This window comes from Veillonella rogosae JCM 15642, from assembly GCF_002959775.1.
Taxonomy (GTDB): domain Bacteria; phylum Bacillota; class Negativicutes; order Veillonellales; family Veillonellaceae; genus Veillonella; species Veillonella rogosae.
This window is the reverse complement of sequence record NZ_PPCX01000010.1, coordinates 519,043-561,265: the sequence shown is the minus strand read 5'-3', so window position 1 is coordinate 561,265 and position 42,223 is coordinate 519,043. Positions and strand designations below refer to the sequence as shown.

Annotated in this window: 12 protein-coding genes and 1 rRNA gene (1 of these 13 cut by a window edge); 2 read left to right on the top strand and 11 right to left on the bottom strand. The window is 39.6% G+C overall.

From position 1 onward, the window contains the following. The 7 genes from VRHSUH09_RS07805 to VRHSUH09_RS07775 form a co-directional block, all read right to left on the bottom strand. A 16S ribosomal RNA gene (locus VRHSUH09_RS07805) occupies positions 1-311 on the bottom strand; the annotation flags it as partial. A 905-nt stretch (positions 312-1,216) separates the two neighbouring features. Further along, entirely contained in the window at positions 1,217-3,511 is a 2,295-nt protein-coding gene (locus VRHSUH09_RS07800) for a YadA-like family protein (RefSeq protein ID WP_054748760.1), read from the bottom strand. Positions 3,512-4,186: 675 nt separating this feature from the next. Continuing rightward, positions 4,187-4,987 carry a hypothetical protein gene (locus VRHSUH09_RS07795; protein WP_054748763.1) on the bottom strand — a complete coding sequence of 267 codons (801 nt, stop codon included), beginning with the start codon at positions 4,985-4,987 and terminating at the stop codon, positions 4,187-4,189. Between the two features lie 128 nt (positions 4,988-5,115). Beyond that, positions 5,116-16,062 carry an ESPR-type extended signal peptide-containing protein gene (locus tag VRHSUH09_RS07790; protein WP_105081849.1) on the bottom strand — a complete coding sequence of 3,649 codons (10,947 nt, stop codon included), beginning with the start codon at positions 16,060-16,062 and terminating at the stop codon, positions 5,116-5,118. A 778-nt stretch (positions 16,063-16,840) separates the two neighbouring features. After that, positions 16,841-17,629 (bottom strand): hypothetical protein, encoded by a 789-nt coding sequence (locus VRHSUH09_RS07785; RefSeq protein ID WP_054747819.1) that lies wholly within the window; start codon positions 17,627-17,629, stop codon positions 16,841-16,843. A gap of 166 nt (positions 17,630-17,795) precedes the next feature. Then, positions 17,796-23,000: a YadA-like family protein gene (locus VRHSUH09_RS10520; protein ID WP_054747821.1), complete on the bottom strand. Its 5,205-nt coding sequence runs from the start codon at positions 22,998-23,000 to the stop codon at positions 17,796-17,798. Between the two features lie 146 nt (positions 23,001-23,146). Continuing rightward, complete coding sequence (locus tag VRHSUH09_RS07775; RefSeq protein WP_105081848.1) at positions 23,147-26,464, bottom strand: ESPR-type extended signal peptide-containing protein; 3,318 nt, start codon at positions 26,462-26,464, stop codon at positions 23,147-23,149. A 625-nt stretch (positions 26,465-27,089) separates the two neighbouring features. Here VRHSUH09_RS07775 and VRHSUH09_RS07770 point away from each other — a divergent pair. Beyond that, complete coding sequence (locus VRHSUH09_RS07770) at positions 27,090-28,754, top strand: methyltransferase regulatory domain-containing protein (protein WP_105081847.1); 1,665 nt, start codon at positions 27,090-27,092, stop codon at positions 28,752-28,754. Positions 28,755-28,911: 157 nt separating this feature from the next. Here VRHSUH09_RS07770 and VRHSUH09_RS07765 read toward each other — a convergent pair whose 3' ends face one another. Further along, positions 28,912-32,547: an S-layer homology domain-containing protein gene (locus VRHSUH09_RS07765; RefSeq protein WP_105081846.1), complete on the bottom strand. Its 3,636-nt coding sequence runs from the start codon at positions 32,545-32,547 to the stop codon at positions 28,912-28,914. Positions 32,548-33,288: 741 nt separating this feature from the next. Beyond that, positions 33,289-34,350 carry an inverse autotransporter beta domain-containing protein gene (locus tag VRHSUH09_RS07760; protein ID WP_105081845.1) on the bottom strand — a complete coding sequence of 354 codons (1,062 nt, stop codon included), beginning with the start codon at positions 34,348-34,350 and terminating at the stop codon, positions 33,289-33,291. A gap of 341 nt (positions 34,351-34,691) precedes the next feature. Here VRHSUH09_RS07760 and VRHSUH09_RS07755 point away from each other — a divergent pair, with 341 nt between their 5' ends. Then, complete coding sequence (locus tag VRHSUH09_RS07755) at positions 34,692-36,116, top strand: YadA-like family protein (RefSeq protein WP_105081844.1); 1,425 nt, start codon at positions 34,692-34,694, stop codon at positions 36,114-36,116. 560 nt (positions 36,117-36,676) lie between these two features. Here VRHSUH09_RS07755 and VRHSUH09_RS07750 read toward each other — a convergent pair. Both VRHSUH09_RS07750 and VRHSUH09_RS07745 read right to left on the bottom strand, forming a co-directional pair. Continuing rightward, entirely contained in the window at positions 36,677-37,246 is a 570-nt protein-coding gene (locus tag VRHSUH09_RS07750; protein ID WP_105081843.1) for a hypothetical protein, read from the bottom strand. Positions 37,247-37,325: 79 nt separating this feature from the next. After that, positions 37,326-42,223: the 3' portion of a YadA-like family protein gene (locus tag VRHSUH09_RS07745; RefSeq protein ID WP_105081842.1), read on the bottom strand. Its footprint extends 3,490 nt past the window's final position; 4,898 of the gene's 8,388 nt are visible here — the last part of the coding sequence; its start codon lies beyond the right edge, outside the window — the gene reads right to left on this strand; the stop codon is at positions 37,326-37,328.

Genomic DNA, 42,223 nt, shown 5'->3' with positions numbered 1-42,223 from the left:
CGGCTACTGATCATTGCCTTGGTGGGCCGTTACCCCTCCAACTAGCTAATCAGACGCAATCCCCTCCTTCAGTGATAGCTTATAAATAGAGGCCACCTTTCATCCATCCTCGATGCCGAGATTGGATCGTATGCGGTATTAGCAGTCGTTTCCAACTGTTGTCCCCCTCTGAAGGGCAGGTTGATTACGCGTTACTCACCCGTTCGCCACTAAGATTGATAGAAGCAAGCTTCCATCGCTCTTCGTTCGACTTGCATGTGTTAAGCACGCCGCCAGCGTTCGTCCTGAGCCAGGATCAAACTCTCCAAGATATCTTGAAGCTATTTGAATAGCTCATTTGTTTTGTTGTCGTTACATTTAAGTAACTTTGAATTATGGTTGGTTTTGACTTTGTCAAAACCCGCACTCTGGCATATGTTCAATCGTATTGATTGATTACCTATCATTGTTCAGTTTTCAAAGATCTGTACCAGTCAGACTAGATTTTATCTAGCTTCGAAGCACTTTCTTAAGAAGTGTTTCGTCAACTGGCGACTAGATTATAATAACATGTTGCCAGTTTCATGTCAACACCTTTTTATAATCTTTTTTAGAATTTTGTAATTTCTGTTTCAACCAGGAATTACGTTTTTATTCTAAAACGATTATCAACAAACATAGATTTTATCTAGTGTTTGCTAACTAATAAACAGTCGCTTCGAACGACTGTATAGCTATTATAGTACAAAGAACTGAGAGGCGCAACCCCTAATTTTAAAATTTTGCAAACTTTTTTCTGACTCAGCTTATATGGTATATCTAGATACTTTATATACCATATACAGTAGTTATCAATAATCTAGATAATCAGTATTACGCTATTAATCTATCACCGATACTACTTAATCACCACTATCTATATTTCTCTTTAATTTTATATCATATTTTATATAACTTATATGGTACATTTTAGTTGTTTTATTATACGTTTTTATTGGAATCATTTATTACGACATATATACGACATTTAATGATATATATATATTATTGATCATATTCTTCTTACTATTTTCAACTATTTGTTATTATAAATGCTTTATAGTACATTTTTTATATTATCTACTATATTAAATGGTCGTATCACAACTACGTTTATTATTTCTAATTTAACACTCATTGTCTTTAGTCTTATATATTAAAGTAAAAAAGAGAAGCATAAGCTTCTCTTTTTTATTAATTATTTTTTACGTGCCTCTTCTAATTCAGCTTGTAATTTAGCTACGATTTGTTTTAAATCTTCTACATCTTTCGCTAAAGAAGCTTGACTTTTATAAGTACTATCTTTAGCTCCAACTTTATAAGACACACCTGCATTTACAGAAGAATCTTTACCATTAATGGCTGTCCCAACTGTAAACATTAAGTTTTCATTAGGACGATAAGCTGCACCTAAAGCTACTGCTGTTTTTCCACGATAATGACCTACGCCACTCATAACATCAACTTTATGATCAGGGTTATAGTCAAGTGGATGTAATGCTGCTAGCGCAGAAGCAGATGCAATGCCACGACGAGCCTCATGTCGAGTATTATTAATCATATTATTGATTTTAGTATCATTATTACCAATTTGATTTACTAAGTTATTAATTTGAGCTTTATTGTCAGCAATATCAGCTGTATTGGCTTTGATAGCGTCTGCATTAGATTTAATTGCATCAGCATTAGATTTAATAGCATCAGCGTTTGACTTTACTCCAGCTGTAGCATTATCAATTTTGTCTACAACATCTTTATTAAGAGATACTGTATAGTCATGGCCATTTGCCGTTACTTCAATATTATTACCAGCTTTTACAGTTGTAATAGTATCCTTGTCATTTGTAGACATATACTCTTTTAACTGTTTTACATTAACTGCATCAGTATCAGCAATGCCTGTAGCCACGTCATGAATTTGGTTATCACCAACAGAAACATTATTTAGTTTAAACTCTACTTTTTTACCATCTGCATTAGTTACACTTAGACCAGAGCTATCAGATGTGGATAATTCCGTTTCAGCAGCATTACCAATAATAACACCATCTTCATAGATTACTGTACGATTCTTTTCAGTACTAACACCGATTGAACCAGCCTGTACTTCAGTATGTACTTGATCTTTATCACTTTTGAAAGTGATTTCAGTACCATCAACTTTTGTTTCATTATCTCCACTTACGAATCTAGCAGAATTCATATCTGTCAAATCTTTATTAACAGCCACTTTAAATTCTTTATTGCCAGAAGCATCAGTTATACCGGTTACAGTTGCATTATCACCATTTGTGACAGTTGTAATAGTGTTAGTATCTACACTACCATTTGCTGCCACATAGTCTTTTAACTGTTTAACATTAACAGCATCAGTATCTTTTATACCTTTAGATACATTAGTAATCTTATGTCCTCCATTATTAAGACCATTATTGGTTAAAGTAACAGAATCAATTAAATTAAAATCACCATCATATCTTTGAATTGAAATCCCATCTGCACCATAAGTAGTAGATTTAAGATAATTAGAGTCTTGACTATCTTCAACAGTTAAATTATTCTTAGACAAAGTAGAGCTACGGTGCCCACTATTGTCGCTATATTTTAACTCATTACCATTGATATTAACACGATTATCTGTACTATCAATATTATCAACTACATTAATAGATGTTAAATCACGAATATCATTATTCATATGAACAATATAATTGCTATCATTATATTTTTTAACGTCGATATTCTTGCCACTAGAAACAGTTGCTTTTTTTAAAGCTTCTTTTGCTACATAATATAGCTGAGAACCATTTACGGCATCTGTAGAGCTTTCAGTCATAGCACCTGGAGTCACACCTTTTAATTGTCTACCACCAAAAGAAGCCATACTATAGGAGTCTCTCTTTGCATTCCATCCTAAGAAACCAAATTTATTATTTGGGTCAACTTTATCTGGGCTACCAACCGCTTTTGTTGCATTACCGAAAGCAATATTTCCTTCAGATGCTTCTGCCAGATAACCAATAGCAATACCTCTATTGCCAGTAACTTTAGAATAACTGCCAATAGCAATACTGCCACCAAAGTTATTTCTATCTGTATTTTCATCAGATTTTATATGAACTTGTCTACCGATTGCAATAGAGTGATTATTATCAATTGAAGAATCATGACCAATAATAGTATTATAGCCTTTTTCATTTAAATTTTGACTATATACTTTATCTTTATTTCCTTCACCGACAATAATACTATACGTTTCACCATTATTTTTTCTTCCAATGATTGTAGAATTATCTTTTGATATATTTTCAGCACCAACAGCAATAGCCCATGTATCAGTTGTATTCATATTGCCAACAGCAATATTCGCATATGTTCCAGCGACAAGAGTGTTGTCAACACCCAAATTTACGCTATTATACATACTTTCTGCCATTACACTGCCATTAATGATGCTTAATACACCAGCTACTAATAAAAATTTTTTATTCATTTAAGTTGTCCCCTTATTTGTTCTTTAAATAAATAATATTGCCTTTTTAAATGTGTCGACAAATAATCGACTTAAAAATATTAAAAACGGCAAAGATGTAATAAAAGAAATAGCATAGCAAGTATACATTAAATATTTCTTATTTACATCTTCACACCATTTTGCTCCGAACATAAACAATACCGATACTAAAATAAATACAAATGCTGCCATGAAAAAGTTCTTAAACAAAGCAATATACAGATTATTAATTACAAACAAATTTTACCAATTTATCGTCATTATATGGGCTTTTAATTATAAAGTCAATGTAAATTTCATTTTGTTTTCATCTCTATAGAATAGTTAAAAGTCAAAAGCTATTAGTTGATTTTATGTAGTCAACTAATAGCTTTTAATATTTTTTAAGCACAAAACTAAATACTTTATACCAAACAAAAACAACGCCATCCAAACGGATGGCGTTGTTCAATAAGGATTTGTGTTCCCTAGTCGGGGGTCCAGGGTACGTGTTTGAGGCCCTTATAAACCCTTTATAAGGGCCATTGTGTTTTGTAGATATACGGATATATGGCGGACATATATCCGTATACCACATGTATTAGAGATCAACTAAGCCTTTAAGATGAGAGAAGGAAAAAGGCTTTTTGATATCTATATCAATATAGAAATCAATTATTGTTGAATTGCGCTGCGCAAGTCAACTTTATTGTAGTCGTTGCTACCCATTGGTTCGTTAATTGCTTTGCGAAGGTCTACTACGTGCTCATCAGCAGCAGTTGGTTCTTCACTCGCTTTGTTTTTAACAGTTTCTTTAGCAGCGAACCAGATTGTTTCGTTCATGTAGTGACGAAGTTCTTCGTTAGATACATGTTCTTGCTCTTGCGCAAGGATATCCAAGATTGCATCTTCTAATGCTTGTGCTTCTTCGTCAGTCATAGGACCGCCTACTTGTTTTTGCTTTTGTACAACTTCGTTAACACGATCTACCATACCACGCAATACGTTGTAACCATAGCTATTTACGAAGCCATCTTTTTCATTGTATTTAGGTGTTTCAAAGTATTCGTATTCGTTTTTGTTGCGGTTTTCACCGTTCCAATTTAAAGCTGTTTCAAAACCGTGTACGCGGCCTAAGGAATGCGTACGGAAGTAATCAGCATAGTTATGTTTATCTTTAGAATGCAACCATTTTTTATCAGCTTTAGTCAATTGTTCATGATTGTCGCGTTTAGCTTTTGCTATGGCGATTTTTTGTTCAGCATTTTCCCATGCTTTCACATAATCATGAAGGGATTGTACTACTTGTGGGCTAGCCACAGGTACCAATACAACATTGCTCAAACCAGGTGCGGATGCAGGGTTAGGCAAGATCAAGTTGTCATCATATGTTGGTGCGCTTGCTGCGTGACCAGTGATGGATGCTGCGCTCATTAAAAGTGCCGCTGTAAAAGCAAGCATTGTAGATTTTTTCATATCTATTCCTCTTTTCATAGTCGAATTAATGTGCTGGTCCAGGGCTCCCGAAGGAACCCTTACCAGTCATATCCATACCTAGGATTAGATTCCTAGTTTTTTTGAAAGTTTTCTGAAAGTGTAACTAATTACATACCCATTTTCGCCATCATTGCAGCCATTTGAGCTTTCAATACTTCTACTTCACTTTGTAGACCAGCGTTTTGAGCTTTAATTTGTTCGTTTTCATATTTCAAGTCGGATACTTCACCTTTTAATCCGGCATTTTGAGCTTTCATTGCAGCCATTTCAGTTTGAACTGCATATGCAGAGCTGATAGGGCCTTTGCGGTAGCGATCTGCTACAGCTGCTTCAGCATCTCTGTTACCAACTTTCCAAGTTACACCAGCGTTTGCCATCATGTGGCTAGAACCGCCAGCCCAGGACAAGCCGCCATGGAACATTGTGGACTCGTTTTTGTAATGAGCTACGCCCACTGCAATCGCGGAGTTACCACGGTAGTTACCGTAACCAGCCATGATTTGAGTTGGTTCCAATGGATCGTATTGCATAGGTTTCAATGCGGACAATGCTGCACCTTGAGCGCCTACACGACCGATTTCTTCGTTCAATTGATCAACGCGAGGGTCAACTGCGCCTTTTACGGAAAGGTCATAGTTTAAGCCGCCGTCAGCAGATTCAGTTTTCTTCAATACTACGGATTGGTCATCAGATGTCAATGTAGTACGGGAATCTTTCAATTGTTTAACGTTTACTGCATCAGTATCATTAGTGCCACGTTGAACATTAGTAACTTTGTTGCCACCCATGTTGAGGTTGCCACCAGTGATATTTACAGTATCGCCACCGAAGGATACTTTAGGACCATTGGAGTTATTGGAAATGGAAGTGATGTTAGTGAGGTCACCTTTCACGTCGAAGGATACTTTACCGTTCGCATCAGTGTGAGCAGTAGTATTTACGCCGTTAGAGAAGTCTAAACCTTCAGATAACATTACTGTTCTAGCGTTGCCACCATTTTCTTTGTAAGTCAATGGAATTTGTTTAGCTGCTTCGTTACCATTGAAGTTAACTTGGTAGTTAGTTGTATGGTTAGTAGCATTTGGTTGAACGTCTACAGTGATCGCTTTGTTGTCACCTGTTACAGTAACTGCTTCACGAGCTGCATCTTTAACGTCATTTTTATCTACAGAAACTTCGTATGTTGCACCAGCTGCACCGAATGTATCGCCAGCTTTAGGAGCTACTTTAGCGATGTTATTAGCATCAGCTTTAGCTTGTACTTTTTCAGTAGATTTTTTAGCTGCTTCTTCTTGAACAAGTTTCAATTGTTCTTCAGTTGCGGCACGACCTTTAGTTGCGAAGTCAGCGGAATCAAGAGTTTTGTTAGTTAAGCCAGTGATATCACCAGTTTTACCATCAAGCTTGATTGTGTTGTCGCCAGCTACGTTAACTACTTGGTCACCTTTGAATTCTAATTTGCCATCGCCTTCGTTGTTAGTGATGGAAGTGATTATGTTCAAATCGCCTTCAACATTAACTTTGTAAGGGTTAGCTTTAGAACCGTCGCCAGTCACTTTAGTGTTTTGACCGTCAACAAGGTTAGTTTTAGCTGCTTTCAATTGACGTACGTTAACCGCATCAGTATCGTTTACACCGTCTTCAACGTTAGTAATTTGTTTATTACCAGCATTGATGCCGTCTTTAGTTACGGATGGGCCGTTGTTGATTACCAAGCCACCATCAGTGATCTTAGTATCGCCAATTGTTACGGAACCTTTATTAGTAAGATCTACATTGTTGCTCAATGCATATTCTACTTTAGCACCGTTTTCGTCGCTAGTTTGTTTTACAGTGAGGTTTTTACCGCCGGAGAATTCAACAGTTTTACCATCTGTAATGCTCTTAGCTGCTGTTTCAGAATCAGCAGTAGTATTACCAGAAGATTTAACGTTGAAGCTGTTCATTGTACCAAGGCCAGCACCGCTAATTGTCATTTCGCCATTAGCAGATTTGGATACTGTGATACCGTCAGCACCTTTAACATTTACTTTACCGCCGTTAGCTGGAACATCTGTGCCATTAGCTTGGATTGTCCAGATATCGTCAGTGTTAGCGAATGTTTTGTCGCCGTATTTAATGCGGTCTCCATCTTTCTTAATTGTTGTGTAATTATCAGGTGTACCTAAGTGGATTTCCTTAGTTTGGATGGAGTCGATGCCTTTGATGTTTTTATTCAAGCGAATGTTCAAAGTATCGTTACCATCAGCAGTTACAGCGATGTTACCTGCAGCAGATTCAAATGTTTTTTCTTGCTCTTCAGTAACGCCTTCACCTTTAACTTTAACTGTGGAGTTAAGTTTGTTTTTGTTTACAACGCTTTCATTGTTACCAGTGAATTTCAAGCCGTCATCAGTAGTAGCAACTTCGTGTTTGTTCTTGTTGCTATCTTCGTAAACGATACGAGTCATACCGTTAGTACCGTTTTTACCGTCTACGCCGTCTTGACCGTTAGCACCTTTGAAAGTAAGACCATCTTTACCGTCTTTACCATTCAAGCCGATAGAGCCGTCTTTACCGTTGATTACAACAGCAGAGCCGTCTTTACCGTTTACACCGATCTTACCGTCAACACCTGGTTTACCATCTTTACCATCATTACCAACTTTGATATCGTCGGACAATGCATAGTTGTAAGTATGGTTGCCAGTTACTGCATCAACGATTTGTTCAACAGTTAAGTTTTTACCTGCACCGAAGTTTACAGTTGTGCCAGGTTTTACGATTGTTGCACTGTGATCGCCTACTGTGTTACCAGTAACGTCACCTTTCCAACCGGAATTATTGATTGTATCTACTACAGTTTTAACTGTTGCGATACCATTTTCACCATCTACGCCTGGTTTGCCGTCAACGCCGTCTCTCACTTTACCAAGTGTTACGTCGTATTTAACAACACCATTTGCATCAACGGAAGCTTTAGTGTAGTTACCGTCAACGAAGTTCAAGCCTTCAGACAATTTAACTTTTTGTTTAGCACCGCCGTTAGCTGTGTAGTTAAGTTCAGCATCGCCAAGGTTAGTTGCTTTTGCATTTACTGTGTAAATGTTTTGACCATCAGCACCAATTGTTTTATCAACTGTTACGTTGTCACCAGCTTTAACTTCTGTCTTAGCGGATTTCAATTGTTTTACGTTAACTGCGTCAGTATCATTTATGCCAGCTTTCACATTAGTGATGTTCAAGTCACCAGCATTGATGCCACCTTTAGTAATGGATGGACCATTGTTGATTACCAAACCACCGTCAGTGATCTTAGTATCGCCAATTGTTAAGGAACCGGATGGAGTCAAGTTAACTTCTTTGGACAATTGAACTTTCAATTTGCCATCTACGTTGTTCACGCCGATGTTGTTTTCAGTCAATTTAGTGCTGTCCGCACCGCCAGTGATATCCAATGTTTGGTTCAATTTCTTAGCGATAACTTTAGTGGAGTCAGTTTGACCATTGTCGCCAGCATATTTCATGCCGTCATCAGTAGTAGCCACTTCGTGTTTATTGTTGTTTTTGTCTTCGTATACGATACGAGTCATGCCGTCTTGACCGTTTTTACCGTCAACGCCGTCTTGACCGTTAGCACCTTTAATAGTAAGACCATCTTTACCGTCTTTACCATTCAAGCCGATAGAACCATCTTTACCGTTGATTACAACAGCGGAACCATCTTTACCGTTTACGCCAATCTTACCGTCAACACCGTCTTTACCATCTTTACCGTCGTTACCAACTTTGATGTCATTAGACAATGCATATGTATAAGTTTGTTCACCAGTTGCATTATCGATATTTTGAGTAATTGTCAAATTATCGCCTGCTGCGTAGGATACAGTTTTACCGTTGCCTACTGCTGTTACAGCGTGGTTACCAACTACATTACCTTTCGCATCTGTGGAGAAGGAGTAGCCGTCTTTAATTTGATCAGCCAAACCAGACAAGTCGATTTTCGCGATTGTACCAGATTGGTTAGCGCCATTGCCATCGTTGTATTTCAATGTAACGGATTTGTCTGCCACATTATAGGAGTAAGATGTAGTAGTTTCACCTGCACGATCAGATTGAGTTGGTGCAATGTGTAAATCGTTAGCTTTGGAAATACGTTTTACATCGCCGATGTTAGCAGCGTTATCGATTACATCGCCACCAGATTTAAGGTTAGTGATGTTGTTGCCACCCATGTTCACGTTGCCGCCATCGAATTTGAATTCGTTGCCGCCAATTGTCATAGTTGCAGGACCATCATTCTTAATGGAAGTGATGTTTTTCAAATCTTTGTTCAATTGAACTTCGAGAGTATCAGTACCATCAGCTTTTACGTTGATGTTACCAGAAGCGCTCTTGAAGGATGCAGAAGTTGTTTTATCTACGCCTTCACCTTGAACTTTAACAAGGCTATTCAATTTATTTTTGTTTACAACATCAGTGTTATTACCAGTGAATTTCAAGCCGTCATCAGTAGTAGCCACTTCGTGTTTGTTGTTGTTTTTGTCTTCGTATACGATACGAGTGATACCGTTAGTACCGTTTGTACCATTTACGCCGTCTTGACCATTAGCACCGCGGATAGTAAGACCATCTTTACCGTCTTTACCATTGAGGCCGATGGAGCCGTCTTTACCGTTAATTACAACAGCAGAGCCGTCTTTACCGTTTACGCCGATTTTACCGTCAACGCCATCTTTACCGTCTTTGCCATCGTTACCAATCTTGATATCGTTAGCCAAGTCGAATTCAACTTTAGCGCCGTCGTTATTGCTAGTTTGTTTAACAGTCAAGTTTTTACCTGCTGCCATTTCAACTGTTTTACCATCAGAGATAGTTTTTGCAGTAGTTTCAGAATCAGCAGTTGTATTACCAGTGGATTTCACATTCCATACGGATTGTGCAGCACCTGGAGCTACATGCAAGTCGTAAGTAACTTGGTTGCCGTTTTCAGTTTTATTAACTGTTACGGAATTATCGTTGGAAGTTACTACTGTACGAGAATCTTTCAACTGTTTAACGTTAACCGCATCAGTATCATTTACGCCAGCTTTTACATTAGTGATATTCAAGTTACCAGCGTTGATACCAGTTTTAAGAACAGATGGGCCACCGGAAATAGTTAAGCCACCGTTATTAACAACAGTATCACCAATAGTTAAGGAACCAGATGGAGTCAAGTTTACGTTGTTATTAAGATCGTATTTAACTACGCCATCAGCAGCTACGGAAGCTGTTGTATTGGAACCATTAGTGAAGTTCAAACCTTTATCCAATGTAACTTTTTGGTCGTTAGAGCCGTTCGCTTTGTATGTCAAAGGAATTTGTTTAGCAGCTTTATCGCCATCGAATGTTACTTGGTAAGTTGTGTTATGGTTTGTTTCATCTTGAACAGGTGTAACAGTGATTGGATTGTTGCTGTTGTTTGCATTGTTTACAGTCACTGCTTCACGAGCTGCATCTTTAACAGCATTACGGGAAACATTTACTTCGTATTTAGCATTTGCATCGCCAGTTTGTTTACCGTCAGCTACAGTGATATCAGCGATGTTAGTATCGCCTGCTGCAGCAGATTTTTTAACTACGCTTTCAACAGCAGCTTTATCGCCTGTAGGCAAGTTGCTCAAGTCGATCTTAGCTGTTTTGTTCACTGTATTATCATTGCCATCAACATATTCCAATGTAACTGTTTTATCAGCGTTCACTGTGTATGTTTTGTCTTTGACATGAATGTCGTTAGCTTTGGAGATACGTTTAACGTCGCCAATGTTAGCAGCGTTATTAATCACATCGCCACCAGATTTAAGGTTAGTGATGTTGTTGTCGCCCATGTTCACATTGCCGCCATCGAATTTGAATTCGTTGCCGCCGATTGTGAAAGTAGCAGGGCCTTCGTTTTTAATAGTCTTGATGTTAGTCAAGTCACCAACTAAACCGAATTCTACTTTAGCACCGTCGTTGTTGCTAGTTTGTTTAACAGTCAAGTTTTTACCTGCTGCCATTTCAACTGTTTTACCATCAGTGATAGTTTTAGCACTTGCTTCGGAGTCAGCAGTTGTATTACCAGTGGATTTCACATTCCATACGGATTGTGCAGCACCTGGAGCTACATGCAAGTCATAAGTAACTTGGTTACCATTTTCAGTTTTATTAACTGTTACGGATTTATCGTTAGATGTAACTACTGTACGAGCATCTTTCAATTGTTTTACGTTAACTGCATCAGTATCATTTACGCCTGCTTTCACATTAGTAATGTTCAAGTTACCAGCGTTGATACCAGTTTTAGTAACGGATGGACCACCAGTGATAGTTAAGCCACCATTGTTGATCATTGTATCGCCAATAGTCAAGGAACCTGCTGGAGTCAAGTTGATGTTTTGAGCCAATTGAACTTTCAATTTGCCATCTACGTTGTTCACGCCGATGTTGTTGTCAGTCAATTTAGTTGTATCTGCACCACCAACGATATCCAATGTTTGGTTCAATTTCTTAGCGATTACTTTAGATTTGTCTGCACCTTGTGCATCATCGCCAGCATATTTCATGCCGTCATCTAATGTAGCCACTTCGCGTTTATTGTTATTTTTATCTTCGTATACAATACGAGTGATGCCGTCTTTGCCGTTTACACCAGGTTGGCCTTTTTCAGCTTTCATGGAAAGACCGTCTTTACCGTCTTTGCCATTGAGGCCGATGGAACCATCTTTACCGTTGATCACAACAGAGGAACCATCTTTACCGTTTACGCCGATTTTGCCGTCAACGCCGTCTTTACCATCTTTACCGATTTTGATGTCGTCGGACAATGCGTATTCAACTTTAGCGCCGTCTTCGTTGCTAGTTTGTTTTACAGTTAAGTTTTTGCCTGCTGCCATTTCAACTGTTTTACCATCAGTGATAGTTTTTGCAGCTGCTTCGGAGTCAGCAGTTGTATTACCAGTGGATTTCACATTCCATACGGATTGTGCAGCACCTGGAGCTACATGCAAGTCATAAGTAACTTGGTTACCGTTTTCTGTTTTGTTGATTGTTACGGATTTATCGTTAGAAGTTACTACTGTACGAGCATCTTTTAATTGTTTTACGTTAACTGCATCAGTATCGTTTACGCCTGCTTTCACATTAGTAATGTTCAAGTTACCAGCGTTGATACCAGTTTTAGTAACGGATGGACCATTTTTAATTGTTAAGCCACCATCGTTAACAATAGTGTCACCAATTTTCAAAGAACCATTTGGAGTCAAATCAATGTTGTTGGACAATGCATATGTGTAAGTATGTTCACCAGTTGCAGCATCGATATCTTGTTTTACAGTTAAGTTATCGCCTGCAGCGTAGGAAACAGTTTTACCATTGCCAACAGCTGTAACAGCGTGGTTACCAACTACATTGCCTTTAGCGTCAGTGGAGAAGGAGTAACCGTCTTTGATTTGATCAGCCAAGCCGGACAAGTCGATTTTCGCCACTGTACCAGATTGGTTAGCACCGTTACCATCGTTATATTTCAATGTTACAGATTTGCTTGCTGCATCGTAAGCGTAAGATGTAGTAGTTTCACCTTGACGGTCAGAAGATGTTGGAGCAATGTGCAAGTCGTTAGCTTTAGAAATACGTTTTACGTCGCCAATGTTAGCTGCGTTATTGATAACATCACCACCAGATTTAAGGTTAGTAATGTTTTGGTCACCCATGTTGATAGGGCCGCCAGTGATGTTGATGGAGTTAGGACCGAATTCCATTTTTGGACCATTTGTAGTATTGGAAATGGAATGGATGTCTACTAAGTCTTTGTTCACATCGTATTTAACAACGCCTTCAGCATCTACAGAAGCTGTTGTGTTTTTACCGTTTGTGAAGTTCAAACCTTTATCCAATGTAACTTTTTGGTCGTTTGTGCCATTCGCTTTGTAAGTCAAAGGAATTTGTTTAGCAGCTTTGTCGCCATCGAATGTTACTTGGTATGTAGTGTTATGATTTGCTTCATCTTGTACAGGTGTAACAGTGATTGGGTTGTTGTTATTGTTTGCATTGTTTACAGTAACTGCTTCACGAGCTGCATCTTTAACGTCGTTACGGGATACGTTTACTTCGTAAGTTGCACCAGCATCACCGAAGTTTTCACCAGCTTTAGGGGAAACTTTAGCAATGTTTTTATCGCTAGAACCAGCTACGTCTGCTTTAGCTTGTACTTTTTCAGTAGAAGCCGCAGTAGGTTTTACGTTGTTTACATCTACAGTGTAGATAGTTTTTGTGCTACCATCTGCATTGTTAACTACTGTACTTGTTACTTTCGCAGCATTTTTACCTTGAACTTCAACAGTGCTGTTCAATTTGTTTTTAGCGCTGTCGGACAAGTCAGCTACTACGTCGCTACCCGCTGCAGTTGTTTTAATGTACTCACCATTGTTAGCACCTACAACGCCGAAGCTCAAGCCGCCTTGTTTGTTCAATTTTTGTAATTCAGTAGCACCTGTGTTACCAGTCAAACCAACTGTGTTATTGAACTTGTTATTAACAATGCTCAATTGTTCTTCAGTTGCAGCACGACCTTTTTTAGCGAAGTCAGGAGCATCTAAAGTTACGTTAGTTAAACCAGTGATGTCACCAGCTTTAGCATTAATAGCAATGTTGTGATCGCCTGCTACGTTTACAGTTTGGTTACCACCAAATGCAATTTTGCCATCGCCAGCTTTGTTAGTGATGGATGTAATGTCTGTTAAATCACCTTCAACGTCTACTTTGAAAGTTTTAACGCCATTTACGTCACGGTGAGAAGCAGTTGTGTTCTTACCGTTTTCCATGTCGATAGCTTCTTTAGCAAGGTTTTTAATGACAGTCTTACCACCATTGTTGATGTTGGAAAGATCTTGTTTAGCAATACCTGTGATAACAGCAGTTTCATTAGGAACGTCTTTGTTGTTACCATCAACGTATGTCATTGTTACTTTGCCGTTGTTATCAACTGCGTATTCACCTGGCTTAATGTGTTTTTCATTAGCTTTGGAGATACGGATAACGTCGCCAATGTTAGCAGCGTTGTTGATTACATTGCCACCAGATTTAAGGTTAGTGATGTTGTTATCACCAAGATCTAAGTTACCACCAGTGATGCTGATGTTATCACCATCAAAGTGCATTGTAGGGCCACCATTGTTGGTAATAGAAGTAATACCACCAAGATCGCTATTTAAAGAGTATGTATATGTTTGTTCACCAATAGATTGCTTGATGTCTTGTTTAACTGTTAAGTTCTTACCAGCTGCGTAGTTAACAGTTGTACCACTTTGAACAGTTGCAGGTTTTGCAGTACCATCAACTTTACCACCGTTTGCTGTAGCATTTGTTAAGAAGTCATATTTAGCAGCTGTGTCAGCAGCATTGATTGTATAAGTAGTTTTACCATCAACAGTTACTTCGTTAACAGTAACGTTTCTACCAGCTTTCACCATGCCTTTGTCATCAAAGCCTACAGTGATTTTGGAGTCTTTCGCACCATCATGAGCCGCTACAGTAGATACACGACCTGTACCGATTACGTTTAATTTACCGCCATCAGTTAAGAAGTCACTCTTACCAGTGTTACCAGTTACAGCAACGCCAACGTTTTTCAATTGAGCTACGTTAACAGCGTCAGTATCTGCAGTACCTGCAGCAAGACCAGTCAATTGACGAGTCATTTGTTGACCATTGCCGATGGATACAGCAGCTGTAGTAGCTGTTTGTACGTTACCAGTCAATGGTGCGTATTTACGTTCATGAGGATCGGATGGATTGTAGCCAAGCACACCTTTATCTGTTGTAGTAACAGAGTGATCACCAAGAGCTACACCATTAGCAATGTTAGCATTAGTTTCATTACCTAATGCAACAGCACCTTGTTTTGTCGCTTTAGAAAGGCGACCTTCAGCAATTGCATAATCGCCAGTTGCAGATGCTGCTGCACCTTGTGCAATAGAGGATGCACCGGTAGAAGTTGTTCTCATGCCGATAGCAATAGAGTTTTCACCAGATGCTGTGATGCGATTAGATGTTTTACCACTTTGACCGATAGCAATGGAGTTATTACCAGAAGCATCAGCACGAGCACCAATTGCAGTAGCACCAGAGCCAGTTGCATTAGTTTCACGACCGATAGCAATTGTATCTAAGTGAGTAGCGGTATTGTCACGACCGATTGCGATTTGGGAGTTTTCATCTCGTGTTTCAGGATGATTTGCACCACCATTTGTAGAATCAACCATGTTGTTCTTACCAATAGCAACACCGCCCATAGTTTTTGCATCATTATACTGACCAATTGTAATCGTATCTGCCACACGGGATGTATTTGTAGAGCCGATGGCAACAGAGTTTTGACCATTTGCATTATTACTATAACCAGCAGCAAAAGATCCAGCACCCGCAGCGTTTGTATACACGCCCATAGCAGAAGCACTTGTACCTGTAGCACTGGAGTAACTACCAATTACTGTAGAGTATTCACCAGCATTTTTTGGTGTTGTTTGCCAAGAACCTTCTGTGTAATTCACATTGTTATAGGAACCAACAGCAACAGCACTTCTAGCATTTGCATTACTTACGTTACCTACAGCCAAAGAAGCATCACCAGAAGCGTTATTGCCTGCACCAACAGCTGTAGCAGCACCACCAGTAGCTGTATTTCTATTACCTACTGCAGTAGTTGCGTTATTTGTAGATGTATTTTTAGCACCAATAGCTACCTTTCCGTCATGTCCAGCTACATTATCTGTAGTATTTTGGTAGCCTACAACGATGGAGTTTTGTCCAGCATTATTTTTACCATTGCTTCCGTCTGGAGCAGTGTCAGCCCAAATATTAACGTGGCTATTACCAGTATCATAACCTGCTTGTGCTTCTAGAGGAGCAATACCACCCATAGCACCAGCCACAGCCAAGCCAGCTAATACGCTAGCTAATACTTTTTTCTTGCCGTTATTATTTTTAGCAGTTTCAGGTACTACTACATAGCAGCCTTTAGATTTGCTATAAACGACTTTAAAAACCTTATTCATAGAAACTATGAACCCCTTTCTCTCTTATAAAGAAAACACTAAATGCCTTATATACATTTTTTGTTTCATGAATTGTTTATGACACACGTTCACATACCATTCATTAAGATATTAATATGATAACAATTTATAAACTAATTGTAAATAGAAATTCCTAAAATAATTAAAATAAATTTTATATTTCTAAACAAGATAAATTGAATTTTCTAGATATGCGGAAATATCTCCACATCCGCATAAAATAAGGCTTCTCTTTATAATAGTATTATATATAATATAATACATTATATATATAAGAGTATAAAACAGAGCACCCCAGTTTATATTTACATTATATTTGAATATCTTATGCAAGATCATCTTCATCTTACATATATAAATATTCTAAATTAGATGAAGTCATCAACATAGCAAACAAGCGTTTCTTCATAAATGAGCAGAAATAGGTAGTTAATATAATCATTCTATTATTTTATAATTGTTTATAATCACACAATTATAGAGTCATCTTATTGAGTCATATACGTATAGAAAACAATATATAAACGCAAAAAAACAACGCCATCCTTTCGGATGGCGTCGTTTCGCATAAGGATTGTGTGCCCTAGTCGGGGGCCAGGGAACAGCAAGGCCCTCAAACAATCGCCGTATGAGGGCCGTATGTAGTTATTCATTATTACACTGTGCATCACACATCATTTTCCTAAAACACTCTATATCGTTTATGCCGAGCCACTAGTGATCTAATGATTTATAGTTAAAATTTACAACGACCTTATTATTGAATCGCAGCACGCAAATCTACTTTTTTAGTTTCTTGGTTAGCTGGACGATTAATAGCTTCGCGAAGGTTTACTACGTGCTCATCTTGCACTGTAGGTTCTTCACTTGCTTTATTTTTTACAGTTTGTTTAGCAGCGAACCAAATTGTTTCGTTCATGTAGTGACGAAGTTCTTCGTTAGATACATGTTCTTGGTCTTGTGCCATTACATCCAAAATAGCATCTTCTAATGCTTGTGCTTCGTCATCAGTCATAGGACCGCCAACTTCTTTTTGTTTTTGGATGATTTCGTTAATACGATCTGTCATGCCGCGCAATACATTGTAACCATAGCTGTTAGTGAAGCCATCTTTTTCATTGTATTTAGGCATTTCGAAATATTCGTATTCGTTTTTATTACGGTTTTCACCATTCCAGTTCAAGAACACTTCTTGACCATGTACACGACCGATGGAATGTGTACGGAAGTAGTCAGCATAGTTGTGTTTGTCATAGGAATGTAACCATTTTTTCTCAGCTTTAGTCATACGCTCATGGTTTTCGTATTTCACTTTAGCTTTTGCAATGTTGATCTCCGCATTTTGCCAAGCTTTTACATAGTCATGAACAGCAGACACTGTTTGTGGGCTAGCCACAGGAACCAATACTACGTTGCTCAATGCAGGCGCAGATACTGGGTTACGTAAAATTAAGTTATCGTCATATGTTGGAGCGGATTGTGCACCTACAACACCTGTAGAAATAACAAGAGCCGCTGCACAAGCAAGTAATGTAGATTTTTTCATTCTATATTCCTCTTTTCTATCGTTAGATTATGGTGAAAGTATCTTTCACACGTATTACACGTTCATATCTGAAAGCACTGCTTTCATAAACCATAGGGAGAGGTAAGCGCTACGCTAGGTAGCGCATACCATCCTAAGTTCATTCAGTTCTTACTCTCTCAAATGATTACATACCAAGTTTTGCCATCATTGCAGCAATTTGAGCTTTCATTTGTTCGTTTTCAGCTTTCAAATCAGATACTTCTGTTTTTAATCCAGCGTTTTGTGCTTTAACGGATGCCATTTCTTGTTGCATTGCATAAGCGGAGCTGATAGGGCCTTTGCGGTAACGATCTGCTACAGCAGCTTCGCTATCACGGTTGCCAACTTTCCAAGTTACACCAGCGTTTGCCATCATGTGACGGGAACCACCAGCCCATGCCAAGCCAGCATGCATCATTGTGGACTCATTTTTGTAGTGAGCAACGCCCATTGCAATAGCGGAGTTACCACGGTAGTTACCATAACCAGCCATGATTTGAGTTGGTTCTAATGGATCGTATTGGATAGGTTTCAATGCTGCAAGAGCTGCGCCTTGTGCACCTACACGACCGATTTCATCAGTTAACTCATCGAAACGAGGGCTTGCACCAGTAGACAAGTCGTATACTTTAGCGCCATCAGTGCTTTCAGATTCACGAACACCTACAGTACCATCAGTGGATTTAACGATTGTACGGGAATCTTTCAATTGTTTCAAGTTAACTGCATCACTGTCATTAGTACCTTTACCAAGGTTAGTAATTTTGTTACCACCCATGTTGAGGTTACCACCAGTTACGGAAATATCACCAGCGTTGAAGTTCAATGCAGGGCCATTTTCGCTGTTTCTGATAGAGTTAATACCTTTAAGGTCTTTATTCAATTTAACAGTTAATGTATCGTTGCCATCAGCTACTACGTTGATATTACCAGCAGCAGATTGGAATGCATTGGATTGAGCTTCAGTTACGCCTTCGCCTTGAACTTTAACAAGCGTATTCAACGCATGTTTGTTTTCAGTGCTAGTGTTGTTACCAGTGAATTTCAAGCCATCATCCATAGTTGCCACTTCACGTACGATATCTTTGCCGTCTTTACCTTTAATAGGGTTGCCGTCTTTATCTTGTGGAGTGTAAACGATACGTTGAGATTTATCAGTGCCATTTTCTGGGTTCACTAATGTTTGTTTACCGTCGTTAGTGGAGATATCAACAGATTTACCGTTGCTACCGTCAGCACCTTTAGGACCAGTCAAGCCAATGTGACCTACGCCGTCTTTACCAGCGATGGATACAGCGTCTTTACCGTCTTTACCGATGGAAACTTTACCGTCAACACCGTTAGCACCGTCTTTACCGGAGATGGATACGCCATCTTTACCAGCTACGCCGTCTTTACCAGGAACGCCAATGGAGTTCAAGCCGTTAAGATCTTTATCAAGACCGATTACAACTTTACCATCTTTAGTCATAGTTTTGATGTTGGAACCGCTGTAGTTAGCATCAGCTTTAGTACCTTCGCCAACGATTTCAAGTTTTTCACCCAAGTTTTTGTGGATGTCATCGCCAGATTGAGTACCGAAGTTCAAGCCTTTATTGCCGATTGCATCAGCAGTATTTTTAAGGTCTGTTACGTTTACAGCAGCATTCTTAGCATTGTTATCTGCAGCAGCGTTGTTGATCTTATCTAAGTAAGTATCGCCAGCTTTGTCAGCAATGGAAGAACCAACATTGTTCAACTTAGTAGGCTCAGTAGAGGAGTTACCAGCACTGTTCATAGATGCGATAACTTGGTTTGCAGGAACTACATCACCAGTACCATCAACGTTTGTTGTGAAAGTACCATCTGGTTGTTTGTAAACTTTAGTGCCGTCTTCTTTAGTGTATACCACTGGAATTTGAGCGTTGTTTACAACACCTTGGTTATTGATCTTGATGTCATATTGGTGACCTTTATTTGCATCATAAGTTGCAGAAGTAGGGTCATTTTTATCAGTTACTGTGATAGTGCCATCAGAGGATTCAACAGTTGTTACTTTGTCTTTCAATTGTTTAACGTTTACAGCATCTGTATCAGCTTCACCAGCTTTAACGCCTGTGATTTTCTTATCGCCAGCATTGATGCCGTCTTTCTTAACAGATGGGCCACCAGCGATAGTCAAACCATCGTTGTTAACTGTAGTATCGCCAACTTTTAAGGAACCATCTTTAGTAAGATCTACATCTTTAGCCAATTGAACTTTCAATTTACCGCCGTCTTCATTTACACCGATATTGTTATCAGTCAATTTAGTACTATCTGCACCGCCAACGATATCTAATTGTTCACCAAGTTTTTTCTTAACAACAGTAGTGTTATCGCCTTTGAAAGCTAAACCGTCTTCTAATGTAGCAACAGTGTGTTTACCTGTTTTATCTTCGTATACAATACGGGAGATACCATCAGCACCGTTAGTACCATCGATACCATCTTTACCTTTTTCTACTTGGATATCTACACGGTTAGTACCATCAACACCATTAGTGCCGTCTTTACCGTTGATACCAATTTTGCCGTCTTTACCATCTTTACCTGTTACAGTAATAGTTTCAGATTTAAGGTTTTTATCAAGTTTAACGTCGATAGTTGTGTTACCATCTGCATCTTGACCGATGATAGTTTTAACGTTTTCGCCGCTGTACTCAGTATCAGCTTTAGCGCCTTCGCCTTGAACTTTTACAGTGGAACCAAGTTTATTAGTTTTCACACCGCCAGAGTTAGCGTCGAAGTTTAAGCCTTTGTCGATCAATGCGTCAGCTGTGTTTTTAAGGTCAGTTACGTTTACCGCACCGTTCTTAGTTTTGTTATCAGCAGCTGCTGCATTAATTTTGTCTAAGTAAGTGTTGCCAGCTTGATCAGCGATAGAGGAACCTACGTTGTTCAACTTCATAGGATCTGTTGTGGAATTGCCACCATTGTTCATGGATGCAATTACATCAGCAGGTTGAACTGTAGTACCAGTACCATCAGGGTTAGTGTTGAAAGTAGTAGCACCAGTTGCAGGATCTACGATTTTGTAAAGTTTGTTGCCATCTTTATCAGTGTAAACCACTGGAGTTTGAGCATTTTCAACTACAGATTGGTTATTGATAGTGATGTCATATTGGTGACCTTTAGCTGCATCATAAGTTGCAGATGTAGGATCGTTTTTATCAACTACTTTAATGGAGTTGTTGGAAGACTCAACAGTTGTAACTTTGTCTTTCAATTGTTTAACGTTTACAGCATCTGTATCGTTTTCACCAGCTTTAACGCCTGTAATTGTTTTATTACCAGCATTGATGCCATCTTTCTTAACAGATGGACCACCAGCGATAGTCAAACCATCGTTGTTAACTGTAGTATCGCCAATTTTTACGGAACCATCTTTAGTAAGATCAAGGTCTTTAGACAATTGAACTTTCATTTTACCATTGTCGTTGTTTACGCCAATGTTATTATCAGTCAATTTAGCTTTATCAGCACCACCAACGATATCTACTACGTTGTTAAGATGTTTCTTAATAACTTTAGTTGGATCAGTTTGACCGTCGTCACCAGCGAACTTCATGCCATCATCGTGAGTTGCTACTTCGTGTTCGTTACCGTCTTTGTCTTGGTATACGATACGAGTCATAGTTTCACCAGGTTGGCCGTCAACGCCTGGAACACCATCTTTTACAGTGATATCAGCAGTTGCATTTTTACCATCTTTACCAGCAGGGCCAGTCAAACCAATGTGACCTACGCCATCTTTACCGGAGATAGATACTGCGTCTTTACCGTCTTTACCAGAGATACCAACTTTACCATTGTTACCATCTGTACCAGCTGCGCCTTGAGGGCCAGTGATTGTTACACCGTCTTGACCGTTAACGCCATCTTTACCGTTAACAACTACTTTATCCAAGTTAGTTAAGTCTTTGTTCAATGCATAAGTGTAAGTTTGGTTACCATCAGCACCAATTTCTTGTTTTACAGTCAAGTTTTTGCCTGCGCCGAAGTTTACAGTTTTGCCGCTTGCTACTGCAGTTTCAGTTGCATTGGAACCGTCTTCAAGGTTACCAGTTGCATTTGTTTTGAAGCTGTAAGGAGTAGATGCTGCTGGGATGTTCAAGTCGGAGAAGTCGATAACTGCTTTAGTATCAGTTACAGCTTTACCGTTGCCATCGTTGTAAGTCAATGTAACTTTCTTAGTACCTGCATCGTATTTGTATACGTTTTCAGTACCGGAAGCTACACCGCCTTTAGCTTCAGTGCTGCCAGCTTTAACTGCTGTAGGAGCGATGTGTAATTCAGAAGCTTTCAAGGAATCATGTGCAGATTTCAATTGGTCTTCTGTAGCTGCTTGACCAGATACGATATTGTTAGGATCGAATGTTTTGTTAGTCAAACCACCAATATTACCAGTTTTAGCGTTCAAGCTGATTGGGTTAGTACCACCAACTGTTACTGTTTCGTTAGGACCGAATGTGAGTTTACCAGAACCAGCGCCATTTGTGATGGAGTTGATATCAGTTAAGTCACCTTCAACGTTGAGTTTGTATGGATCAGCGTCTGTACCAGTACCAGATTTCTTAGTGTTTTTACCGTCTTCAATTTTCGCTAATTTAGCATTTACAGTGTATGTTTTTTGACCTGTAGTTGCATCAGTTGCATCAGTAACAGTTACGTTGTCACCAGCTTCAACTTTAGAACCAAGACCAGTGATTACTTTCTTACCATCATTAGTGATGTTGGAAAGATCGTTTTTAGCGATACCAGTAATTTTAGCTTCTTCGTTAGCTACTGGGTTACCTTTACCGTCAACGTAAGTCATAGTTACGCTGCCGTCGTTTTGTACAGCATAGCTACCAGGTTTGATGTGTTTTTCATCTTCAAGAGTAGCTACTTCATGAACTTTAGTGTCACCGTCTTTAGTGTATGTAATACGGTCGCCATCGTTCTTGATTGTTGTAGTTTTACCAGTTGGATCTTGTAAGCCGATTTCTTTAGTAGTAACTTTGTCAGTTGTTACGCTTGTAAGATCTTTAAGATTTTTATCAAGAGCGTATGCAACCTCTGTATTACCGTTACCGTCGTTAGTTTGTTTAACAGTTAAGTTTTTACCAGCTTGCATTGTAACGGATTTACCGTCTGCAATGTTTTGATCTGTGTCACCAGAATGTGTACCTTCTGTAGCAGAAACTGCACCAGATTTCAAGTTCCAAGTAGATGCTGTACCAGCAGCTGCATTTACATGTAAGTCATATGTTACTTGGTCGCCATTTGTTGTTTTGTTAATTGTTACAGATTTGTCGTTGGAAGTAACAACTGTACGAGCTGCTTTCAATTGATCGTAGTTAACAGCGTCAGTACCATCAGTAGCAGGTGCTACGTTAGTAATTTTTTTGTTACCAGCATCAATACCAGTTTTAGTTACAGATGGGCCACCAGTGATAGTTACGCCATCGTTGTTAACTTTAGTGTCACCAATTGTTAACCGTTTTTAGTCAAATCAACGTCTTTGTTCAAGTCGTATTTAACTACGCCATCAGCGTCTACAGAAGCTGTTGTGTTGGAACCGTTAGTGAAGTTTAAACCTTTTTCTAATGTAACTGTTTGACCGTTAGCACCGTTAGCTTTGTAAGTCAAAGGAATTACTTTAGCTGCTTTAGCGCCATCGAATGTTACAGCATAAGAAGTGTTGTGGTTAGCAGCATCATCTGTAGGAGTTACAGTGATAGGGCTATCAGTATTACCACCATTATTTACTGTTACTGCTTCACGAGCTGCATCTTTAACAGCATTACGGGAAACATTAACTTCGTATTGAGCATCAGGGTCACCAGAGTTTTTACCATTACCTACAGAGATGTCAGCAAGGTTAGTGTCACCAGCTGCGTCAGCTTTTTTAACTACGCTTTCAGTAGAGGAAGCACCACCAGGTACAGAAGAAGTATTAGCAACAGCTACTTTATAAACTGTTTTATTAGGATCAGTTGTATCTTTAGTTACTGTTACATTCTTAGAACCAGAAGCTACTTCAACGGTATGGTTCAATTTAGCTTTTGCATCATCGGACAAATCAGCTACTACATCTGTACCAGAAGCAGTTGTTTTGATGTATTGACCGTTGTTAGCACCAACTACACCGAAGCTCAAACCACCTGTTTTGTTCAATTTTTGAGTATCTGTATTACCAGTGTTACCTGCTAATTTAACTGTGTTGTTGAAGCCATCGCTTACTTTTTTCAATTGGTCTTCAGTTGCTGCACGACCGGAAACAATAGTTGGGTTAGTGATATCCCAATCTTTGTTTTGTAAGCCAGTTACATAACCACCTTTACCATCTAAGGAAATAGGGTTGTCACCACCAACTTTTACAACTTTGTCACCTTCGAAAGTAAGTTTGCCAGAATCAGCACCATTTGTGATGGAAGAGATATCAGCCAAGTCGCCTTCTACATTTACTTTGTAAGGAGTAGCTGCTGTGCCGTCACCTTCAACTTTAGTATTTTTGCCATCTACAAGTTTAGAAGGATCTGTGTTACCAGTAGCACCAGTGGAGCTTACTGTGTAGATGTCTTGACCTTCAGCACCTTGAGATTTAGCTACAGTTACGCCTGCACCAGCTTTAACTTCTGTCTTAGCGGATTTCAATTGTTTTACGTTAACTGCATCAGTATCATCAGTACCAGGAGCTACGTTAGTGATTTTTTTGTTACCAGCGTTGATACCAGTTTTAGTTACAGATGGACCACCAGTGATAGTCATACCAGCGTTGTTGATTACAGTATCACCAATTGTTAAAGAACCATCTTTAGTCAAATCAACGTCTTTATTCAAAGAATATGTGAATTGTTTATTAGCTTGGTCTAATACAATGTTTTTACCAGCGCTGAAAGTAACAGTGTCGCCAGGGCTTACTTTTTCAGAGCTAGAACCATTTGTAGTACCACCATTGTTAGTGGAAGTTACTTTCCAACCAGAACGGTTAATAGCTTGTGCTACATTGTCAGTAGTTGCTACACCATTTGTAGTAGGAGGTACAACTTTACCGTTGTTATCAGTGATTGTGTCGCCTTCTTTAAGTTTTAATTTAATACCGCTCGCATCAGCTTCTGTGGAAAGAAGACCTTCACCTTTAACAGTTAATGTACCATCGTCTAACAATACATCGCCTTTACCAGTGTCACCAGCGTATTTCAAGTTAACGCTTCTCAATTGAGCTACGTTAACAGCATCAGTATCATTAGTACCTGCAGCAAGACCTGTAATTTGACGAGTTGCAATAGGACCATCACCTACGGAAACAGCTGCCAACGTGGACGTTTGTGCAGTACCAGCTAAACCAGCATATTTATTATCACGATTTTCAGCAGGGTTAAAGCCTTTAACGCCTTTATCTACAGTTGCTTTAGATGTAGAACCAAGAGCAACACCATCTTTTACAGATGCCGCAGATTTATAACCTAAAGCTGTTGCGTTTTCAGCAGATGCATTAGCTTCACGACCAAATGCACTTGCACTAGCTGCAGTAGCAGAAGATTTCCCACCTACTGCAGTAGAAGCAGTACCAGAGGAGTTAGATTGCATACCAATTGCAACAGCCGCAAATCCACTAGCTGTTGTTTTATATGCATTACCATTAGCATCTGGAGCACCATTAGTACCGATAGCAATAGCAGCATTGGCTGTAGCTTCTGTACGATTACCGATAGCAACGGATAAATCGTTTTTAGCTTTTGCTTCACGACCAATAGCAATTGTATCTTGTGCTGTCGCTTCATTTTGACGACCGATGGCAATCATTGTATTACCTGCACTACCACCAGAGTTCGCAACGTTATCTTGACCAATAGCGATACCACCACCAACGGATGCAGTATTAGATTTACCCATTGTGATTGTATCTTCTTTTTGAGACTTATTGCCCTCACCGATTGCGATAGCACGATCACCAGTAGATGTATTTGTATTACCGATAGCAACACCACCTGCACCACCAGTAGTTGTATTATTTTTACCAATTGCTACAGAAGAACTACCTTCTGCCTTGGATTGATAGCCCATAGCAGTCGCAAAATTAGCACTTACAGCAGCTTCACGACCTACGGCAATGCCACCCCAACCGTTGGCATCAGCTTGTGGACCTACAGCAACCGCATTAGCTTGGTTCGCTTTAGAGTTACGACCCATGGCAATGCTGTCACCAGTGGAATTTGTTTCAGCCTCATGACCGATACTAATGTTATTATCGCCCTTTGCCCAACTTTCACGACCCATAGCAATAGAGAATTGACCACTACCTCTATCTTGGTTAGATTTAGTAGCGTTTGCACGATTACCAATTGCAATAGAATCTTCAGCATTTGCCATAGATACGTTACCAATAGCTACAGAAGCACGTCCTTTTGCTTGGTTATAAGCACCCATAGCCACTGCTGCACCGCCAGTTGCTTGGTTACCATTACCTACAGCCATTGCAGAATTTTCTGTTGCAGTATTTGCTGCACCAATTGCAACAGTCCCCCAATTGTTATCAGTTGTATTTTGCATACCTACAACAATAGAGTTTGAGCCTACTGTATTAGAGCCATTATAAGTACCGTTAGGAGAAATATTAACCGCACTATTACCTAAATCTACATTCGCCTGTACCGGTGTACCCATTGCGCCAGCGCCTACCATAGCCAAACCAGCTAATACGCTAGCTAACACTTTTTTCTTACCACCATTGTTTTTTGCAACTTCGGAAACTACTACGTAGCACTCTTTAGTTTTGCTCCAAACAACTTTAAAGATTTTATTCATATTACTATGAACCCCTTTCTTAACTAGACACAATTACAATCCTTATAATTAATAATCAATAAATACAAAAGACTAAAATACCAAATATCCCATACTTAATGGCTTTCTGAGTGTCTTTCATATTCTTTTCATTTTGTGTCATGAACAGAATATCATATATCGAAAATCTTGTAAATACTTTACTTCATCTTTTTATCATAAACACCAAAGTTTATTATTAGAACCTTTATTTTGTTAAACAAAATTTAATATATGGTCGTTTTTTTACTCATTTTTTTGACGATTTATACGTATTTTATAAAATCTAATCTATTTTATTCTATCCAGTTTTATTATTTTCGATAATTGCATTACCAAAACTTATAAATAAAGGTTTAATCGATTTATGGAGATTGATTTTTCTCGATTTCAAACTCTATTTCTATATTATCTATAAATTTTGATCTCAAAAAAATTCTATATATGAAACTCACTCAATCCTTTGATAGCAATTTCATAATTATTTCATATATCTCTTTGCAAATGAAATAATTATGAATTCGTACTCCTATATATAATAGAAATTATGATATACTTAATCATAATGAGGTAAAATTTAACCATATAGTAACAATGAGGATTTACCATGGACACACAACCAAAAGAAGCACATAAAGATATGTATAAAGAAACTACAGAAGACATACTAAAAAGCAATAGCAGCGAAGGCCAAGCCATTAGTCCCCCTCCGCATCAACCGTCTACCGACCAAGCGGGCATTGAGGCATTAAAGGACTCGTATGATGATTTCCTTTATGTATCTAAAGCCTTTGCTAGTTGTTCTATTAATTCATTAATTGCAACGGCGCGCATCTACGGTCTTGATCCGGCGCCAATTAAGGGTGCGCGTGTACTTGAGCTAGGCTCCTCTTGTGGCGGCAATATCATTCCACAAGCGCTGTACTATCCAGAGGCAACTTTCACAGGCATCGACCTATCATCTGTACAAATCAAACACGGTAACGAATTAATCGATTCCATGGGGCTCACCAATGTAACCTTGTTAGAAAAAGATATCATGGACATCGATGATGACTTTGGCACCTTCGATTACATTCTCGTTCACGGCATTTGGTCTTGGGTACCTGATATCGTTAAGGATAAAATCCTCAGCATTTGTAATCGCAATCTATCTGACCGCGGCATCGCTTATGTGTCCTACAACACGTATCCCGGTTGGAAACGATTAGAGCAAATGCGAGATATTATGCTCTATTCTGAAAAGCAATTAAAGTCTCAATCACTGCAAGAACGTACTGTATACACTAAAAACGTGTTAAAACTCCTTGGCGAAACAATGAACATGGATCAACGTTCCCAAGAGCGGTCAGGTTACAAAATCGCCAATATCAATACTGTCTTAGATTCCAATGATTATTATGTGGGCCATGAATATTTAGAAACCTTTAACGATCCTGTGTATGTGTCTGAGTTTATTGACCGTGCAGAACAGCAGGGCTGTGTATATATCGGTGATGAAAGCCTCGAAAAATCCTTTATCACGTGGCTCAATGATAAGGTAGTAGATAATATTAAAGCCCTTGCCAACGGTAATCATAAGGATAAAGAGCAATATTATGACTTTGTCTATGATACACAGTTCCGCATGGCATTATTAACAAAACCATGCAATAGAGACAAAATTGTGCGGGACGAAACGGTTCAAAAAGATATTCTGGACACGTTGTACTTTGCGGCACCTTTTGAAGATTCCTTAGGCATGCCTTCGGATTGGACCGATACGCTACGCATTACGCTCAAACAATTTATGCGCACGTTCCAACAATTTAATGTTCAAGATATTGTAGACTACATGGCTGAGAATCATCCTAATGAGGAATATAGCAAGGACAGATTGTACGTACAGCTATTCTTGCTAACCATTTTAGGCCATCTCCGTTCGTATGCTGAGAAATATGAAAAATTACTATTTGTAGAAAATGTGAGTTACATCCCAGAACGTTTCATTAGATATGTTTCTACCCTCATCGAAGGCAACGGTAAACAATATATGTCCTTAGGCAATATGTTTAACCAAGAGGATCCTACTGTAGACCAAGGGCTATTGTACGTCATGAAACAAATGGCACAGCCAACGACTCGTGACGAACTAATTAAGATTTTAGATGAAACCCTAACCATCACTCGTACGAAAGCAGATGGTGAGACCTTCACTGTCCCAAGTGAACAATACCTCGATGAGTCTATTAAACATATAGTAGAGCTTGGCTATTTTAGACACCAAGCTTAACGTAAAAGTTAATTCCATACTTAATCACATAAAAAGAAAGCGTAACTGGTATAGAGTGCCGTCTATATCAGTTACGCTTTTTGATTTGGCTACTACTTAATTATATTTAGAAGTGAGGTAATCTGTGTAGTAGCCAATGGTTATTTAATCACCTATTCTATTTTTTGTTTACGCGAACGCGTTCAATTGTTGGTTCACCTTGAGCATTTTTCGCTACTGTGTCCACGCGGAACAATGCCATTTCTGGGCTGAATTCAGTAACGAGACGATCATCTACTGTTACGCCGTCTTGGATTGCACGGTATACGATTTGTGCGAATTCATAACGAGTTAACAAGCGGTCACCACCAAATGTGCCATCTGGATAACCTTCAACGAGACCACGGCGAGATAAATCGCTTACCGCTTCATATGCCCAGTGGTTTGCAGTCACGTCTGGGAACAATGTAGTATGGTCAGCTTTCATCTTAGTACCAGCTACGCCGTTCAATAATGCAGTCAATTTTTGGATTTGTGCATTTTGTTCAGCTACAGTTTTCTTAAGAGCCAATACCTCTTTGCCGATAGCTACACGAGAACGAGATACACCATTATGAGCGCCTACTTTCACAGACAAGCCAGCATTAAATACTGTTTCATCGCCGCCCACTGTGGAACCGATGCTAAGTTGTACATCTTCGTTAGGACGGTAGAAAGCACCGATAGCTGCCGCATCACCACTGCGGTAATGACCATAACCTGCAGCAAAGTCCCATTTAGCATCTGGATCGAAATCAAGTGGATGTAAAGCCGCCAACGCTGCAGCGCCTGCTACAGATTTGTCGATACGTTTATCCATCTTGGAAAGGTCGCCCTTGAAGGAATTCATATTATTATTGATGTTTGTAATATTGTTTTGAATATCTGTTACATTGCCTTTAATGTTTTTGATGTCCTCTGTATTCTTAGCGATATTTGTAGTATTGTTTGCAATATTACCTGTATTTTTGTTGATATCGCTTCTATTTTTGTTGATATCATCGCGGTTTTTATTGATGTCATTGCGATTGTTCTTGATGGCAGATTTGTTTTTGTTGATATCGTTGCGATTTTTGTTGATATCGTCGCGGTTTTTGTTGATCTCTGTCTTATTTTTGTCGATATTCGTAGTGTTGTTATTGATTTGGTCCGTAATATCTTTAGACAAAGATACTTTGTAATCACGACTATTACCATTGATTGTTGGTGTTACCGTAATGTGGTCACCTGCTGTTACTGTTGTAGTACCTGTAGCAGCGGTGATTTCGTCTTTCACCTTTTTAAGTTGGGAAACGTTAACCGCATCAGTATCTGCTACGCCAGCTTTCACATTGTTGATGATTTGATCACCAGCACTGATACCGTTTGTAGTGTAGTAAACTGTTTTGTCCCCTTCACTTGCGTACATACCAAATTTTGTGAAAGTAGCTTGTTCTAACGTATCTGTGTTTTCGATTTGGATACCTTTAGGTGTAACACCGATATTTTCGCTGCCGTTGAAGAAACGAGCGCTGTCCTTATCGATACGAGCACGAACGTCGTCCGTTGCTTTACCGAAGTTAACAGAGTTCATCTCTACTAAGTCTTTATTTACAGCTACTTTGTATTCAGCACCACCGTTTGCATTTGTACCTTGTGTTACAGTCGTATTATCGCCTGCTACAACAGTAGTATGTTTTTTAGCTTCTGCTTCAACGGTGTTAACTTTTGTTTCTAAGTTATTAACCTTAGTATCTACATTGTTTACTTTAGTTTCTACATCGTTAACCTTAGTTTCAATAGTGTTAACCTTAGTCTCTACTGTATTTACTTTGTTTTCTACAGTATTTACTTTATTTTCTACAGCAGTCACCTTGTCGTCTACTTTTTTAAGTTGACCTACATTAACTGCATCAGTATCTGCTTCGCCAGCTTTCACATTATTGATTTTTTGATCGCCTGCACTAATACCGTTTGTAGTGTAGTAAACGGTTTTATCCCCTTCACTTGCGTACATACCGTATTTAGTGAAGTTCGCTTGTTCTAAAGTATCTGTATTTTCGATTTGAATGCCTTTAGGTGTGATACCGATGTTTTCGCTACCGTTGAAGAAACGAGCGCTGTCTTTATCGATACGAGCACGTACATCGTCTGTAATCTTACCGAAGTTAACAGAGTTCATATCCTCTAAGTCTTTCTTTACAGACACTTTGTATTCAGCACCACCAGCCGCATTTGTACCTGCTGTTACAGTTGTGTTATCTCCTGCTACAACTGTAGTATGTTTTTTAGCTTCCGCTTCAACATCGTTGATTTTTTCTTCTGCTTTTTTAAGTTGTGCTACGTTTACTGCATCAGTGTCATCTGTACCAGCTGCTACAGATGTAATTTGGCGTGTTACATTATTTGCTACGTCGCCAACGGATACAGCAGAGCTTGTCGCTTTCCATGCAGCACCTGTTTCTGTAGAAGCAGCACCTGTTTTAACATCATAGCCAATACCGCCAGCTGCTACTGTTGCCTTGGAGCCACTACCAAGAGCTACGCCGCCTTCAGCAGTTACCTCTGTGTTGTGTCCAATAGCTACTGCTTCGTTCACAGTTGTTGTAGTACCAGCATCGCTAGAACCAATTGTAACAGTATTGTTAGCACCTGTTACAGTACGGTTATCGCCTACGATAATTGTGTCAGTTGCATCAGACACAGTATTCTTGGAACCAATAGCTGTCATGTGCTGAACTTTAGTAGCCGTATTACCTACGCCCATAGCAAGGTTATCTTTGCTTTCACCACCATTAACACCTGTCACAGTATTGTTAATACCGATCATAGATGTACGTAACGTGTAGTCAGCCTTGTTAGCGCCACCGAGGGCCATCGTGGAGCCGCCACCGTTAGCATTTTTAACAGCAGTACGCAATGTTTCAGCGAATTCTTTAGCAGAACTGCCTGCATCAGTTGCATTAACAGGAATCGTTGTAACGGAGTTTGTAATTTCGTTACCTGCACCCATCACGATGGAACCGTTGGAGTTGAACGTTCTATTCGCTGTCCCTACGATGCTGTTACCAATACCAGAATAGAAGCTGCTAGCCGTTTTAGATTCATTACTATTGAAAGAACCATTCACAGTGGATGCTAAGTTTTTAACAGGGTTAGCAAAACGGCCACCATTATATTCACTGGAAATAATATTGTACGTACCAGTGTTTGTAGCAAAGGCACCATTTGTAAAGCTGTTAGCACCCACTGTAGTAGCATATACATTCAATGCATCTGTACGAGTTTTGGCAGAATCTACAGTTGTATCACCAAGGTCACCTTTATAGTTATGGGAACCAATCATAGTACTGCCAGTACGAGCAAAGGTATTATCACCAATTGCTACGCTGCCTACTACCTTAGTTGGATCCGCAGGAATTCGAGATCTAGAGAATAAATTACCACTATAAGTAGTTTGACCCAAAGCAAAGGCAGCCTCTACGCCGCCTGCCATATTTTCAATTTTTGCATTGTTACCGATAGCTACACTACCACCTTGGCTAGCATAGTTATTGATTACAGCGCCGCTACCTACAGCAATATCGCCTGTAGCAGCACTAGGACCATTAGAATATTGAATAGCAGCGCCTTTACCGACAGCCACGTTTTCCGCTTTAGGTGCACTGCTGCCAGTGCCGTATGCTACGCCACTACCACCGCCAGTCGTAGTGTCTGCCGCACTTGCAACAACCCACAAACTGGATAACAACACACCGTTAATTAACATAGTTAATAAACGTCTCCGTTTGTTCATGATGAGTATCCTCCATGTACTTTAATTACTATCTCTCTTACAAATAATATATAAATAATTCACATTATTTTCATGAGTTTTATATGAACATTGTAGCATGAATATCCATTTTGTAAACAGTTTTTTATATACCTATTAAATGTATTTAAAAGCAGAAACTATTTTCGTATTAGTCGGGCATGTAAAGGACCTATAAAAGCTATAATAGTCTATGTGGTTATATGTTCTATAGGTCATATGCCCCTATATATAATAATGTTATATATAGAAATATATAAAGTTATATATAGAAATATATATGGTTATATAAGAACTACTCTATATATCGGGATATACAGTTAACAACAAAAAGTGGGTAGTTAATCCATACAGATTAACTACCCACTTTCGGTAAGAGTAAGACAAACCTCTTACGATTGCCGCATGATTTAGTTTGTTGTTGAGAGAGAGATTTTTAAGTAAATACACCGCAATAGTTATTGAAGTAAGAGAGAGTAACTAATAATGAACGGGCGATCACACGGCACTAAAAAAGTAATGTTTCCACATTAAGATAATGGCCTTACATAAGAGCCATTATCTATAAAGAACAGTTAAACTTAATCCTAACTCTTCCTTATCATTAGTATATCATTTATTAAGCTCAGATAATAGATAATTTTTCATTAAATTTTCATTAAGAAATAATGAGCCGAATGAATCACAGTCCTATTCACTTTATGAGTTGTATTATAAAAATTATTACTCAACCCAGATCGTATTATGACGTCTTACAAGACTTAACATTTTGGAACGAACACTCATAGCACCCTCTACACTGTGCTTACCACCATACCAAGCTACAGGAGCTCCAGCTAAGCGGAATGTAATCTTCCCATACGCCCCACCTGAGTTATGCTCAGGCTTGTTATAGCCCATATCGACAGACACACGCGGTGTGAGCTGCAACTCGGAACCAACGCGCAAACCATTCTTATCAGCCTGACGTTCTTGATTCCAATGGTACCCTTCTACATAGACTCTCGCCCAGCGAGCATTTTTGAAAGTCTTACCATATTCGAGGGTATAACCATTGGCTACACGCTCCAAGGTATGAAGGTTCGCATCGAGGACGCGCTCATCAGAAGCAGAACCGTACCAATTGAAGCGGAACTCGCTTTCACCAGACATATATTCAAGGCCCCCGCTGAGGCGGTCGTGATGACGCAAGAAGCGATGGTCATAGAAGAGATGAGCACCATAGAGGCGGCGATCATCCTTCGAGATGCGTCGATACCCCACACCTACGTTAAGGGTTGTCCCAATATCAGAGGCCCGAGAAATACGCTGTTGCGTAAACCATACGTCGCGCGACCTATCATCGTAATGGCCTAGGGGCTGAACCGTCTCCACAGAGTACAATGGCTTCCACCCCTCTTGGAACTGGAAGCTCAGCGTAGTGCGTCTCATCCACGGTTTGCCTTTGGCGCCATACATCGCATTGGATACATTGGACATAGCCACCGCATTGATAGCGCGGTTTACTGCATCTACGTCGCTGTACTGCATCGTCTTGGTCTCTTGGCGATCCATTACGAGAGGGCCACCTTCACCGATTACATGGTCTGGTGTGGCCGCTGGAGTGATATGGAAATCTTCAGCTGCCGCTTTAACATGCTCCTCACGAGTATTCGTTGCCACAGCAAGGGTATGCTCCCTTTGGACAGACTGGTCTGTCCCTTTATGCAATTGTTGCTTTTCTGCCTCTGCGGACCCCACACAACACAAAAGGGCACTCAAGGCAACACATACAATACGTTTCATGACTCTCTACAACGTTTTATTATTCTCTACACATAAAATTCATGAACAATAAATGAAATATATATTAGTGTAACGAATAATGGGCACCACTGTCAAGAAATTAGAGCCATATATAGGCAAAACTATAAAGAAATTTTTCTATGTAGATTAACCTTTTCCATTTCGACTTAAACGTTTTTATACCATTGCATAAACATTCTCTAAAATATCCGTTTATGGTGTATTTTATACCCATAATATACAAAATATTCATTTACAATATGATTTTTATGTATTATTATGAATCTGTAAGTTTTTATGAAAGTTTTGTGAAGTCATAATATGCAAAGGAGTGTATTGCGATGAGTAAGAAACATTTTGTATTAACTGGTATTGTGCTAACTGCACTATCTGTGGGAGTCGCTTCTGCAGCGCCGATTAACATCGTTCAGACGGGACACAATATAGGCGCGGAAGGAACGACTTTCACAAATGATGGCAATATTACCTTAGGTCACGCCGCAGGGGCTGCGAATAGCACCCATCAAGTGATCAATAGTCCTAACTCGAACGGTAATAACATCGCCATCGGCACCCTATCCAGTAATGGTTCCAAGGGAGGCGCCAATATTACATTAGGCGGCAAAACCTTCCTTAATGGCACGGGCGACAACAACGTAATCGCTGGTTCCCTCACTGCCAATAATGCGAAAGCGACCATGTCCATCATCATGGGCACCCAATCGGGCGAGAAATCCGAAGGTACTAAAAACGTATGGCTCGGTCATTACCAAGGGGCGAATAGCACGGCTAACAATTCCGTCCTCATTGGCTCTGGTTCTTCGGTAAAAGCTGATTTTACCCTCGGCATCGGTCATTATACGAATGTAAATGCCAAGAAGGGCCTCGCTATCGGTTCTTATAACACCTTATCCGATAAGGCCACTGAGTCTGGCGTATTCGGTCAAGGTCAATATGGGAAAAATGCCATTGATGCAAGTGGTTCCTATAGCATTGGTAACTATAACCACATCTCTGGGAACAACACCTTCGTCATGGGTAATAATGTAACTACAGCATTAGAGAACGCCGTTATCCTCGGCAACGATTCGACGGATGGCGATATGGTAGGCACATCGAGCTATACCTTTAAGAATGGTACGACTGTAAACTATGCAGGTACTACACCTGTATCTACCGTATCTGTAGGCGCTAAAGATAAAGAGCGGACTATAACTAATGTAGCGGCAGGTCGCGTAAGCGCTACCTCTACAGATGCTATCAACGGTTCCCAACTATACGGTGTGCATCAAATGATCGATTCTCTTGGTCAAAGTACAAATGCGCAACTACAAAGCTCCATTAGTCATGTAGAGCAAAACATTAATCGCGTAGAGCAAAACATTAGCCGCGTAGAACAAAATATCGGTCGCGTCGAATCGGAATCCAATAAGGGTGATGCTCGCGCCGCTGCACTAGCTGCTTTGCATCCTATGGGCTTCGACCCAGACAACCGTATTCAATATATGGCAGGCTATGGTCATTATAAAAATGCCAATGCCCTTGCCCTCGGTGTTGGTTACTACCATCGAGACAATCTATTATTAACTACAGGTGTAACACTCAATAGCCACCTTATGGCTAATGTAGGCATTACCTATAAACCTGGTAAGTCTAACATGACGAACCACCCACAAAACCTTGAAGCTCGCGTACAAGCGTTGGAAACACAAAATAAAGAGCTCCAAGAAACAGTACGTCAACTCATGTCTAAATTAGACAAATAGTACTAGTTAGTTAGTTAATTAGTTAGTTAATTAGTTAATTAGTTAGTTAGTTAGCTAGCCAGCTAGATAGCCATCCCATATACTATTTAGCTAGGCTAAAGCCCTTATATATTCTTAACACTTACAAAATAATCCTTATGATAAAATAATCCTTACGATAATCTTTTAAACAATTCTTATAGTAATACTTGATACACTACTTATAAGATTACTAAACCTCTTTAACAAACAAGCCCCCGTAGGAAAACCTACGGGGGCTATTTGTTTAACAACGACCATATAGCTTATTGAGAGAGAGAATAGGGTATCCAAAAGGATTGTAATTGCTATGTAACTAGGAGTAATTGCATGTACTTGGATACCTGAGTGTAAATTTATCTATAGTACGTAAGGGTTGTCTATATATAAACTGCTATACGGCCATGGGTATAGTATAGACCTAATAATACTACTATTATGTGATTTCCAACACATCTTTTTAAATTAAATAAGCCTAAATCAAAAAGAGGTAACGACCTATGCCGTTACCTCTTTCATAGATATATAGTTATATATACCGATTAGCGGATGCGTTTAACGCGGTTATTACCGTCACGCATAGCTTCTTTCAAGCTGTAGATTACCATTTCGTTCATGTAGAAACGCAATTCATCATTAGACATGTTAGCTGTATTCTTTTCAAGAATTGCCAAAATTTGGTTTTCATATTCAGCTTTGTTCATGTCAGACACAGTTGTGTGGTTTGTGAAAAATTCTTTGTAATCTAAGTACAAGCGATCTAATGCTACGCGAGCATAGCTGTCTTTTTTATAGCGATGGCTTGTAATGTACCAACTACGACGAACATTCATGTAGTACAACACGTTATTAGTATAACGTTGTTGACCAGACATTACGCGATTGTCGTCTTGGATTAAAGCATTGCTCATCCCCAATTGGAATGCTGCAAATTCAGATACTACAGCTTTTACCTCTTCACTAGGAACAGCAAGAGAGATGTCTTGTTGTTCTGCAGTCAAAGGAGCCGCAGGTTGTTCAGGCATCATCAAAGGATCTTGTGCCGCATGTACTTGGCCAGCAACACATACAGAAGCAATTGCCATAATAGGTAATAATTTAATTAGTTTCATAAGTCCCCTCATTGGAAGCCGCCCTCCCCAGGGCAGCTTTCCTATGTTTTAAATACTCAATACACTCTCAAGTGAATGATTATTTGGTTAACCCAGCTTGTTTCATAAGCATTGCAATTTGAGCTTTCATCTCTTCATTATCTCGTTGTACTTGTTCGTACTTAGCAGATAATTCCTCATCGCGTTGTTTCATACGTAAGTTCTCAGCTTTCAATGCAGTCACTTCATCTTGCATTACATAGGCAGAGCTGATTGGGCCTGCTTTGTAACGTGCTGGAATTGCTTTTTTAGCGTCAGATGTACCGAATTTATAAGATACACCAGCGTTAACCATATTATCATGACCACCTAAGGAAACACCCATATGAAGCATTGTAGATTCATTTGTATAGTGAGCGATACCAATAGCAGCAGCAGTACTACCTTTATAGTTGCCAACAGCCGCCAACACTTGTGTAGGTTCTAATGGATCATATTGCAATGGTTTAAGACCTGCCATGGCTGCGCTAGCTGCACCAACATCAGCGATTTTACCATCTACACTATGCATAGCATTGCGCAATTGATTAACGTTAACCGCATCAGTGCCATTGATGCCTGGCGCTACATTAGTAATAGTATTATTACCATTGTTTAAGCCATTTTCTGTAAGACTTACAGTGTGACCTGGTACAGGTTGACCGTTGATGGATGGAGTAATTGTGATGCCACCACCATCTACTTTTGTATCTACTGTATAAGGAATTGTAGTATTAGTTCCTGGTACAGTTTTTGTATACGTAGTAGAACCGTCTTTTAGGTTGAGGTCCTTAGCCAACTTGATATCATAGCCATCGCCTGCAGCATTCTTCACAACAGCTAGGTTGTTGTCACTCAAACGATTTACATCAGCGCCACCTTTTAGGTTCATTGTATCGCCTAAACCGCGAACAACTTTACCATCGTTACCAGCTTGGTCACCTTGGAATACACGACCATTTTTAGCTTTTTCGTTAAAGTCGTCATTAACAGCTTTTAATTGATCTTCTGTTGCCGCGCGACCTGTAACAGCTACAGGGTTGTTAGGATTCCATGTTTTATTGTCCAAACCAGTCACAAAGTTACCGTTTTGACCACCCGAGTTTTGGTTACCCATGATTACATCGCCAGCTTTCACAGTGTTACCTGCTGTAACAGAACCTGTGCTGCCATCGATTGTAACTTGGTTAGCGCCATTACCCGCAGTAATCGTACCAGTAGATCCGTCAACTTTAACTTGTTTTGCTGGATCTGTGCCAAGTGTAATTGTATCATTCAAGGACATCTTAATCGCAGTGCCATCTACGGAAGTCTTGATGTTGCCGTCGCCTTTGAGGTCGATTACTTCACCAAGAGGTTTCTTCACAGATTGACCATCCTCTGCTTTAAGACCGAAGCCTTGTGCCTTGATGTCTTCCATTGCAGTATGCAATTGACCGCCATTTACAGCGTCTTTGCTGCCGGCAGCAATTGTACCATCTTCTACATTAGTGATTTTCTTATAACCAGCATTAATGCCGTCTTTTGTTACCTTAGGGCCGTTTTCGATAGTCAAACCATCTTTATTGATAGTAACCGCTTTGTTACCACCATCGTTGATTTGCAAGCCATCTTTAGTCAACTTAGTCGCTTCATTGGCGCCATCTTTAATAGTTACGCCATTTGTATCCATCTTAGTGTCGCCTGTTGTTACTGTGTTTGCTGTAACAGTATCTACATTAAGATCCTTAGCCAATGCTACTTTCACAGCACCATTATCTACAGATGTCGTAATGTTTGCACCGTCACCTTTCACAGTTACAGTGTCACCAAGAGATTTCTTAACAGAAGCGCCATCTTCAGCAGTTAAACCGAAGCCTTTAGTTTTAAGGTCTTCCACCACTGTATGTAATTGACCTCCGTTAACAGCATCTTTACTGCCTGCACCGATTATGCCGTCAGCTACATTAGTGATTTTCTTATCACCTGCGTCGATACCGTCCTTAGTCATAGATGGACCATCAGTAATTGTAATGCCGTCTTTAGTAACAGACGTCAACGGATTACCTGCTGCATCATTAATAGTCATGCCACCACCGTTTACAACAGTGTTGCCATTTGTACCATTATTGAAAGTAGCAGAATTTAGGCCTTTAAGGTCTTTTGCAAGACGGAGCATCAATGTATCAGTGCCATCAGCTACTACCCCAATATTATCTTCATTGGACAGTTTCGCTGCATCTGTAATACCACCCTTAACATTGACTTGGTTGTTAAGTTTTTTCTTGATTACAGTGCCAGTATCGCCACCGTAGAGCATGCCGTCGTCCATTGTAGCTACTTGGTGTTCCCCAGTGTTATCAGTGTACACAATACGTGTAATACCATTTACACCGTCTACACCTTTTTCACCTTTCACACCTTTAGCAGCATCATCATAACCATTTTTCACGGACATGTCGATACCATTTGTGCCATTGATACCGTTAGTGCCTGCAGGACCTGTTAAACCGATATGACCAACGCCGTCTTTACCGGAGATGGAAACTGCGTCTTTACCATCGGCACCTGTGATGCCTACTTTACCATTGTTGCCGTCTTGACCAGCCACACCTGTAGGACCTGTAATGGATACGCCATCCTTACCATCTTTGCCATCTTTATTGATTTTGATGGAATCTGCTACGAGATTTTTGTTCAATTTAACATCGATTGTTGTGTTGCCAGTTGTAGTATCTTGGTCGATGAAAGTCTTAATATTTTCGCCGCTGTAGTTAGCATCTGCATCAGTGCCTTCACCTTTTACAATTACAGTAGAGCCTAATTTATTAGTCTTAGTACCACCAACGTTAGCGTCGAATTTAAGGCCTGCATTGGATTGGTTTGCCAACGCATCTTTCAATTGATCCTCTGTAGCAGCACGACCAGTTACGATGTTGTCAACATCCCAAGTTTTGTTATCAAGACCTGTTACATAGTTACCAGTTTCTTTAGTGCCATCTGCTTTAGTTGCTTCTTGGTTACCTACAGTCGCTGTACCTGCTTTCACAGTTTTAGCAGCTGTTACAGTATTAAGACCTTTTAGATCTTTTGCCAAACGAACTTTCAACGTATCTGTACCGTCAGATACAACACCGATGTTATCGTCAGCAGTCAATTTAGTTTCGTCAGTAATGCCACCCTTAACATTTACTTGATTGTTAAGTTTTTTCTTAATCACATTACCAGCATCACCGCCGTACAACATGCCGTCGTCCATTGTAGCTACTTGGTGTTCACCAGTATTGTCTGTGTACACAATACGTGTAATACCATCAACACCGTCTACACCTTTTTCGCCTTTAACGCCTTTAGCAGCATCGTCGTAACCATTCTTAACGGACATGTCGATACCATTGGAACCGTCCTTGCCGTTTGTACCAGCAGGACCCGTTAAACCGATATGGCCTACACCGTCTTTACCAGAGATGGAAACTGCATCTTTACCATCAGCACCTGTGATGCCCACTTTACCATTATTACCATCTTGACCAGCTACGCCAGTAGGGCCAGTAATGGATACGCCATCTTTGCCATCTCTGCCATCTTTGTTAACCTTAATGGAATCAGCAATAATGTCTTTATTCATCTTCACGTTGATAGTTGTGTTACCAGCTGTATCTTGTTCGATGAATGTTTTAATATTTTCACCGCTGTAGTTTGCGTCAGCTGCAGTGCCTTCGCCTTTTACAGTTACAGTAGAGCCTAATTTGTTAGTTTGAACACCACCAACGTTAGCATCGAATTTAAGGCCTTTGTTAATTAAGGCATCGGAGCTGTCTTTGATTTTGTCAGTTAAGTAATCTACGTTAACTGCTTCGCTACCGTCGTTACCTGTTGCGTATGCCACATTAGTTACGTGAGTACCACCAGATTTGTTAGTACTGTTGTACGCAGGACCTTCGTATGTAACTTTAGATTTATCTACATTCCCTGTACCCTCTAAATCATACTTAACAGCACGATCTTCTAATTTGTCGAGCTCAGTTTTAGACGCAATATCTTTGATAGTTACAGTGTTAGTAGTACCAGATTTATCATCTTTAACCTTCAAGTCTACTTGGTTGTTTGTAACCTTGTAGGAACCGTCAGTTGTGTTAGCTGGATCACCAATCAAGCGATAGTCAGATGCACTTGCGCTCGCAGCTTTCACCGCATCACTAACAGTTTTCAATTGGTCTTCTGTTGCCGCACGGCCAGGTACGAATACAGGATCAGTCATGTTCCAATTTGTATTATCTAGACCTGTTACAAAGTTACCAGTTTGAGTGCCACCTTTGTTATCTGTAGCAGTTTGGTTACCCACTGTAGCTGTGCCAGCTTTCACAGTATCTGTAGCCGTTACAGATTTAAGGCCTGTAATATCTTTAGCGAGTTGCAATTGAAGTTTAGCATTGCCATTAGCATCAACTGCTGCAGATGTAACACCGATATTGTTACCTGTTGCAAGGTCAGCTGCATTTGTAACGCCACCAGTTACGTCCACTTGTTTATTGAGTTTTACATTAGAAGTAGCACCCATGTCGCCTTTGAATCTAAGGCCATCATTTAGTGTAGCAACCTCTTCTGTAGTACCATCTGGTTTTTCATATACGATACGAGTTGTAGTTGTGCCAGCCGCACCGTCTACACCAGGTTTACCATCACGTGTAATAGAAAGATTTGTTGTAACACCATCTTTACCATTGATGCCGATTTTACCATCTTTACCATTTGCGCCTGTAGCAGTTACAGTTTCAACTTCAAGATTTTTGTTCATCTTAACGTCGATTGTTGTGTTACCAGCTGTATCTTGTTTGATAAATGTTTTGATGTTTTTACCGCTATAGTTAGCGTCGGCTTCTGTGCCTTCACCTTGAACTGTCACAGTAGAACCTAGTTTATTAGTCTTAACACCACCAACGTTAGCATCAAATTTCATGCCTTTGTTGATCAACGCAT

Bases quoted from the DNA above. Each gene is read 5' to 3' on its own strand.
- VRHSUH09_RS07790 (WP_105081849.1), bottom strand. From the start codon at position 16,062: ATGAATAAGGTTTTTAAAGTCGTTTATAGCAAATCTAAAGGCTGCTAT.
- VRHSUH09_RS07760 (WP_105081845.1), bottom strand. From the start codon at position 34,350: ATGAAACGTATTGTATGTGTTGCCTTGAGTGCCCTTTTGTGTTGTGTG.
- VRHSUH09_RS07750 (WP_105081843.1), bottom strand. From the start codon at position 37,246: ATGAAACTAATTAAATTATTACCTATTATGGCAATTGCTTCTGTATGT.
- VRHSUH09_RS07765 (WP_105081846.1), bottom strand. From the start codon at position 32,547: ATGAACAAACGGAGACGTTTATTAACTATGTTAATTAACGGTGTGTTG.
- VRHSUH09_RS07795 (WP_054748763.1), bottom strand. From the start codon at position 4,987: ATGAAAAAATCTACAATGCTTGCTTTTACAGCGGCACTTTTAATGAGC.
- VRHSUH09_RS07800 (WP_054748760.1), bottom strand. From the start codon at position 3,511: ATGAATAAAAAATTTTTATTAGTAGCTGGTGTATTAAGCATCATTAAT.
- VRHSUH09_RS07775 (WP_105081848.1), bottom strand. From the start codon at position 26,464: ATGAATAAAATCTTTAAAGTTGTTTGGAGCAAAACTAAAGAGTGCTAC.
- VRHSUH09_RS07770 (WP_105081847.1), top strand. From the start codon at position 27,090: ATGGACACACAACCAAAAGAAGCACATAAAGATATGTATAAAGAAACT.
- VRHSUH09_RS07785 (WP_054747819.1), bottom strand. From the start codon at position 17,629: ATGAAAAAATCTACATTACTTGCTTGTGCAGCGGCTCTTGTTATTTCT.
- VRHSUH09_RS07755 (WP_105081844.1), top strand. From the start codon at position 34,692: ATGAGTAAGAAACATTTTGTATTAACTGGTATTGTGCTAACTGCACTA.